The sequence below is a fragment of the Mycolicibacterium sp. XJ1819 genome, assembly GCF_053483675.1.
In genome coordinates, this window is the sequence record NZ_JBEFST010000003.1 from 115,344 (window position 1) to 172,080 (window position 56,737).

Annotated in this window: 55 protein-coding genes, 1 tRNA gene and 2 pseudogenes (2 of these 58 only partly in view); 19 read left to right on the top strand and 39 right to left on the bottom strand. The window is 68.5% G+C overall.

Going from position 1 to position 56,737, the window contains the following annotated elements:
• Both ABQE89_RS04085 and ABQE89_RS04090 read left to right on the top strand, forming a co-directional pair.
• A protein-coding gene (locus ABQE89_RS04085) for a hypothetical protein (protein ID WP_448414407.1) crosses the window boundary here: on the top strand, positions 1-389 show its end. Its footprint begins 754 nt before the window's first position; 389 of the gene's 1,143 nt are visible here — the last part of the coding sequence; the start codon falls outside the window, past its left edge; its stop codon occupies positions 387-389.
• 29 nt (positions 390-418) lie between these two features.
• A complete protein-coding gene (locus tag ABQE89_RS04090) occupies positions 419-1,585 on the top strand; it encodes a hypothetical protein (RefSeq protein WP_448414809.1) in 1,167 nt (388 codons plus the stop codon).
• 243 nt (positions 1,586-1,828) lie between these two features.
• Here ABQE89_RS04090 and arc read toward each other — a convergent pair whose 3' ends face one another.
• Positions 1,829-3,673, bottom strand: coding sequence for a proteasome ATPase (arc, locus tag ABQE89_RS04095; RefSeq protein WP_448414409.1), 1,845 nt, complete (start codon positions 3,671-3,673; stop codon positions 1,829-1,831).
• Between the two features lie 145 nt (positions 3,674-3,818).
• Between arc and ABQE89_RS04100 the strand changes: the two genes are divergently transcribed.
• Genes ABQE89_RS04100 through ABQE89_RS04110 form a run of 3 tightly spaced genes read left to right on the top strand, consistent with a single transcriptional unit; the run spans position 3,819 to position 5,253 of the window.
• A complete protein-coding gene (locus ABQE89_RS04100; RefSeq protein WP_448414411.1) occupies positions 3,819-4,355 on the top strand; it encodes an MTB12 family secreted protein in 537 nt (178 codons plus the stop codon).
• A 45-nt stretch (positions 4,356-4,400) separates the two neighbouring features.
• A complete protein-coding gene (locus tag ABQE89_RS04105) occupies positions 4,401-4,946 on the top strand; it encodes a lipoprotein LppK (protein WP_448414413.1) in 546 nt (181 codons plus the stop codon).
• Between the two features lie 10 nt (positions 4,947-4,956).
• Positions 4,957-5,253 (top strand): DUF503 domain-containing protein, encoded by a 297-nt coding sequence (locus tag ABQE89_RS04110; RefSeq protein ID WP_448414415.1) that lies wholly within the window; start codon positions 4,957-4,959, stop codon positions 5,251-5,253.
• Here ABQE89_RS04110 and ABQE89_RS04115 read toward each other — a convergent pair.
• Positions 5,250-6,098 carry a tRNA (adenine-N1)-methyltransferase gene (locus tag ABQE89_RS04115; RefSeq protein WP_448414417.1) on the bottom strand — a complete coding sequence of 283 codons (849 nt, stop codon included), beginning with the start codon at positions 6,096-6,098 and terminating at the stop codon, positions 5,250-5,252. The genes ABQE89_RS04110 and ABQE89_RS04115 overlap by 4 nt on opposite strands.
• Positions 6,099-6,172: 74 nt before the next feature.
• On the opposite strand from ABQE89_RS04115, the gene ABQE89_RS04120 reads away from it, so the two are divergent.
• Genes ABQE89_RS04120 through ABQE89_RS04140 form a run of 5 tightly spaced genes read left to right on the top strand, consistent with a single transcriptional unit; the run spans position 6,173 to position 9,416 of the window.
• On the top strand, positions 6,173-7,075 hold the full coding sequence (locus ABQE89_RS04120; RefSeq protein ID WP_448414419.1) for a RecB family exonuclease: 903 nt from the start codon (positions 6,173-6,175) through the stop codon (positions 7,073-7,075).
• The gene (locus tag ABQE89_RS04125) at positions 7,072-7,866 is read left to right on the top strand and encodes a thioesterase family protein (RefSeq protein WP_448414421.1); all 795 of its coding nucleotides are present in this window, start codon (positions 7,072-7,074) and stop codon (positions 7,864-7,866) included. The genes ABQE89_RS04120 and ABQE89_RS04125 overlap by 4 nt, the downstream gene beginning before the upstream one ends.
• Positions 7,867-7,919: 53 nt before the next feature.
• Positions 7,920-8,237 (top strand): ArsR/SmtB family transcription factor, encoded by a 318-nt coding sequence (locus ABQE89_RS04130; protein ID WP_448414423.1) that lies wholly within the window; start codon positions 7,920-7,922, stop codon positions 8,235-8,237.
• Positions 8,234-8,788 carry an SRPBCC family protein gene (locus tag ABQE89_RS04135; protein ID WP_448414425.1) on the top strand — a complete coding sequence of 185 codons (555 nt, stop codon included), beginning with the start codon at positions 8,234-8,236 and terminating at the stop codon, positions 8,786-8,788. The genes ABQE89_RS04130 and ABQE89_RS04135 overlap by 4 nt, the downstream gene beginning before the upstream one ends.
• Positions 8,769-9,416 carry a flavodoxin family protein gene (locus ABQE89_RS04140; protein WP_448414427.1) on the top strand — a complete coding sequence of 216 codons (648 nt, stop codon included), beginning with the start codon at positions 8,769-8,771 and terminating at the stop codon, positions 9,414-9,416. Before ABQE89_RS04135 ends, ABQE89_RS04140 begins: the two co-directional genes overlap by 20 nt.
• Here the strand turns inward: ABQE89_RS04140 and ABQE89_RS04145 are convergent.
• The 8 genes and pseudogenes from ABQE89_RS04145 to ABQE89_RS04180 all read right to left on the bottom strand — a co-directional run.
• On the bottom strand, positions 9,367-10,737 hold the full coding sequence (locus tag ABQE89_RS04145; protein ID WP_448414429.1) for an FAD-containing oxidoreductase: 1,371 nt from the start codon (positions 10,735-10,737) through the stop codon (positions 9,367-9,369). The two genes, ABQE89_RS04140 and ABQE89_RS04145, sit on opposite strands and share 50 nt — an antisense overlap.
• A gap of 7 nt (positions 10,738-10,744) precedes the next feature.
• Positions 10,745-11,230, bottom strand: coding sequence for a DUF4126 family protein (locus tag ABQE89_RS04150; RefSeq protein ID WP_448414430.1), 486 nt, complete (start codon positions 11,228-11,230; stop codon positions 10,745-10,747).
• 69 nt (positions 11,231-11,299) lie between these two features.
• Entirely contained in the window at positions 11,300-12,193 is an 894-nt protein-coding gene (gene hisG, locus ABQE89_RS04155) for an ATP phosphoribosyltransferase (protein ID WP_448414431.1), read from the bottom strand.
• Positions 12,193-12,474, bottom strand: coding sequence for a phosphoribosyl-ATP diphosphatase (locus ABQE89_RS04160; RefSeq protein WP_448414433.1), 282 nt, complete (start codon positions 12,472-12,474; stop codon positions 12,193-12,195). The genes hisG and ABQE89_RS04160 overlap by 1 nt, the downstream gene beginning before the upstream one ends.
• A 43-nt stretch (positions 12,475-12,517) precedes the next feature.
• Positions 12,518-13,969, bottom strand: a complete 1,452-nt coding sequence (locus tag ABQE89_RS04165; protein WP_448414435.1) for a sugar porter family MFS transporter — start codon at positions 13,967-13,969, stop codon at positions 12,518-12,520.
• Between the two features lie 51 nt (positions 13,970-14,020).
• Positions 14,021-14,696, bottom strand: a pseudogene (locus ABQE89_RS04170) (HAD family hydrolase).
• A 29-nt stretch (positions 14,697-14,725) separates the two neighbouring features.
• Positions 14,726-18,448 (bottom strand): methionine synthase, encoded by a 3,723-nt coding sequence (gene metH, locus ABQE89_RS04175; protein ID WP_448414437.1) that lies wholly within the window; start codon positions 18,446-18,448, stop codon positions 14,726-14,728.
• A gap of 241 nt (positions 18,449-18,689) precedes the next feature.
• Positions 18,690-18,812: pseudogene (locus tag ABQE89_RS04180) on the bottom strand (hypothetical protein); the annotation flags it as partial.
• 82 nt (positions 18,813-18,894) lie between these two features.
• On the opposite strand from ABQE89_RS04180, the gene ABQE89_RS04185 reads away from it, so the two are divergent.
• Positions 18,895-19,821, top strand: coding sequence for a PAC2 family protein (locus ABQE89_RS04185; protein WP_448414439.1), 927 nt, complete (start codon positions 18,895-18,897; stop codon positions 19,819-19,821).
• A gap of 27 nt (positions 19,822-19,848) precedes the next feature.
• On the opposite strand, the gene ABQE89_RS04190 is transcribed toward ABQE89_RS04185, so the two are convergent.
• The 3 genes from ABQE89_RS04190 to ABQE89_RS04200 form a co-directional block, all read right to left on the bottom strand.
• Positions 19,849-20,727: an SDR family oxidoreductase gene (locus tag ABQE89_RS04190; protein ID WP_448414441.1), complete on the bottom strand. Its 879-nt coding sequence runs from the start codon at positions 20,725-20,727 to the stop codon at positions 19,849-19,851.
• A gap of 18 nt (positions 20,728-20,745) precedes the next feature.
• Positions 20,746-21,984 carry a cysteine--1-D-myo-inosityl 2-amino-2-deoxy-alpha-D-glucopyranoside ligase gene (gene mshC, locus ABQE89_RS04195; RefSeq protein ID WP_448414443.1) on the bottom strand — a complete coding sequence of 413 codons (1,239 nt, stop codon included), beginning with the start codon at positions 21,982-21,984 and terminating at the stop codon, positions 20,746-20,748.
• A 92-nt stretch (positions 21,985-22,076) separates the two neighbouring features.
• Entirely contained in the window at positions 22,077-22,877 is an 801-nt protein-coding gene (locus ABQE89_RS04200; protein ID WP_448414445.1) for a 3'(2'),5'-bisphosphate nucleotidase CysQ, read from the bottom strand.
• Between the two features lie 131 nt (positions 22,878-23,008).
• Here ABQE89_RS04200 and ABQE89_RS04205 point away from each other — a divergent pair, with 131 nt between their 5' ends.
• Positions 23,009-23,719 carry a Crp/Fnr family transcriptional regulator gene (locus ABQE89_RS04205; protein WP_448414447.1) on the top strand — a complete coding sequence of 237 codons (711 nt, stop codon included), beginning with the start codon at positions 23,009-23,011 and terminating at the stop codon, positions 23,717-23,719.
• A 1-nt stretch (position 23,720) separates the two neighbouring features.
• Here ABQE89_RS04205 and ABQE89_RS04210 read toward each other — a convergent pair whose 3' ends face one another.
• From ABQE89_RS04210 to ABQE89_RS04230, 5 genes are read right to left on the bottom strand one after another with little or no spacing between them, the layout of a single operon-like run.
• Positions 23,721-24,530: an Rv2133c family protein gene (locus ABQE89_RS04210; RefSeq protein ID WP_448414449.1), complete on the bottom strand. Its 810-nt coding sequence runs from the start codon at positions 24,528-24,530 to the stop codon at positions 23,721-23,723.
• The gene (locus ABQE89_RS04215; RefSeq protein WP_448414451.1) at positions 24,520-25,101 is read right to left on the bottom strand and encodes an Rv2134c family protein; all 582 of its coding nucleotides are present in this window, start codon (positions 25,099-25,101) and stop codon (positions 24,520-24,522) included. Before ABQE89_RS04215 ends, ABQE89_RS04210 begins: the two co-directional genes overlap by 11 nt.
• Before the next feature lie 46 nt (positions 25,102-25,147).
• Positions 25,148-25,852, bottom strand: a complete 705-nt coding sequence (locus ABQE89_RS04220) for a histidine phosphatase family protein (RefSeq protein ID WP_448414453.1) — start codon at positions 25,850-25,852, stop codon at positions 25,148-25,150.
• Positions 25,849-26,679, bottom strand: a complete 831-nt coding sequence (locus tag ABQE89_RS04225) for an undecaprenyl-diphosphate phosphatase (RefSeq protein WP_448414811.1) — start codon at positions 26,677-26,679, stop codon at positions 25,849-25,851. The genes ABQE89_RS04220 and ABQE89_RS04225 overlap by 4 nt, the downstream gene beginning before the upstream one ends.
• Before the next feature lie 45 nt (positions 26,680-26,724).
• Entirely contained in the window at positions 26,725-27,090 is a 366-nt protein-coding gene (locus tag ABQE89_RS04230; protein ID WP_448414455.1) for a hypothetical protein, read from the bottom strand.
• Between ABQE89_RS04230 and ABQE89_RS04235 the strand changes: the two genes are divergently transcribed.
• The 3 genes from ABQE89_RS04235 to ABQE89_RS04245 are packed head-to-tail and all read left to right on the top strand — an operon-like array spanning position 27,090 to position 29,483.
• Positions 27,090-28,133 (top strand): YncE family protein, encoded by a 1,044-nt coding sequence (locus tag ABQE89_RS04235; RefSeq protein WP_448414456.1) that lies wholly within the window; start codon positions 27,090-27,092, stop codon positions 28,131-28,133. The genes ABQE89_RS04230 and ABQE89_RS04235 overlap by 1 nt on opposite strands.
• A gap of 32 nt (positions 28,134-28,165) precedes the next feature.
• Positions 28,166-28,414 (top strand): DUF5703 family protein, encoded by a 249-nt coding sequence (locus tag ABQE89_RS04240; protein WP_448414813.1) that lies wholly within the window; start codon positions 28,166-28,168, stop codon positions 28,412-28,414.
• Position 28,415: 1 nt separating this feature from the next.
• A complete protein-coding gene (locus ABQE89_RS04245) occupies positions 28,416-29,483 on the top strand; it encodes a quinone-dependent dihydroorotate dehydrogenase (RefSeq protein ID WP_448414815.1) in 1,068 nt (355 codons plus the stop codon).
• Between the two features lie 205 nt (positions 29,484-29,688).
• On the opposite strand, the gene ABQE89_RS04250 is transcribed toward ABQE89_RS04245, so the two are convergent.
• Entirely contained in the window at positions 29,689-30,219 is a 531-nt protein-coding gene (locus tag ABQE89_RS04250) for a YbhB/YbcL family Raf kinase inhibitor-like protein (protein WP_448414458.1), read from the bottom strand.
• Between the two features lie 19 nt (positions 30,220-30,238).
• Complete coding sequence (locus ABQE89_RS04255) at positions 30,239-31,582, bottom strand: M20/M25/M40 family metallo-hydrolase (RefSeq protein ID WP_448414460.1); 1,344 nt, start codon at positions 31,580-31,582, stop codon at positions 30,239-30,241.
• Between the two features lie 80 nt (positions 31,583-31,662).
• Here ABQE89_RS04255 and ABQE89_RS04260 point away from each other — a divergent pair.
• Positions 31,663-31,751 (top strand) — tRNA-Leu (locus tag ABQE89_RS04260).
• Positions 31,752-31,797: 46 nt separating this feature from the next.
• Here ABQE89_RS04260 and ABQE89_RS04265 read toward each other — a convergent pair.
• Positions 31,798-32,394 carry a TetR/AcrR family transcriptional regulator gene (locus ABQE89_RS04265; RefSeq protein WP_448414462.1) on the bottom strand — a complete coding sequence of 199 codons (597 nt, stop codon included), beginning with the start codon at positions 32,392-32,394 and terminating at the stop codon, positions 31,798-31,800.
• A gap of 119 nt (positions 32,395-32,513) precedes the next feature.
• Between ABQE89_RS04265 and ABQE89_RS04270 the strand changes: the two genes are divergently transcribed.
• Positions 32,514-33,248 carry an SDR family NAD(P)-dependent oxidoreductase gene (locus ABQE89_RS04270; protein ID WP_448414817.1) on the top strand — a complete coding sequence of 245 codons (735 nt, stop codon included), beginning with the start codon at positions 32,514-32,516 and terminating at the stop codon, positions 33,246-33,248.
• A gap of 57 nt (positions 33,249-33,305) precedes the next feature.
• On the top strand, positions 33,306-34,571 hold the full coding sequence (locus ABQE89_RS04275) for an HNH endonuclease signature motif containing protein (protein WP_448414464.1): 1,266 nt from the start codon (positions 33,306-33,308) through the stop codon (positions 34,569-34,571).
• 22 nt (positions 34,572-34,593) lie between these two features.
• Here ABQE89_RS04275 and ABQE89_RS04280 read toward each other — a convergent pair whose 3' ends face one another.
• From ABQE89_RS04280 to ABQE89_RS04295, 4 genes are all read right to left on the bottom strand, one after another.
• Entirely contained in the window at positions 34,594-38,316 is a 3,723-nt protein-coding gene (locus tag ABQE89_RS04280; RefSeq protein ID WP_448414466.1) for a bifunctional nitrate reductase/sulfite reductase flavoprotein subunit alpha, read from the bottom strand.
• Between the two features lie 2 nt (positions 38,317-38,318).
• Positions 38,319-39,752 (bottom strand): nitrate/nitrite transporter, encoded by a 1,434-nt coding sequence (locus tag ABQE89_RS04285; protein ID WP_448414468.1) that lies wholly within the window; start codon positions 39,750-39,752, stop codon positions 38,319-38,321.
• A 261-nt stretch (positions 39,753-40,013) separates the two neighbouring features.
• Complete coding sequence (locus ABQE89_RS04290; RefSeq protein ID WP_448414470.1) at positions 40,014-41,558, bottom strand: phospholipase D family protein; 1,545 nt, start codon at positions 41,556-41,558, stop codon at positions 40,014-40,016.
• 42 nt (positions 41,559-41,600) lie between these two features.
• On the bottom strand, positions 41,601-42,950 hold the full coding sequence (locus tag ABQE89_RS04295) for a TIGR01777 family oxidoreductase (RefSeq protein WP_448414472.1): 1,350 nt from the start codon (positions 42,948-42,950) through the stop codon (positions 41,601-41,603).
• Positions 42,951-43,033: 83 nt separating this feature from the next.
• On the opposite strand from ABQE89_RS04295, the gene ABQE89_RS04300 reads away from it, so the two are divergent.
• Positions 43,034-43,699 carry a phosphoribosyltransferase gene (locus tag ABQE89_RS04300; protein WP_448414474.1) on the top strand — a complete coding sequence of 222 codons (666 nt, stop codon included), beginning with the start codon at positions 43,034-43,036 and terminating at the stop codon, positions 43,697-43,699.
• 5 nt (positions 43,700-43,704) lie between these two features.
• Here ABQE89_RS04300 and ABQE89_RS04305 read toward each other — a convergent pair whose 3' ends face one another.
• The 14 genes from ABQE89_RS04305 to ABQE89_RS04370 all read right to left on the bottom strand — a co-directional run.
• Positions 43,705-44,049: a DUF308 domain-containing protein gene (locus ABQE89_RS04305; RefSeq protein WP_448414476.1), complete on the bottom strand. Its 345-nt coding sequence runs from the start codon at positions 44,047-44,049 to the stop codon at positions 43,705-43,707.
• Positions 44,050-44,089: 40 nt separating this feature from the next.
• Positions 44,090-44,899 (bottom strand): DivIVA-like cell division protein Wag31, encoded by an 810-nt coding sequence (gene wag31 / locus ABQE89_RS04310; protein ID WP_448414478.1) that lies wholly within the window; start codon positions 44,897-44,899, stop codon positions 44,090-44,092.
• A 227-nt stretch (positions 44,900-45,126) separates the two neighbouring features.
• Positions 45,127-45,417 (bottom strand): YggT family protein, encoded by a 291-nt coding sequence (locus ABQE89_RS04315; protein WP_448414480.1) that lies wholly within the window; start codon positions 45,415-45,417, stop codon positions 45,127-45,129.
• A gap of 138 nt (positions 45,418-45,555) precedes the next feature.
• Positions 45,556-46,200, bottom strand: a complete 645-nt coding sequence (locus ABQE89_RS04320) for a cell division protein SepF (protein ID WP_448414482.1) — start codon at positions 46,198-46,200, stop codon at positions 45,556-45,558.
• On the bottom strand, positions 46,148-47,017 hold the full coding sequence (locus ABQE89_RS04325) for a YggS family pyridoxal phosphate-dependent enzyme (protein WP_448414484.1): 870 nt from the start codon (positions 47,015-47,017) through the stop codon (positions 46,148-46,150). The genes ABQE89_RS04320 and ABQE89_RS04325 overlap by 53 nt, the downstream gene beginning before the upstream one ends.
• Positions 47,014-47,721 carry a peptidoglycan editing factor PgeF gene (pgeF, locus tag ABQE89_RS04330; protein WP_448414486.1) on the bottom strand — a complete coding sequence of 236 codons (708 nt, stop codon included), beginning with the start codon at positions 47,719-47,721 and terminating at the stop codon, positions 47,014-47,016. Before pgeF ends, ABQE89_RS04325 begins: the two co-directional genes overlap by 4 nt.
• Before the next feature lie 26 nt (positions 47,722-47,747).
• On the bottom strand, positions 47,748-48,908 hold the full coding sequence (gene ftsZ, locus ABQE89_RS04335) for a cell division protein FtsZ (RefSeq protein WP_448414488.1): 1,161 nt from the start codon (positions 48,906-48,908) through the stop codon (positions 47,748-47,750).
• A gap of 184 nt (positions 48,909-49,092) precedes the next feature.
• On the bottom strand, positions 49,093-50,028 hold the full coding sequence (locus ABQE89_RS04340) for a cell division protein FtsQ/DivIB (RefSeq protein ID WP_448414490.1): 936 nt from the start codon (positions 50,026-50,028) through the stop codon (positions 49,093-49,095).
• Positions 50,025-51,476 carry a UDP-N-acetylmuramate--L-alanine ligase gene (gene murC, locus ABQE89_RS04345; RefSeq protein ID WP_448414819.1) on the bottom strand — a complete coding sequence of 484 codons (1,452 nt, stop codon included), beginning with the start codon at positions 51,474-51,476 and terminating at the stop codon, positions 50,025-50,027. Before murC ends, ABQE89_RS04340 begins: the two co-directional genes overlap by 4 nt.
• Before the next feature lie 8 nt (positions 51,477-51,484).
• A complete protein-coding gene (murG, locus tag ABQE89_RS04350; RefSeq protein WP_448414492.1) occupies positions 51,485-52,642 on the bottom strand; it encodes an undecaprenyldiphospho-muramoylpentapeptide beta-N-acetylglucosaminyltransferase in 1,158 nt (385 codons plus the stop codon).
• Positions 52,639-54,147, bottom strand: coding sequence for a putative lipid II flippase FtsW (ftsW, locus tag ABQE89_RS04355; RefSeq protein ID WP_448414494.1), 1,509 nt, complete (start codon positions 54,145-54,147; stop codon positions 52,639-52,641). Before ftsW ends, murG begins: the two co-directional genes overlap by 4 nt.
• Positions 54,148-54,151: 4 nt before the next feature.
• Positions 54,152-55,582 (bottom strand): UDP-N-acetylmuramoyl-L-alanine--D-glutamate ligase, encoded by a 1,431-nt coding sequence (murD, locus tag ABQE89_RS04360; protein WP_448414496.1) that lies wholly within the window; start codon positions 55,580-55,582, stop codon positions 54,152-54,154.
• A gap of 1 nt (position 55,583) precedes the next feature.
• Positions 55,584-56,663, bottom strand: a complete 1,080-nt coding sequence (mraY, locus tag ABQE89_RS04365) for a phospho-N-acetylmuramoyl-pentapeptide-transferase (protein WP_448414498.1) — start codon at positions 56,661-56,663, stop codon at positions 55,584-55,586.
• Positions 56,660-56,737 carry the end of a UDP-N-acetylmuramoyl-tripeptide--D-alanyl-D-alanine ligase gene (locus ABQE89_RS04370; RefSeq protein ID WP_448414500.1) on the bottom strand. It continues 1,428 nt past the right edge of the window, so the window shows 78 of its 1,506 coding nt (coding positions 1,429-1,506); its start codon lies beyond the right edge, outside the window — the gene reads right to left on this strand; its stop codon occupies positions 56,660-56,662. The genes mraY and ABQE89_RS04370 overlap by 4 nt, the downstream gene beginning before the upstream one ends.

Here is a 56,737-nt window from a genome sequence, read left to right on the forward strand (position 1 = left end):
CGACCCGCGTCAAACCCCTCAACCGGCCCGAACAGCTCAACGTCTACTTCGTGCTGGCCGCCTCGCAGGTCGCCCAGATCCTGGTGGTCGCGGTGGTCACCGGGCTGCTCTTCTTCGTGCTCGGTTTGATCCTGCTGTCCCCGGAACTGCTGACGGCCTGGACCCGCGACGGGGCCCCCGACGGGCAGGTGCTGGGCATGACCATTCCGGTGCCCGAGGCGCTGATTCAGATCACCCTGTTTCTGAGCGGCCTCACCTTCATGTACGTCGCCGCGCGCGCGATGGGCGACGAGGACTACCGCACGCACTTCTTCGACCCGCTGATCGACGGCCTGCGCCTGACGCTGGCCGCACGTAACCGTTACCGGGCGGCCGTACCGGCGAGATGACCGGTGGCGCGGGCGAGTTTCGGCGCACAATGTTGCGCGTGCCCGACATGCGGAAGGTCCACGAGTGGTTTCTGCACCGCGGGCTGCCGTTGGTGTTGACCCGCCGGGTCCGGTCGCACGCCCTGATCGAAAGGTCGGCCCCGACGGTCAGCGGCATCGGCGCCGCGATCGCGCTGACGATGATGCTGGCCGAGTTGACCGCCGGTGATCCCGACATCGCTTTGACCCTGCGTCTCGGGGTGTTCGGCGTGGTGCTGGCGGGCGCGCCGGTCGGGCTGTATCTGCTGCACCGCACCGGTACGACGCTCGGAGAGTTCGGCCGGCGATCCGCTGCCCTGCTGGTGATGGCGCTGTTCGTGGTCGCGCTTCCGGTGGTCGACAGCGGCTTGTCCGGGATCACCGTGGCCGAGACGGCAGGCTTCGCGATCATCGCCGTGCTCGCGATCTGGCTGACCTACCTGGGCATCGGCTCAATTGTGCTGTGGGCGTTCCGGTTCGCGTGGGTGCAGCTCGGCGCGCTGGGCACCCTGATGAGCCGCGCGCTTCCGCTGCTGATGCTCACCGTGGTCGTCTACTTCACCGGCGAGTTGTGGCAGTTGGCCGCCCGGATGTCCCGCGAAAGGCTGTGGCAGACCATCGGATTTCTGGCCGCGGTGGCGATCGCGTTCATGGTGACCACGATCCGTGACGAGGTGCTCGCGCTGCGCGAGGACCGGGCCGAGCAGACGGACCCGGCCAAACTTCTCGAGGACACCCCGTTGGCCGGTGCCGACGGTCCCCCGCCGGCGCGCGTTCCGCTCTCACTCGCCGAACAGGCCAACGTGGTGGCGGTGATGGTGGTCGCCCAGGCCATCCAGGTGGTGCTGTTCACCGCGGGCCTGTTCGCCTTCTTCCTGGCGTTGGGAATCGTCGCGGTGCCCGACGACGTCGCCGTGCTGTGGTCGGCGGAACTGGGCTGTCGCACGGGTGAACCCCCGTGTCCGGGAACATGGTTCGGCGTGCACGTGCCGGTACCCCAGACCGTGGTGCATGTCTCGCTGTTCGTCGCGGTGCTGTCCGGTCTGTATTTCACCGTCAGCACCAGCGTCGACCCGATGTATCGCGAGCGGTTCTTCGATCCCCTGATCTCCGATGTGGCGGTGAGCCTGGCCGGCCGCGATGCCTACCTGCAGATGGAACGCGACGGCAGCACCTGACCCGCCCCCCTTCTCTTTCCCCTCTTTCCCGCGAGCGTGCGTGTCTGCGGCCGACACGCCGCAAAAGTTTGCGACTTTGCGCACGCTCGCGGGACGTCGAGAAGGGCAGGCCGCGAGAGTCGCCGTACCCCGAACCGGCCGCCGCCCGGGTGTGAGCGTGCGCAAACTCCTACTGAGACACGGCGCGTCGCCCGCAGACACGCACGCTCGCGCCAGAAGGGGCCAGAGAGGACCAGAGCGGAGTTACAGGTACTGGCCCAGGTTGCTCTCGGTGTCGATGGCCCGCGAGGCGCTGCCGCTCTTGCCGGTGACCAGCGTGCGGATGTAGACGATCCGCTCGCCCTTCTTGCCCGAGATCCGCGCCCAGTCATCGGGATTGGTGGTGTTGGGCAGGTCCTCGTTCTCGGCGAACTCGTCGACGATCGAGTCCAGCAGATGCTGGATGCGCAGACCGGGCTGTCCGGTCTCCAGCACCGACTTGATCGCGTACTTCTTGGCTCGGTCGACGACGTTCTGAATCATCGCGCCGGAGTTGAAGTCCTTGAAGTACATGACCTCTTTGTCGCCGTTGGCGTAGGTGACCTCGAGGAACCGGTTGTCGTCGATCTCGGCGTACATCCGGTCGACGACCTTGACGATCATGGCCTGGATGCAGGCCGTGCGGTCGCCGTTGAACTCGGCGAGGTCGTCGGCGTGCACCGGCAGGTCCTCGGTGAGGTACTTGCTGAAGATGTCCTGGGCGGCTTCGGCATCCGGCCGCTCGATCTTGATCTTCACGTCCAGCCGGCCGGGCCGCAGGATCGCCGGGTCGATCATGTCCTCACGGTTGGAGGCGCCGATGACGATGACGTTCTCCAGGCCTTCCACACCGTCGATCTCGCTGAGAAGCTGTGGTACGACCGTGGTCTCGACGTCGGAGCTGACGCCGGTGCCACGGGTGCGGAAGATCGAGTCCATCTCGTCGAAGAACACGATCACCGGGGTGCCCTCACTGGCCTTCTCCCTGGCGCGCTGGAAGATCAGCCGGATGTGGCGTTCGGTCTCGCCGACGAACTTGTTGAGCAGTTCGGGCCCCTTGATGTTGAGGAAGTAGGACTTCGCCTCCCGGGCGTCATCCCCACGCACCTCGGCCATCTTCTTGGCCAGCGAGTTGGCCACGGCCTTGGCGATCAGCGTCTTACCGCAGCCCGGCGGGCCGTAGAGCAGCACACCCTTCGGCGGGCGCAGCGAGTACTCGCGGTAGAGCTCCTTGTGCAGGAACGGCAGCTCCACCGCGTCGCGGATCTGCTCGATCTGCCTGCCCAGGCCGCCGATGTCGTTGTAGCTGACGTCGGGCACCTCCTCGAGCACCAGATCCTCGACCTCGGCCTTGGGGATGCGCTCGAAGGCGTAGCCGGCCTTGGTGTCGACCAGCAGCGAGTCGCCCGGACGCAGCCTGCGCGGCCGGCCGTCGTCGGGCGCGTCGGGGTCCTCGGGTTCCTCGGGCAGATACTCCGCCGACACCAGCGGCTCGGCCAGCCAGACGATGCGTTCCTCGTCGGCATGCCCCACCACGAGCGCGCGGTGGCCGTCGGCCAGGATCTCGCGCAGCGTGCTGATCTCGCCGACCGCTTCGTAGTTGCCCGCCTCGACGACGGTCAGCGCCTCGTTGAGCCGGACCGTCTGGCCCTGCTTGAGCGTCTTGGTGTCGATGTTCGGTGAGCACGTCAGCCGCATCTTGCGACCGGAGGTGAACACGTCGACGGTGTCGTCGTCCTGGACGCCGAGCAGCACGCCGTACCCGCTTGGCGGCTGACCGAGCCGGTCGACTTCCTCACGCAGCGCCAGCAACTGCTGACGCGCCTCTTTGAGGGTCTCCATCAATTTCGCGTTTCGGGCCGCGAGCGAGTCGATCCGGGCCTCGAGCTGATGCACATCCCTGGCGCTGCGCAGGCCGCTTTGCGGTCCTACAGCGTTCTCCAGTTGCTCGCGCAGGATCGCCGCCTCACGGCGCAGCTCTTCGAGCTCGGCCGCATCCTCGCTGGACATGCCTGACCCATGGGGGCTGGAGCCGTCGGAGTAGGCTCCAGAACGCTCTGATTCACTCATGTTGCGCCCCTTCCCGCACCGGCAGTTGGTGCAGTAACAACTTCAACGCTACCGGCGATTCAGCCATTGTGTGTGTTCTAGGAATTCGACACACCAGCAGCACTGTTAGCCTCTGTGATGAATTTGGCCAATCGAAAGGACAACCGTGACCCTGAAAACCCTCGTTACCGGCTTGATAACAGGGGGCGCAGCGGCCGCTCTGGTCGCCGGTGCCGCGGCAGGTGTGACATCGATTGCAACTCCCTCGAATCCCTTTGTATCCGATTCTGCGGTTTCCGCCAGCGCTGAGGTCGCGCCCGTGGTGCACGGCATCCCGATGCCACAGGCGCCCGCGCCCGAGCTGGAGGGGCCGTTGCTGACGACCCTCAACGCGCTCGCCGGGCCGGGTTCGTTCAGTCCCAGCGGCAACAAGTCGGCCTACATCCAGGGCGGCACCGGCCGACTGGAGGGCATCACCGCCGACCGCGCCTTCAACAACGCGGCGCGCGAGGGCAAATTCCCGCTGAGCTTCATCGTCGCCAACATCGACCAGATAGGCGGCGTGGCCACCGCAGACGTCACCGCCACCGCGGCCACCGGCGGCACCGCCACCCAGAACATCCAGTTCGTCGCGGGCCCGAGCCCGACGGGGTGGCAGATCGCGAAGGGCTCCGCACTGTCCTTGCTGTCCTCGGTCGGCTAATTTCGTCTGGTGCACCGCACCTCTCGTACCACTCGTATCGGAGCCGTGGGCGCCGTCGCGATCGCGGCGGCGCTCGGGCTCGGGGGATGTACCGACCGGATCGACCCGCCCCCGACCACACCGGTGACGCTCACGCCGCCCAGCCCGTTCGTGGCCGCCGAGGACGCGCCGCCGATGCCGTTGCCGCCGCCCGAGGCGCTCATCGACGTCATGGTGCGGCTGACCGACCCCGCGGTGCCCGGCGCCGAGAAGGTCGGGCTGATCCAGTTCGGCAAGCCGACGGACGGGCCCGCGCTGGACAGTTTCGACCGCGCGATCAGCGACGCCGGTTTCCGGCCGCTGGTCTTCGAGGCGCACGACCTGCAGTACGTGCAGGGCGATCGCGGAAACGTGACGGCGTCGTTCGTGATCAGGACCGCCAACCCCCGCGTCGGTGACGGCGGTGACTTCCGGTTCCCGATGGAGTTCGCCCACGGCGACGGCACCTGGCAGCTGACCCGCCAGACCGCGGACATGCTGTTGGAGTTCGGCGGCTCGCCGGCCCCGCCGGCACCGCCGGTGGTCACCGAACCGGCCCCGCCGCCTCCCTGAGCGCGCGGCGATGTGGATCGGCTGGCTGGAGTTCGACCTCCTGCTCGGCGACGTGCATTCGCTGAAGCAGAAGCGGTCGGTCATCCGTCCCGTCATCGCCGAACTGCAGCGCCGGTTCGCGGTCAGCGCCGCCGAAACCGGCGGCCAGGATCTGCGGCGGCGCGCCCACATCGGGCTGGCGGTGGTGTCGGCCGACCGTCGACATGCCGTTGACGTGCTTGACGCCGCCGAGCGTCTGGTGGCGGCCCGTCCGGAGGTGGAGCTGCTGTCGGCCCACCGCGGTTTGCGGCGCAGCACCGACGACTAGATGCCACCGCCCAGTTGACGTTTGCGTCGCAGCGGCATCGGCGCCACCGCGCCGGGGGCCAGCTTGCGCGCGCTGATCAAAAACGCGGTGTGGCCGCGCATCGTGTGCTGCGGGCGCACGGCCAGGCCGACCACGTGCCAACCGCGCTGCATGCTCTCCCAGGCCCTCGGCTCGGTCCAGCACTGCTGTTCGCGCAGCGCCTCGACCGCGCGTGACAGCTGGGTCACCGTCGCGACGTAGATCATCAGCACCCCGCCCGCCACCAACGCCTTGGCCACGGCGTCGAGCACCTCCCACGGCGCGAGCATGTCGAGCACCACCCGGTCGACTTCCGGTCCGTCGTAGTCGGCGAGGTCGGCGGTCACCAACTCCCAGTTGTCCGGCCGCGCGCCGAAGAAGGTCTCCACGTTGCGCACGGCGTGCTCGGCGTGGTCCTCGCGCACCTCGTAGGAGACCACCCGCCCGTCGGGACCGACCGCGCGCAGCAGCGAGCAGGTCAGCGCACCCGAACCGGCGCCGGCCTCCAGCACCCTGGCGCCGGGGAAGATGTCGCCCTCGTGCACGATCTGCGCGGCGTCCTTGGGATAGACCACCTGCGCGCCGCGCGGCATCGACATCACGTAGTCGACCAGCAGGGGCCGCAGCACCAGGAACTGATCGCCGTTGGTGGACTTGACCACGCTGCCCTCGGGCAGCCCGATCACGGTGTCGAGCGCGATCACCCCGCGGTGGGTGTGGAACTCCCCGCCGGGGGTCAGCACCATCGTGTAGTGCCTGCCCTTCGCATCGGTCAGCTGAACGCGGTCACCGACGGCGAACGGACCGGACGACGATCTTGCAGACACAGCTGTTCAGCCTGCCAGCCGACGCGCCGTCACGGGTGTCCGGGGTTGTCCGAGGGTCGACCTAGTCTGGCCTCATGACCGATAAGCCGGACCCGACCGGCCCGCCGGTTGAGCCGGCCAGGCGCCCGGCGTTGTCGCCGTCGCGGGCGGCCGACTTCAAACAGTGCCCGCTGCTCTACCGGTTCCGGGCCATCGACCGGCTGCCCGAACCGTCGTCGACCGCGCAGGTTCGCGGCTCGGTGGTACATGCCGCGCTCGAGCAGTTGTATGGACTGCCGGCCGCCGAGCGCGGACTGAAGACCGCGGTGACGCTCGTCGACCCGGCCTGGCAGCGACTGCTCACCGAACAGCCCGAGCTCGCCGAGTTCGAGCCCGCGCTGCGCGCCGAACTGCTCGACGAGGCGCGCGCGCTGCTGTCGGGGTACTACCGGCTCGAAGATCCGACGCGGTTCGACCCGCAGAGCTGTGAACAACGCGTGGAGGTCGAGCTCTCCGACGGCACGCTGCTGCGCGGCTTCGTCGACCGCATCGACGTCGCGCCCACCGGTGAACTGCGCATCGTGGACTACAAGACCGGCAAGGCACCGCCGGAGGCGCGGGCGCTCGCGGAGTTCAAGGCCATGTTCCAGATGAAGTTCTACGCCGTCGCGGTACTGCGCTCGCTCGGCGTGATGCCCACCCGCCTGCGGCTGCTGTATCTGGCCGACGGGCAGGTGCTGGACTACTCCCCCGACCGCGACGAGCTGGCGCGGTTCGAGAAGACCCTGATGGCGATCTGGCGGGCTATCCGATCAGCCGGTGCCACAGGCGATTTCCGGCCACGCCCGTCCCGGCTGTGTGACTGGTGCGCACACCAGTCACGCTGCCCGCAGTTCGGCGGCACCCCGCCGCCGTATCCGGGCTGGCCGGAGCGTCCGGACGAGGGGTCGGCCGCCGATGACGACGCCGTGCTGCGCGCGTCGGAGCCCGCTGCGTGATCGACTGCCACTACCGCCGTGCCGGCAGCGACGGCGATTTACAGCTGTTCGATTCCACCGACGGGACCCGCAGCAACTGGAACCCCGAAATCCAGCACGGCTCACCGCCGCTGGCGCTGATGACCAAGCTGATCGAGGAACTCGCCGACGGCAGCGGGCTGCGCATCGGCCGGCTCACCCTGGACATCCTCGGCGCCATTCCGGTGACGACGGTCGGGGTGCGGGCGTGGGTGGAGCGCCCGGGTCGGCGGATCTCGCTGATGGTCGCCGAGATGTCGACGCCGGGCGCCGACGGCGCGCGCCGCGTGTTGGCCAGGGTCACGGCGTGGCTGCTGGCCACCAGCGACACCGCCGATGCGGCCACCGACCGCTATCCGCCGCTCGTCGAAGGCGAACCGCGCGACGTTCCGCACGCCTGGATGGGGGCACCGGGCTACCTCGAGACGGTCAGCTGGCGTCGGCAGCCCGACACCGGCGGCTCCGGGAACGTCATCTGGCTGAGTCCCCTTGTGCCACTGGTAGATTCGGAGCCGACGACGGACCTGCAGCGGCTCGCCATGGTGGTCGACTCGGCCAACGGCGCGGGGGCCGCCCTGGATCCAGACGAGTTCGTCTTCATGAACACCGACACCGCGGTGCACCTGCATCGGCTGCCGAGCGGGGGCAACTTCGCGCTTCGCGCCCGCGGATCGATCGGTCCGGACGGCGTCGGTGTGACCACCGCGGAACTGTTCGACCGAACCGGGTTCATCGGCACCGCGGCACAGACCCTGTTGGTACAACGCCGCTGACGCAGGAGTTATATGCGTTTGCATCTATATAGATCCAGTGACATACTTTGGTGGTGGATGTATTCGAGGCGGTAGCCGAGCCGAACCGCCGTGCGCTGTTGGACGCGCTCGTCGACGGCGAGCGCACCGCGGGCGAACTCGTCGCGACGCTTCCGGACTTGACCCAACCCACTGTGTCGCGCCATCTGCGCATCCTGCGCGAGGTCGGGCTGGTCGAGGTGCGCCCCGACGGCCAGCGGCGCATCTATGCGCTGCGCGCCGACGGGCTGGTTGCCGTCGACGCGTGGATCAGCCGCTATCGCCGGTATTGGGCCGACCACCTCGACGCGCTGGAACGGCATCTGGAATCGACCCATGGAGAGACGCAATGACAGGGCGCACAGGACGATTGACCATCGAGGGCGACCGGGCCGTACTCACCTTCCAGCGTCGCCTCCGCTTCCCCGTCGACGCGGTGTGGTCGGCGATCACCGACCCGGCACACCGCAACGAGTGGATGGGCCACACCACCATCGATCCCCGCGAAGGCGGCATGATCGAGACGATGCCCGACGGGCCCCCGGCGCCGCCGGACATGAAGCGGATGACCGGACGCATCCGGGTGTGGGATCCGCCATTCGTGTTCGAACACGAATGGCACCAGCGCGTCATCGACGACGGCAACGAGAACTCGGTGGTGCGTTACGAACTGAGACCCGACGGTGACGGCACGCTGTTGACGTTCACCCATCGTGGGCTCGGGATCCCCAACGCCGAGGGGTTCCTGCCGGGGACACATGCCTATCTGGACCGCCTCGAGGCCCATCTGGCCGACGACCCCCTGCCCGGCTGGGCCGAGCGCTACCAAGAGGTCGCACAGGCGGTAACCGGTGACGAAGCAGCACGCAGAAAGGACGCCGACAATGTCACTGAACGGTCCTGAGATCGCCGCGCCGGCTCTGGTGATCGCCTATCACTCCGGATTCGGCCATACCGCTGTTCTGGCCGATGCGGTGGCCGCCGGTGCGTCTGAGGCCGGCGCCGACGTGCGCATGATCGCCGTGGCCCGGATGGCGGAGGCGGACTGGCAGACCCTCGATGCCGCCGACGGAATCGTGTTCGGCACCCCCACCTATATGGGCAACGTGTCGGCGGGATTTCAGTCGTTCGCCGAACAGACCGGCAGGCGTTGCCAGAACGGCACCTGGCGCGACAAGGTGGCGGCCGGGTTCACCAACTCCGGCGCCAAGAGCGGAGACAAGGTCAACACGCTGCAGTCGCTGGCGGTCTTCGCCGCCCAGCACCACATGCACTGGGTCAGCCTCGGTCTGGGTCCCGGCTGGAACAGTTCCACCGGCACCGACAGCGACCTCAACCGGCTGGGCTTCTGGCTGGGCGCCGGGGCGCAGACCGACGTCGACGCCCCATCCGACCGGGTTCACCCGGCCGATGTGCGGACCTGCCGTCATCTCGGCCGGCGCGTCGCGGCGGTCACGCGCCAACTCGTCGCGGGCCGGGCGCTCACTGCAACGGTGCCAGGTCCTGCAGCATCGTCGGCACCAGTTCGCTGACCGTGGGGTGGATGTGCATGGTGCGTGAGATCGCCGTGTAGGGCTTTCCCGCCGTCATGATGTCGAGGATGGAGTGGATCACCTCGTCGCCGCCGACGCCGAAGATCGCGGCGCCCAAAATTTGCTCGGTTTCGGCGTCCACCACCACCTTCATGAAGCCGCGGGTCTCGCCCTTTTCCACCGCTCGCCCGACACGAGTCATCGGACGCTTGCCCACCAAGGCTTTTCGGCCCGACCGGCGCACCTCCTCGGCGGTCATACCGGCCCGCCCCAGTGGCGGGTCGATGTAGAGGGCATAGGTGGGCACCCGGTCGCTGACCCGGCGCGGATCACCGTCGAGCAGATTGGCCGCGACGATCTCGAAGTCGTTGTAGGAGGTGTGGGTGAACGCCCCGCGCCCGTTACAGTCCCCCATCGCCCAGATGTGTTCGACGTTGGTGCGCAACTGGTCGTCGACGACGATGTACCCGCGGTCGTCGGTATGCACGCCGGCGGCGTCCAGGCCCAGGTCGTCGGTGTTGGGCCGCCGTCCGACCGCCAACAGCAGGTGTGACCCTTCGATCGGCGCCATGCCGTCGCGTGCCACCACCTCAAAGCCCTTATCTCGCTTCGTGAACCGGATGTCACTCGCGTTGAGGACCACGTCGATCCGCTCCGCTTCGAGAATCTCCTTGATAGTGGCCGAAACGTCCTCGTCCTCACGCGACGCCAGCCGCGGGCCCTTCTCCAGCACCGTGACCCGAGCACCGAACCGGCGGTACATCTGCGCGAACTCCAGTGCGATGTAGCTGCCGCCGACGATCACCAGATGCGCGGGAACGGTGTCGAGTTCGAGGATCCCGACGTTGGTCATGTAGTCGATGTCGGACAACCCCGGCATGTCGGGGACGACGGCGCGGCCGCCGACGTTGAGGAAGATGTGGTCGGCCGTCAGCACGGCGTCGTCGACCCGGATGGTGTGCGGATCCTCGAAGCGGGCGTGGCCGCGCAGCAACGTCGCACCCGGCATGGCGGACAGCCAGGACTCGACCCCGGTGCGGTCCTCGTGCACGATCTCGTCCTTGCGGGCCTTGACCCGCGCCATCTCGACACCGACGTCACCGGTGAGGACTCCGTATTCGGCACCGCGGCGGGCCAGGTGGGCGGCGTACGCACTGGCCACCAGCGTCTTGGTGGGTATGCAGCCGGTGTTGACGCAGGTGCCGCCGACGAGTTTGCGTTCGATGACCGCGACGGTCTGACCGGCCTCGGTGAGCCTGCCCGCCAACGGCGGGCCGGCCTGTCCCGCACCGACGATGATCGCGTCGAATTTCTCAGTCATGGCCCGGTCAGCCGACGAAGCTGACCAGGAACACGATCAGCAGACCACCGCCGACGGCGACCACGTCCTCGAGGATCGCGCCCGGCCGGTCGCGTCCGCCGTTGGCGTCGACCAGTCGCTGCCGGGCCGCGGCCCCGGCCAGGGTGCCCAACACGGCGCCGATGATGCCCGCCCCCGTCGCGCTGAAGGTGTGGAAGAAGGCGCTGCCGATCACCGCTCCCGCGAAAGCGCCGGTGATCAGCCGGGTGATGAACTGAAGCGCGGTCTTGCGACTCGGCGTCTTCGGCAGCTGATCGGTGACCAGTTCGGCCAGCAGGAAGATGGTCAGCACCGTGACGGTGATCGGATGTGCCATCCACTCCGACCACTTGCCGTCGACGTCGACCCACCCCAGCAGTGCCCCCCAGGCGACCAGCGCGGGCGCGGTCAGCGCCCGCAGACCGGCGATCACCCCGATCAGCAGAGCGAGCAGGATGACGAGGGCTTGCGTCATGGCGACCTCCGTGTCGGGCTAATCGACATCCGGACGCTAACACGGTGGGCCGCACCCGGCCGGTCGAATCTAAATGCGGCAGAACCGGATGTCGGAGGCCAGGATCGCCTTGGCGCCGATGGCCGCGAGTTCGTCCATGATGACGTTGACATCGCGACGTGGCACCAACGCGCGCACCGCAACCCATGCGGGGTCGGCAAGCGGCGCGATGGTGGGCGATTCCAGTCCGGGGGTGATCTCGGCGGCCCGGTCCAGCACGCTGCGCGGGCAGTCGTAGTCGAGCATCAGATACTGCTTGCCGAACACCACGCCCTGCACCCGCGCCGCCAGTTGGTCACGCGCGGCGGCGTTCTCGTCGCCTGCCCCGTTGCGTTCGATGAGCACGGCCTCCGAGGTACACAGCGGGTCACCGAAGGCCTCCAGGTTGTGCAGCCCGAGGGTGCGCCCCGAGCCGACCACGTCGGCGATCGCGTCGGCCACCCCGAGGTGCACGGAGATCTCCACCGCCCCGTCGAGGCGGATGACGGTGGCCTCGATCTTGTGTTTAACCAGATCTTTTCGCACCAGGTTCGGAAAGGCGGTCGCGATTCGCTTACCCGCCAGATCCGCCACCTGCCATTTGCGACCCACCGGGGCCGCGTAGCGAAACGTCGACGACCCGAACCCCAGCGCGAGCCGCTCGCGTACCGGCGCGTCGGACTCCTCGGTCAGGTCGCGTCCGGTGATTCCGAAATCCAGCTCCCCGGAGCCGACGTAGGTCGCAATGTCCTTGGGCCGCAGGAAGAAGAATTCGACGTTGTTACCCGGATCGATGACGGTGAGATCCTTGGAATCGGTGCGGCGCCGGTATCCGGCCTCGGCGAGGATCTCCGACGCGGGCTCCGACAGCGTGCCCTTGTTCGGCACGGCGACCCGTAACGTGACGGCGTTCGGCGATGAGCCGATGTGGCGTAGCGCGGCCATCAGAGTTTGGCGTAGATGTCGTCGAGGGTCAGACCGCGGGCGATCATCAGCACCTGCGTCCAGTACAGCAATTGGCTGATCTCCCCGGCCAGCGCTTCGTCGCTCTCGTGTTCGGCGGCCAGCCACACTTCACCGGCCTCCTCGAGAATCTTCTTGCCGATCCCGTGCACACCGCCGTCGAGCGCCGCGACCGTCCCGCTTCCAGCGGGTCGGGTGCGCGCGCGCTCGCTGAGTTCGGCGAACAGGGCGTCGAAGGTCTTCACGGCACGCGATTGTGTCACGCCGCCGGTGACGAAGTCACGGCGGTTTCCCCTGGCGGGCAGGTCAGTGCGCGGCCGGCCGTGTTTCGGCGCTCATGTCCTCCAGGTGCTTGCCCTTGGTCTCCTCCACCCAGCGCCACACGAACAGCAGCGACAGCACCGCGCAGACCGCGTAAAACCCGTAGGCCAGCGACAGTGAGATCTCACCCAGCTTCGGGAACGACGCGGTGATCAGGCAGTTCGCGATCCACTGCGCCGACGCGGCGAGGCCGAGCGCCGCGGCGCGGATGCGGTTGGGGAACATCTCCCCCAGCAGCACCCACACCACCGGGCCCCACGACATCCCGAACGACACGACGAACAGGTTCGCGGCGACCAACGCGATCGGGCCGGCGATGCCCTCCAGATGCGGTTGACCGTCGATCACCGGTGCGGTGCCGAAGATCACAGCCATCGTGCCGAGCGTGACGGCCATGCCCGTCGAGCCGGTCAGCAGCAACGGTTTGCGGCCGACCTTGTCGATCAGCGCGATCGCGATCAGGGTGGTGACGATGTTGGTCACCGAGGTGATGACGGTGATCAAAAACGCCTGGCTCTCGCCGAATCCCACCGACTCCCACAGCACATTCGAGTAGTAGAAGATCACGTTGATGCCGACGAACTGCTGGAACACCGACAGCGCGACGCCCACCCAGACGATCCCGTAGATGCCGCCGGTCGGCTTGCGCAGATCCGCCCACGACGGCGGTTTCTCGGACTTCAGTGACTCCTGGATGCGGGTGATCGTCATCTCCAGGTTCTTCTCACCGAGCAGCCTCGTCAGCACCCGGCGTGCTTCTGGAATACGGAACGTCGCAACGAGATAGCGCGGCGACTCGGGAATAGTGAAGGCCAGCCCGCCGTAGAGGATCGCGGGCAGCGCCATCACGACGAACATCCACCGCCAGGCTTCCATGTTGAGCCACAACACTTCTCGCGATCCGCCGGCGATGTGTGCCAGCAGGGCGTCGATCGCCAGCGAGACGAAGATGCCGGTGACGATCGCCAACTGTTGCAGCGAACCCAGCCGGCCCCGGATACGCGGCGGCGACGTCTCGGCGATGTAGGCCGGCGCGATGACGGAGGCCACTCCCACGCCGATGCCGCCGACCACCCGGAAGATGCCGAACATCCAGACGTTGACCGCCAGGCCCGTGCCGAACGCGCTGATGAAGAACAGCACCGCGGCGATCTTCATCACCGAGAGCCGGCCGATCCGGTCGGCCAGCCGGCCCGCCACCACCGCGCCGAGTGCCGCGCCGATCAGGGCCGCGGCGACCGCGATGCCCACCACCAACTCGCCGATCCGGAAGTGGTCGCGCACCGCCGAGATCGCACCGTTGATGACCGCACTGTCATATCCGAACAGCAGACCGCCCAGCGCCGCCACGGCAGCGATGCGGACCACTCGGGCGCTGTGCTCGGATTCCTCGTAGTCCAGTCCGTCTTCGGTGCCGCCCGCGGATCCGTGCGTCATCTGTGGCCCTCCGCATCGTTGCCGAGCCACATTCAATCACCTACGCGCGCGTCAGGCGGTCCGTTCGGCGACGAGTTCTCGGTGCAACCCCGCAAGATCGGAGACGTCCAGGCCAGCCAGCGAGGCCGCGTGGCGGCGCCGCGGGCCGGCGGGTACCGCGGCGCCGTTGGGCACCACCAGCACCGGACACCCCGCGGTTTCGGCCGCCGCGGCGCCGGTGGCCGAATCCTCGACGGCCAGACACCTCTCGGGGGCGACACCGAGCAACGCCGCCGCCCGCGCATACGGGTCGGGCGCCGGCTTGCCACGCGGCACTTCGTCGCCGCACACGGTCACCGAAAAGTAGTGGCTGCCAATGCTGTTCAAGGCACGGTCGGTCAGCGCGCGCTGGGTGTTGGTCACCAGTGCCATCGGAATCCGCTCGGCCAGCACCGAATCCAGCAGCTCCTGGGCTCCGTCACACCAGGCCAACCCGCCGTCGAACAACTCCGCGGTGTAGGCGTGCAGCCACCGGTCGGACTCGGCCATCGCCTCCGGATCCGGTGCCAGGCCGAGGTCGGCGTAGACCGTGCGGATGGTGTTGTCCGCGGAACTGCCGACAAGCGCCGCGCCGAACCTGCGCGGTCAGCTCGCCGCCCAATTCGGCGTAGAGCGCCGCCAACGAGATGTCCCAGAGCTTTTCGGAGTCGACGAGCGTGCCGTCCATGTCGAACAGCACCGCCTGCATCTCGTGACCCTTCCCGACGACCGTCAGGCTCAGTCCTCCGGGTTGTAGCTGAGGTTGGAGCTCAGCCAGCGCTCGGCTTCCTTCAGGGTCCAGCCCTTGCGGGTGGCGTAATCGGCGACCTGATCCTGGGCCAACCGGCCGACCACGAAGTACTGCGACTGCGGATGCGAGAAGTACCAACCGCTGACGGCCGCGCCGGGCCACATCGCCATCGACTCGGTCAACTCGATGCCGGTGCGTTCAGTGACGTCCATCAACTGCCACAGCGTCGCCTTCTCGGTGTGCTCCGGGCACGCTGGATAGCCTGGGGCAGGGCGGATTCCGACGTACTTCTCCGCGATGAGCGCCTCGTTGTCCAGCTGCTCCTCGGGCTGGTATCCCCATAACTCGGTGCGGACCCGTTGGTGCAGACGTTCGGCGAACGCCTCTGCCAACCGGTCGGCCAGTGACTCCAGCAGGATCGCGCTGTAGTCGTCGATGGCCTCCTTGAACTCCATGATCTTGTCCTGGCTGCCGAGCCCCGCGGTCACGGCGAACGCGCCGACATAGTCGGCCAGGCCGGTCTCCTTGGGGGCGATGAAGTCGCCCAGCGACCGGTTCGGGATGCCCTCCCGATGCTCGCCCTGCTGGCGCAGGTTGTGCAACGTGGCCAGCACCTCGGTGCGCGTCTCGTCGGTGTAGACCTCGATATCGTCACCGACGGCATTGGCCGGGAAGAACCCGATCACGCCGTTGGCCGTCAGCCACTTCTCCTCGATCAGGGTGTCGAGCATCTGCTGGGCGTCGTCATAGAGCTTGCGCGCAGTCTCGCCCGAGGCCGGGTTGTTGAGGATGTCGGGGAAGCGGCCCTTCATCTCCCAGGCGTTGAAAAACGGCTGCCAGTCGATGAACTCGCGCAACTCGGCGAGGTCGTAGTCGAGGAACTCGCGGATCCCCGCCCCGATCGCGGGCACCGGCGGCGTGTAGCCGTCCCAGTCGATCGGCGTGCGGTTCGCGCGCGCCTTTTCCAGCGTCAGCATCGGCCGCTCGGTCTTCGCGGCGTGGCGTTCGCGAAGAGACGCATAGTCCTTCTCGGTAGCCTCCAGCAGTGCGGGACGCTGGTTGTCGTCGAGCAGCGCGGCGGCGACCGGCACCGAGCGGGAGGCGTCCTTGACCCAGACCACCGGACCGCTGCGACGCGGCGATATCTTCACGGCCGTGTGCGCCCGCGAGGTGGTCGCGCCGCCGATCAGCAGCGGGATCTCCAGGCCCTCACGTTCCATCTCGACGGCGAAGTTCACCATCTCGTCCAGCGACGGGGTGATCAGGCCCGACAACCCGATCATGTCGGCGTCGTGCTCCTGGGCCGCGGCCAGAATCTTCTGGGCAGGCACCATCACGCCCAGGTCGATCACGGTGTAGTTGTTGCACTGCAACACCACCCCGACGATGTTCTTGCCGATGTCGTGGACGTCGCCCTTGACCGTCGCCATCACGATCGTGCCGTTGGTTCGCTCGGCGTCACCGGGCTGCTTCTCCGCCTCGATGAACGGCAGCAGGTAGGCGACGGCCTTCTTCATCACCCGCGCCGACTTCACCACCTGGGGCAAAAACATCTTGCCCGACCCGAAGAGGTCGCCGACGACGTTCATGCCGTCCATCAGCGGGCCCTCGATCACCTCGATCGGGCGCCCGCCCGCCGCCGCGATCTCGGCGCGCAGTTCCTCGGTGTCGTCGTCGACGTGCGCGTCGATGCCCTTGACCAGGGCGTGGGTGATCCGCTCGCGGACGGGCAGGGACCGCCACTCCGCTGCCGCGGGGTCTTCTTCCTTGCCCTTGCTGTTGAACCGTTCGGCGATCTCCAGCAGGCGCTCGGCGGCATCCGGGCGACGGTTCAGCACGACATCCTCGATGCGGTCCCGCAGTTCGGGGTCGATCGAGTCGTACGGCACCAGCGCACCGGCGTTGACGATGCCCATGTCCAGGCCGGCCTTGATGGCGTGGAACAGGAACACCGCGTGGATGGCCTCGCGGACGGGGTTGTTGCCGCGGAAGGAGAACGACACGTTGGAGATGCCGCCCGAGATGTGCACCCCGGGCAGGTTCTCCTTGATCCAGGCGCAGGCCTCGATGAAGTCGATGCCGTAGGTCGCGTGCTCCTCGATTCCGGTCGCCAGCGCGAAGCAGTTCGGGTCGAAGATGATGTCCTCGGCGGGGAAGCCGACCTGCTCGGTCAGGATCCGGTAGGCGCGCCCGCAGATCTCCTTACGACGCTCCAGGTTGTCGGCCTGCCCCTGCTCGTCGAAGGCCATCACGACCACGGCGGCACCGTACTTTCGGCACAGCCGCGCATCGTGGATGAACTTCTCCTCGCCCTCCTTCATGGAGATCGAGTTGACGATCGGCTTGCCCTGCACGTTCTTCAGGCCCGCCTCGATGACCTCCCACTTGGAGGAGTCGATCATCACGGGGACCCGGCTGATGTCCGGCTCGGAGGCGACCAGCTTGGTGAACCGGTCCATCGCGGCGACGCCGTCGATCATGCCCTCGTCCATGTTGATGTCGATGACCTGGGCACCGTTTTCGACCTGCTGCAGCGCGACCGACAGCGCGGTGTCGTAGTCCTCGGCCTTGATCAGGTTGCGGAACCGGGCCGAGCCGGTGATGTTGGTGCGCTCACCGATGTTGACGAACAGCGAGTTGTCGTCGATGTTGAGCGGTTCCAGGCCCGACAGGCGGGTGGCCACCGGAATCTCGGGCACCTGGCGCGGCGGCAGGCCCTCCACCACCTTGGCGATCTCGGCGATGTGCGCCGGCGTCGTTCCGCAGCAACCACCGGCGAGGTTGACCAGACCGGCCTCGGCGAACTCGGCGAGGTAACCGGCCTGACGCTCCGGGGTCTCGTCGTACTCGGCGAAGGCGTTGGGCAGACCGGCGTTCGGGTAGCAGGAGACGAAGGTGTCCGCGATCCGCGACACCTCCGCGATGTAAGGCCTCATCTCAGGCGCGCCCAACGCGCAGTTCAGGCCGACCGCGAGCGGCCGGGCATGCCGGATCGAGTTCCAGAACGCCTCGGTGACCTGACCCGACAACGTCCGGCCGGAGGCGTCGGTGATGGTGCCCGAGATGATCACCGGCCAGCGTCGTCCGCGCTGTTCGAACAACGTCTCGACGGCGAACACCGCGGCCTTGGCGTTGAGCGTGTCGAAGATGGTCTCGACGAGGATGATGTCGGCACCGCCGTCGACCAGGGCGGTGGCCGCTTCGAGGTAGGCGGCGGCCAACTTGTCGTAGGAGACGTTGCGTGCTCCGGGGTCGTTGACGTCCGGCGAGATCGACGCGGTGCGCGTGGTGGGTCCCAGCACGCCGGCGACGTAGCGGGGCTTGTCGGCGGTGCTGAACTCGTCGCACGCCGCCCTCGCGAGCGTGGCGCCGACGTAGTTCAGCTCGTAGCTGAGCTCCGACATGCCGTAGTCGGCCAGTGAGATCGCGTTCGCGTTGAACGTGTTGGTTTCCAGAATGTCGGCGCCCGCCTCGAGGTACTCGCGGTGGATCGCCTCGATGATCTGCGGCTGGGTCAGGTTGAGCAGGTCGTTGTTGCCCTGCAGGTCACTCGGCCAGTCCTTGAACCGTTCGCCGCGGTAGCCGGCCTCGTCGGGCCGGTCGCGCTGGATCGCCGTGCCCATCGCGCCGTCGATCACCATGATCCGCTCGCGCAGAGTGGCCGTCAGCGCATCGGTGCTGTCGGGGCGGATGTGGGGATCAAATGTCACGTGCGCTCCTTCCATAGCGGAAGGCGTCCTTGACTTCGCCGAGCGTGGCGGACATCGAGCGGGCACACTGCCCCGCCAGACAACCGTTGCAACGCCTCTCGACCAGACGAGTCTACGTCGTCACCCAATCGACGTTTGGACGCCCATGTCGTCGCTGCGATCAAACCCGACACGCTCGGCGATCGCCGTGCCATTGCAGCCGAACGTATTTCGTGGCGTGGCGGCATGCGGCGTTGGTGTGCTCGTCGAGGGTCGAGGTGGCGGCCGACATCGGGGTGCCCATTGCACCATCGCCGACCATGACCCGCCTCGACAGAGTCTCGAGCAAATCCGTGTCGTATGCGCGACTGGTCCCTTGAGTCACGCATACAGGGTAGTCGCATCGCGCAAATCCGCCTGTGAGGCGATGGTGCTCATTGCCGCCGCGCAGGGCTTACGCTGGCGTAGTGACCTCGTCGGATGCGAGCGGCCGGTCAGATGCACGTCGCACAAGTGGCTCATCGACACACCGCCCGGACCTGCCTGAACTCAACGACACGATCGTCGTGGTGGCCTTCGAAGGCTGGAACGACGCCGGTGACGCGGCCAGTGACGCGCTCGAGCACCTGGACGCCATCTGGGAGGCCGAACCGATCGTCGAGATCGACGACGAGTCGTACTACGACTACCAGGTCAACCGGCCGGTGATTCGGCAGGTCGACGGGGTGACGCGGGAACTGGTGTGGCCCTCGATGCGGATCTCGCACTGCCGGCCCCCCGGCTCCGACCGCGACATCGTGCTCATGCACGGCGTGGAGCCCAACATGCGCTGGCGCACCTTCTGCGCGGAACTGCTGGCGATCGCCGACAAGCTCAACGTGCAGACCGTGGTGATCCTGGGCGCGCTGCTGGCCGACACGCCGCACACCCGCCCCGTGCCGGTGTCGGGTGCGGCCTACTCGGCCGACTCGGCGCGGACGTTCGGGTTGGAGGAGACCCGCTACGAAGGGCCCACCGGCATCGCGGGCGTGTTCCAGGACGCCTGCGTGCAGGCCGGCATCCCCGCGGTGACGTTCTGGGCCGCGGTCCCGCATTACGTGTCGCAGCCGCCGAACCCCAAGGCGACGGTGGCGCTGCTGCGTCGTGTCGAGGACGTCCTCGACGTCGAGGTGCCACTGGCCGACCTCCCCGCGGCGGCCGAGGAGTGGGAGCAGGCCGTCTCGGAGATGACCGCAGAGGACGACGAGATCGCCGAGTACGTGCAATCACTCGAGGAGCGTGGCGACGCCGAGGTGGACATGCACGAGGTGCTCGGCAAGATCGACGGCGACGCGCTGGCCGCGGAGTTCGAGCGCTACCTGCGCCGCCGCGGCCCCGGCTTCCGCGGCGGCTAGATGTGCCCATCCTGAGCGGGGGTGGGGTCAGCCGTTCTCCAGCGCCTCGGTGCGCGCGCTCATCGCCCGCCCCAGCGCCGCCACCTCGGCGTCCATCTTCGGCAGCAGTTCGGGCACCGACTTCAGCGTGGCGGTCTCGCCGATGCGGGTCGACAACAGCGGCTTGAGCCACCGCAGCAGGCTCACCCAGCCCGGGCAGTTGACCTGGCGTTTACGGGCTTCGATGCCCTTGACGAACGCCTCGCCACACTTGTGTACCGACGTGGTGTTCTTCAGTGGTCCCGGCAGCCGGTTGACCATCTCGGTGAACGACGCCAGATCCGCCTTGCTCTCCCGGACCAGCGGGGTGTCGATCCAGAGCATGTGGGCCGAACCGACGTCGACACCGAGGTGGGCGACCTCCAGTCGCAGACCGTTGGCGAAGTGCTCGACTCCCGCCTTGGTCAGGTTGTAAGAGGAGGCCCCCGGGACCGCCGCGTAAGCCGCTGCCGACGACACGATCAGCACGTAGCCGCGCCGGTCGATGATCGTCGGCAACGCGGCCTTGACCGTGTGAAACACCCCGAGCGCGTTGACGTCGACAAGGGTCTTGAACGCCGCCGGATCCACGTTGACCACCGAACCGTAGACCGCGATACCGGCATTGGCCATCACGATGTCGATGCCGCCGAACCGCTCGACCCCCTTCGCGACGGCGGATCGCATGGCCTCCAGATCGCGCACGTCAGCGGCGACGGTGAGCACGCGGTCACCGCCGAGGCGGGCGGCCGACTCCTCGAGAAGTGTCGTGTCGATGTCGGTCAACACCAGCTTGGCGCCTTTGTCGTGCAGCCGACGGGCCACCTCGGCGCCGATACCGTTCGCTGCGCCCGTGATCAGGGCGACTTTTCCGGATACCGAACTCATGTCCGAAAGGTACTCGGTCTACAACGCCACGCCTAGCAACGCGTCGACCGCGGTGGCGACCAGTCGCGGCGCCTCGGCGTCGTGACCACCGTATTCGAGGGCGTCAGTGGCCCAGCCGTCCAGTGCGGCAAGGGCTTTGGGGGTGTCGAGGTCGTCGGCCAGATACCGGCGCACACGCGCGACGAGGTCGGCGGCGTCGGGCCCCGCGGGCAGGGCGGTCGCGGTGCGCCACCGGTGCAGCCGTGCGTTGGCCTGGGCCAGCAGCTCGTCGCTCCACGACCGGTCCTCGCGATAGTGGCCGGCCAACAAACCCAACCGAATCGCGGCCGGATCGACCCCGTCGGCACACAACCGCGACACCAGCACCAGGTTGCCCAGACTTTTGCTCATCTTCTCGCCGTTCCACCCGATCATGCCGGTGTGCACGTAGTGGCGCGCGAAACGCCGCTCCCCCGTTACCGATTCGGCGTGCGCGGCGGAGAACTCGTGGTGCGGGAAGATCAGGTCGCTGCCGCCGCCCTGAATGTCCAGACCGGTGCCGATGCGGCTGAGCGCGATCGCGCTGCACTCCACGTGCCAGCCGGGCCTGCCCGGCCCGAACGGCGAGGGCCAGCTCGGCTCGCCGGGCCGTTCGGCCCGCCACATCAGCGCGTCCAACTCGTCGCTCTTGCCCGCGCGGTCGGGATCGCCGCCCCGTTCGCCGAACAGGCGCAGCATGGTGTCGCGGTCATAGCCTGACTCGTACCCGAACTGCCGGGTGGCGTCGGCACGGAAGTAGACGTCGGGGTGGTCGGGGTCGTCGACGACGTACGCCGCGCCCGAGGCCAGCATCTTCTCGACGATCTCGATGACCTCCGCGATGGCCTCGGTGGCGGCGACGTACTCGTGGGGCGGCAGTACCCGCAGCGCGGTCATGTCCGAGCGGAACAGTTCGGTCTCGCGGTGGGCCAGGTCGCGCCAGTCCACGCCGTCGCGCTGCGCCCGCTCGAACAGGGGGTCGTCCACGTCGGTGACGTTCTGCACGTAGTGCACCCGATGGCCGGCGTCCAGCCAGACCCTGTGCACCAGATCGAAGGCCACGTAGGTGGCCGCGTGGCCGAGGTGGGTGGCGTCGTAGGGAGTGATCCCGCAGACGTACATGGTCGCTGTCTCGCCCGCGGTCACGGGCCGGATCTGGCGGTCTGCGCTGTCGTAGAGACGCAGTTGCGTCCCGCGCCCAGGAAGTTCGGGAACGGTCGGAGCCGGCCACGCTTGCATGGCGTCGACTTTAGGCGGACCGTTCACGAAGCCTCCCGATGGTGTGTCGCGTCTGAGAGAGTGCGACAACCGCGGGCGTCGTTCCATTCCCGTCATCGACCGCGATAGGCCGACAGAATCTCTTCGAGCAGCAGATCTGCCAATTCGGTTCGGCACATCAACAGATCGGGCAGGTAGGGGTCGACGCGGTTGTAGATCAGCGGCGAGCCGTCCAGCCGAGAGGCATGCATGCCCGCGGCGGCCACAACGCCCGCCGGCGCCGCCGAATCCCATTCCCACTGTCCCCCGGCGTGCACGTAGGCGTCGACGTCGCCGCGCACCACCGCCATCGCCTTCGCGCCGGCCGAGCCAATCCGCACCAGGTCGATGTCGAGCCGGTCACGCAGCCACCACAGCACCGGAGGCGGCCGGTTGGCACTGGCGGTGATGCGGATCGGCCCCTCGGTGCGCGGGGGCGGCGCGGTCACCGTGTCGCTGCGGTACACCTCGCCGCGCGCGGGCAGGGCGACCACCGCGTCGGTGATGCCGCCGTCGGGTCCGCGGGTGAGAAACGTCGAGGCGCCCGCGGAACCGAAGCGCTGCCACAGCGCGATGTGGACCGCCCAGTCCGTTCGGCCGGGCATCGAGAACTCGCGGGTGCCGTCGACCGGGTCGACGATCCACACCCGGTCGGCGTGCACCCGCGACACGTCGTCGACGGCCTCCTCGGAGAGCACCGCGTCGTCGGGGCGGGCGGCGCGCAGCTGATCGAGAATCAGCTTGTTGGCGATCCTGTCACCGGCATCACCGAGGCCGTAGGGGTCGTAGAAACCGATCTCGTGGCGCATCGCCAACAGCAGCTCACCGGCATTCTCGGCCACCTCGGCGGCCAGCGCCGCATCGGTCAGGCTCACCGGCCAAGTAGACCACGCCCGCCCGACGGGCAAATCCGCAGGTTTGGTGAGGTTCGAGAGGTTTAGCCGGCCAACCCGGTGGAATCCACCACCTCGGTGGCACGGGACCGCGTGGGGGAAGTGAGGCCGGGTTGAAACAGCAATCGAGCCTGGCGACCGCGCCGCAGGCGGCCGCGGTACTGGCCAGGGTGGGGTTCATTCAGAGTCTGGACCCGGCCGTCGTCGTCGACCTCGCATCGGAAATGAAGATCACCGAGGTTCGGCGTGGGCAGGCCTTCTATCGGCAGGACGATCCGGCCGACGGCCTGTTCATCATCCTCGAGGGCAAGGTGAAGGTGTGCTGTCGCTGCGCCGACGGCCGCGAGAAGCTGTTGGAGATCCGGGGGCCCGGCGACGTGCTCGGAGCGATCTCCGCGCTGGATCCGGGCCCGCGCACCTCGTCGGCGATCGCGATCACCGACGTGTGCGCCGCGACGGTGGACGGCGAGACGCTTGCCGTGTGGATGGCCGAGCACCGGCAGATCGCCGAGCAGTTGGTCCGGGTGTTGGCCGGGCGGTTGCGCCGCGCCAACAACCACTTGCTGACCGTGGTGTTCGACGACGTACCGGGCCGTGTCGCCAAGGAGTTGCTGGCGCTCGCGCAGCGGTTCGGCGTCCGACAGGGCGAGCTGTTGAGCGTGCGACACGATCTGACGCAGCGGGAGCTCGCGCAGTTGGTCGGTGCCACGCGGGAGAGCGTGAACAAGGCACTGTGCGATTTCGTCCAGCGTGGCTGGATCACCACCGATGGCAAGTCCACGATGATCCACCACCCGGAACTGCTCGCCAAGCGCAGCGGCTGAATCAGAACGCCGGCCACGGGATCGGGCGGTGGCGGTCCGGCGTCGGCATCACCGGATCATCCAGCAGCGCAGCGACTCTGGCGTTCAGCGCCTCGACCTCGTCGGAAGTGATGTGTTCGCGCAGTTGCTCGCCGCACTCACCGCGCAGTGCGTCGGCCAGACCGGCGACCGCGGCCAGGGTTTCGTCGTCGACGGGTTTGCCGGCCCAGCCCCACAAGACGGTTCGAAGTTTGTCCTCGACGTGCAGCGTCACCCCGTGGTCGACGCCGTAGACGTGCCCGTCGACGCCGCACAGCACGTGGCCGCCCTTGCGGTCGGCGTTGTTGATCAGCACGTCGAAGACGGCCATGCGCCGCAACCGGATGTCGTCGGCGTGCACCAGCACCACCTCGTCGCCGGCGTAGTCGTAGGCCTGCAGCACCGGCAGGTATCCGGGCGGGACACGCCCGGCCGGAAGCAGGTCGATGAGGTCGGGCCCCTGTGACGACTCCTCGAGATCGTCGCCGGGTTGGTCCACCCACAATTGCAGCATGCCGACACCTGCCGGACCGTCGCGAATGATGGTGTGGGGCACGATGTTCCAGCCCAGCTGCAACGACACCAGGTAGGCGGCGCGCTCACGGCCCGCCAGTGTGCCGTCGGGGAAGTCCCACAACGGGGCCTCTCCGGCGACGGGCTTGTACACGCAGTGCACCTGCCGTTCGTCGAGATTCGCCTCGCACAGGAACGTGGCGTTGCTCGCCGAACGGATACGTCCGAGGACGGTCAACTCGCCGTGTTGCAGAACCTCATCGGGGCGCTCAGGCGTCATCGTCGGACTCGTCGGCGGCGCCGCGCAGATAGCCGTTGGTGCGCACGCAGATGTGGCCCTCGGGGTCCAGCGGTTCGTCGCACAACGGACACGGCGGGCGGCCCGCCGAGATGACCCGGTGCGACCTCGTCGCGAACTCGCGCGCGGACTCGGGGGTAAGGAAAACCCGCACCGCGTCCGGTCCTTCTTCGGCGTCGTCGAGCACGACCGACGCGTCGAACTCGGTTTCGGAAACGGCGAGCAGTTCCACCACGACGGTCTGGGCCTCCGAATCCCAGCCCAGCCCCATCGTGCCCACCCGGAACTCGGCGTCGACGGGGGTGATCAGCGGGCTCAGGTCCTCCACCTCGTCGGTCTCGGGCGGGATCGGCGTGCCGAACCGCCGGTTGATCTCGACCAGCAGCGCGGCGATGCGTTCGGCGAGGACGGCCACCTGCTGCTTCTCCAACACCACCGAGACCACCCGCTTGTCGTGGACGGCCTGCAGATAGAAGGTCCGGTTTCCGGGTTGCCCGACAGTGCCGGCCACGAAGCGGTCGGGTGTGCGGAAGACGTGAATTGCGCGAGGCATGACAATATCCAAAATACCGGCATCGGTCGTTCGCTCGTAATCGCGACTACCCGGTGGAGCCGCCTATTACAGCGTCTTCGGGTGGGACGTCGCCATTTTCCGATGAGTCCTTCGCGGGCTTGGCGACCAGCCCCGCCGACAGATCGCCGCCGGTGTGGTTGACGTGGATGACGAACGGGCGCACCGCGGTGTAGCGGATCACGCTCGTCGACGCCGGGTCGGCGGTGATGCGCTGGAAGCTGTCCAGATGCGTGCCCAGCGCATCGGCGACGACGGACTTGATCACGTCGCCGTGTGTGCACGCCACCCACAACACATCGCCGTCGTGCTGTTCGGCGAGCCGACGGTCGTGTTCGCGCACCGCGGCCACCGCACGGGCCTGCACGTGCGCAAGGCCCTCCCCGTCGGGGAACACCGCGGCACTGGGCTGCTGTTGAACCACCGTCCACAACGGTTCCTTGACCAGGTCGGCGAGCTTGCGCCCGGTCCACGCGCCGTAGTCGACCTCCGAGATGCGGTCGTCGACGACGGGATCCAGCCCCAACTGCGCGGCCAGTGGCGCCACCGTGCGTTCACACCGCAGCAGCGGTGAGCGCACGATCGCGCGGATCGGCAGCGAGGCCAGTCGCTGCACCAATGCCTGGGCCTGCTCGCGGCCCTTGTCGTCGAGGTCGACGCCCTCTGAACGGCCGGCCAGCGTGTGGGCCGTGTTCGACGTCGAGCGGCCGTGCCGCAAAAGAATCACCGTCATACCGCCGACACCACCCCGGTGCCCAACAGGATCAGCACGACCGTGCCGAGCACCACTCGATAACCAACGAACCAGTACATACTGTGCCGGACCAGAAACCGCAGGAACCAGGCCACCGCGGCAAACCCGACGACGAACGCGATCACCGTCGCCACCAGCAACTGCGGGCCGCTGGCACTCATCCCCTCACCGACGGGGTGAAACGCGTCGGGAAGTGAGAACAATCCCGAGGCGAACACCGCGGGGATGGCCAACAGGAACCCGAAGCGCGCGGCCAGTTCGCGGTCCAACCCGAGAAACAGGCCCGCGCTGATGGTCGCGCCGGAGCGAGACACCCCCGGCAGCAGCGCCAGACACTGGGCCAGGCCGACCACGATGCCGTCCTTCCACGTCAACTGCTCGACGTGGCGGGTCTGGCGGCCCAGGTACTCGGCGGCCGCGATGACCGCCGAGAACACGATCAGCGCGATCGCGATTGCCCACAGATTTCTTGCCCCGGTACGGATTTCGTCCTTGAACAACAGCCCGAACACCCCGATCGGAATGGTGCCGATGATGACGTACCACCCGAGCCGGTAGTCGGCGTTGCGCAGCGCCGGGGTCCGCAGCCCCCCAAACCAGGCCTTGACGATGCGACCGATGTCGCGCGCGAAGTACAACAGCACCGCGAACTCGGTGCCCAGTTGGGTGACCGCGGTGAACGACGCCCCGGCGTCCTCGGCGAAGAACACCCGCGAGGCGATCGCCAGGTGCCCCGACGACGAGACCGGCAGGAATTCGGTCAGACCCTGCAATATCGACAGAACGACCACCTGCAGCCACGACATCGCCGCCACGTCCGTCACGACGACGACCGTACCGTGGGGCCCTGGCTATCTCGCCGAGCGCCGTACCGGTCGCGCTGCGGCCACGGTGTCACGCACGGCCGCGGCGATGCTTCGCTCGTCGGTGATGTCGATGTGGGCCAGGCTCCTGGTGGCGACCGCGACGACGTCCTCGTGCTGCGGCACCGGCCCTGCGCATCGCGGGCGGTAGATCTCCACGGCCAGCGACCGGTGCTCGACGTGGAAGGAGAAGCTCCGTCCGTCGCCCACCTGGCCGAACCCGCTGGCGTGCACGCCCGTCGTCAGGTCCTCGATCACGAACTCGCGGCCGTCGGTTTCCCGGCCCGCCCTAGACTGGCGTCGCGAGCCTGTTCTTGTCCCGTATCCCGTCAGCACGTCCCGGAAGCTACCCATTGCCCCAGCGCCCAAACCTGCCGTATCGGCTGGCTTTCGTGACCGTCACCGCGCTGACCGTGCTGGTTGCAGTGCTTGGGTCCGGGTGCTCGTCGAACCCCACCGACGCGCCACCTGCGACGATCGCCCCAGCCGAGGCCGCGACGTCTCCCCCGGCGTCGGGCCCGCCCGCGGGCACCGTGCGGCCGCTGACCGCCCCCGCACAGGCCGCGGTGTTCGACGCGAAGACCGACTCGCTGGTCGTCTTGGCCGACGGCGCGGCAGGCGGTTCAGTGGTCGTGGCGCTGGCCGAAGGTGGGGCGACGCGGCAGATTCCCCTTTCCGCGGCGGCGACCGGGCTGACCTCCGACGACGACGGCACGGTGTTCGCGTCGACCCCCGGCGGCTACTTCCGGGTCGACCTGTCGGCCGGTTCGGCGAACCTGGTCGGCGTCGAAGGCCGGCAGGACACCGATTTCACCGCGATCGCCCGCCGGGCCGACGGCAGGTTGGTGCTGGGCAGCGCCGACGGCGCGGTGTACACGTTGAGCTCCGACACCGAGGTCGGCGCGCAGGTGAAGATCTTTGCCCGCGTCGACGCGATAGCCGCACAGGGCAACACGGCGGTGGTGCTGGACCGCGCGCAGACCTCGGTGACCGCATTGTCCGACAGCGGCGCCGAGGCCGCCCAGGCGCTGCGGGCCGGGCGGGGCGCGACCACGATCGCCGCCGATTCGGTGGGCCGCGTGCTGGTCGCCGACACCAGGGGCGGCGAACTGCTGGTCTACGGCACCGACCCGCTGATGCTGCGACAGCGCTACCCGGTGCCCGACGCGCCCTACGGCCTGGCCGGCTCAAGCACGCTGGTGTGGGTGTCGCAGACCGCCACGAACACCGTGATTGGCTACGATCTGGCCACCGGCATTCCCGTCGAGAAGGTCCGCTATCGAACCGTGCAGCAACCGAACAGCCTGGTCTATGACGAACCGTCTGGCACCCTGTATGTGGTGTCCGGCTCGGGAGCGGGTGTTCAGGTCATCGCCGACGCGGCGGTGGCGCGATGACCGCGGGCGCATCCGAGGAGCTCGAACCGCATATGCACCGCGGCCGGATGCCGACCGGCTGGGACGCCGACCTCTCCGACGACTACGAATGGATCCCGCTGCGGCTGCCGCCGGACCTCACCCGCATCAGCGCCTCGACCCGGCTGTCGATCGAGGCGGAGTACCGCGGCTGGGAACTGACCCGGGTGCGCCTCTACACCGACGGATCGCGGCGGGTGTTGTTGCGCCGCAAGAAGACCCGTATCGAGCGACTGGCCGTTCCGGAGCAGCCTGCGCGGTGAGCTGCTGATGTATCGCGCGCTGCGGCGGGTGCTGTTTCTGGTTGCCCCCGAACGCATACACACCTGGGTGTTCGCGATGCTGCGGGCAATCACCGCGGTGCCCGCGGCGCGCCGTGCGCTGACCCGCCTGCTCGGGCCACGCGACTCGGTGCTGGCCAGCACGGTGTTCGGCATGCGCTTTCCCGCTCCGATGGGGCTGGCCGCGGGTTTCGACAAGGACGGCCGCGGGCTGGGGACGTGGGGCGCGCTGGGTTTCGGGTACGCCGAGATCGGCACGGTGACCGCGCACGCTCAGCCCGGCAACCCCGCACCGCGGATGTTCCGGCTGCCCGAGGACCGCGCGCTGTTGAACCGGATGGGGTTCAACAACGACGGCGCTGGCGCGCTGGCCGCCCGGTTGGCGCGGCACGTGCCCGACGTGCCGATCGGGGTCAACATCGGCAAGAGCAAGTCCACCCCGCCCGAGGACGCCGTCGGCGACTATGCCGAAAGCGCCCGGCTACTGGGCCCGTTGGCGACGTATCTGGTGGTCAACGTCAGCTCGCCGAACACCCCCGGGCTGCGCGATCTGCAGGCCACCGAGTCGCTGCGGCCCATTTTGACCGCCGTGCGGGCCGAGACGACCACCCCGGTGCTGGTGAAGATCGCCCCAGACCTGTCCGATCACGACATCGACGAGATCGCCGACCTGGCAGTCGAATTGGAGTTGGCCGGTATCGTCGCGACCAACACCACCGTATCCAGGGACGAATTGGTCACCCCCGGCGTGGCCGATCTCGGCCCCGGTGGGGTGTCGGGGCCGCCGGTCGCCGCACGCTCGGCGGAGGTGCTGCGACGGCTGTACCGACGCGTCGGCGACCGCATGATTCTGATCAGCGTCGGCGGCATCGAGACCGCGGACGACGCGTGGGAGCGCATCATCAGCGGCGCCTCGCTGTTACAGGGCTACACCGGTTTCGTGTACGGCGGCGGGCTGTGGGCCAAGCGTATTCACGACGGCATCGCCCGCCGCCTGCACGACGGTGGCTTCACCACGCTGGCCGAGGCGGTGGGCTCGGCCGTCCGGTAGTCAGCCCTTGCGCTTGCGGATCAGTTCGGTGGACTCGGTCTCGCGCTGGCGCTTCTCGGCGCGGCGCTCCTTGATCGACCGTCCCGGCTTCTTCTGGTTCTTGCCGCGTTTCTCAGCCATTGTCGCTCCTTGTACAGAAGTGGCAATCACTCGATCGCGACCATACGTCAGTTCCTGGAAAAAGCCAGTGACACGGCGCTTTCGGCTACTTCTGCTCGTAGGTGCCGTGGATCAGCGCCCGGGCGATGGCGTGCTGAAACAGGTTGAAGCCCAGAAACGCCGGGGTGGCCTCGGCGGGCAGGTCGAGCTTTTCCACGCCGACCGCGTGCACGGCGATGAAGTACCGGTGCGGGCCGTGTCCTGGCGGCGGCGCGGCCCCGATGTAGCGCTTCTGCCCGGCGTCGTTGGCCAGCGTCAGGGCGTCTCCCGGCAGCGCGCTGCCGTCTCCGGCGCCCGCCGCCAGTTCGGTGACCGACGCGGGCAGGTTGGCGACCGCCCAGTGCCAGAAGCCCGACGCCGTCGGCGCGTCGGGGTCGAACACCGTGACCGCGAAGCTTCGTGTCTCAGCGGGGAAGCCCGACCAGGAAAGCTGCGGTGACACATCGGCCCCGCCTGCGCCCATGATGCCGCTGACCTGGTCGTTGGCCAGTGGCTGCCCGTCGGTCACGGACTGCGAGGTCAGCGTGAACGACGGCAGCTTCGGCAGGAACTCGTAGGGGTTGTACGGGAAAGCCATGTCATGTCCTTTCGGTCGGTCAGCAGTGCAGCAGGAAGTGCTCGAGAACCCGGGTGCCGAACTTCAACGCGTCCACGGGTACCCGTTCGTCGACGCCGTGGAACAACGCGGCGAAGTCCAGATCCGGCGGCAGCTTCAGCGGTGCGAAGCCGAAGCATCGAATGCCCAGCCGCGCAAAGTGTTTGGCATCGGTGCCACCCGACAGCATATAGGGGACGGTGCGAGCGCCCGGGTCGGCAGCCTGGATGGCGTTGTTCATCGCGTCGAGCAACTCACCGTCGAAAGTGGTCTCGTACGACGGCAGTTTGGTGATCCACTCACGGGTGACATCGGGGCCGATGAGCTCGTCGACCTCACGCTCGAAGGCGTCGATGCGACCGGGCAGCACACGGCAGTCGACCACCGCCTCCGCGGTGCCCGGGATGACGTTGGCCTTGTAGCCGGCGTGGAGCATCGTCGGGTTGGCCGTGTCCCGCAGCGTCGCGCCCACGATCTTGGCGATGGGGCCGAGCTTGGCGATGGTGCCCTCCAGGTCCGGGGAGGACGGATCGAAGCTGTAGCCGGTCTCCTCGGCGACGACCGACAAGAACTGTTCGACGGCGTCGGTGAGCACCAGCGGAAACCGGTGTCTGCCCAGTCGGGCGGCCGCCTCGGCGACCGCGGTGACGGCGTTGTCGTCGTTGATCATCGAGCCGTGCCCGGCGCGGCCGCGGGCGGTCAGCCGCATCCACATCATGGCCTTCTCGGCGGTCTCGATCAGGTAGAGCGTGCGTTCGCCGCCGTCACGGCGCGGGATCGTCAGCGAGAAGCCACCGACTTCACCGATGGCCTCGGTGACCCCGTCGAACAGGTCGGGCCGGTTGTCGACCAGCCACTTGCAGCCGTAGTTGCCGCCCGCCTCTTCGTCGGAGACAAACGCGAACACCAGGTCGCGCGGCGGGACGACGCCCTCGCGTTTGAAGCGCCGGGCGACCGCGATCATCATCCCGACCATGTCTTTCATGTCCACCGCGCCGCGGCCCCAGACGTAGCCGTCCTCGACGGCCCCGGAGAACGGGTGCACACTCCACTCCGAGGCGTCGGCGGGCACCACGTCCAGGTGACCGTGCATCATCAGGGCGCCACGCTGGCGATCCGCGCCCTCGAGGCGCGCGAACACGTTGGCCCGGCCGGGGGCGCCCGCCTCGATGTACTCGGTGGTGTATCCGACCTCTTCGAGTTTGTCGGCCACCCAATTGGCGCAGTCGGCCTCGCCCTTGGTGGTCTCCGGCTCACCGGTGTTGGTGGTGTCGAAGCGGATCAGCGTGCTGACGAGGTCGACCACCTCGGCTTCAGCCGCTTCGATTTCGGGGAGACCACTCACGCCACCTTTCCTACCATTGAGACGGCTGCCGGGTTTGGGTCGTGCCTCGGTAATCCGATAGCCTTAGCTGCCCAGTGCAGGTCCGAGTGGCGGAATGGCAGACGCGCTAGCTTGAGGTGCTAGTGCCCTATTAACGGGCGTGGGGGTTCAAGTCCCCCCTCGGACACCACGTCAGCGATGTGGCACGACGCAGGTCTGCAGTCGACCTATTCCGGTCAAGAACGTGTCGCGGGGATGGCGTTGTCCACGAGGACCGCGGCGATCGCGGCGGCGGTCGGGAGCGATTCGCGGTTGAGAACCCGGGTACGGGTCGAGGCGCCATCCAGCAGCAGCGCCAGTTGTTCACCGAGCTCTTCGGGGTTGGCGGCGCCGGCTTCGCGGGCGGCTTCGGCGAACCGCGCGGCGACCGTGATCTTGTAGTCGCGTACGCATTCGGTTGCCGGGTGTTGCGGATCGTGAATTTCCACGGCCGCCCCGATGAAGGGACACAGGGGCGTGACGTCTTCTGTCCCGGACTCGGGCACCTCGAACGCTGCGAGGAGTTTCTCGCGAGGGGTGAGGTCGGTGCGGTCGAACACGTCGCCCATGACGTGGGGATCGGACCGTCGCAGGTATTCGGCGACCAGTTCGTCCTTGCCGGCGAAGTGCTGGTAGGCCGTGCGCTTCGACACCTGGGCCACCGTGCACAGCTGTTCCATGCCGGTGCGGTTGATGCCCTGTTCGCGGAACAGTTGTTGAGACGCCTGCAGGATTCGCTCCCGTGCGCCCCGGCCCCGACGCAGGCGTTGCGGCCCCTTCTCCAGCTCCGTCATGGGACCAGTATAGGGCGGACGGTAACGATCGGTGTACATAGCTTGCACTTCGACGGGGTGAGAGTTACATTAAGCAAACCGATCGGTTTACATAGCACCATCTACTCATGGGAGTGATCGTGGGAAAGCTCGATGGCAAGGTAGCGGTAATCACCGGCGCCTCAACGGGATTGGCCCTGGCCGGCGCGAAGTTGTTCGTCGCCGAAGGGGCTCATGTCTTCATCACGGGCCGCAGACAGGAAGCGCTGGATCAGGCGGTCGAGTCGATCGGCCGCAATGTCACCGCCGTGCGGGGCGATGCGGCCGACCTCGACGACCTCGACCGGTTGTATGACACGGTCAGGCGGGAAAAGGGCGCAATCGACGTGCTGTGGGCCAGCGCCGGGGACGCCGAGTACGGAAAACTCGGCGAGATCACCGAGAAACAGTTCGACGCCACCTTCTGGCTCAACGCGCGCGGCATGTTGTTCACCGTGCAGAAGGCATTGCCGCTGTTCAACGACGGTGGCTCGATCTTCATGACCGGTTCGAACGCCTCGATCAAGGGGTATCCCGGCTGGAGTGTCTACGCCGGGAGCAAGGCGGTGCAGCAGGCCTGGGCCCGCGTGTGGCTGGCCGAGTTGAAGGACAGGCGGATCCGGGTGAATGTATTGAGCCCCGGTCAGGTCGCGACCGCCAAGCAGGAAGAACTGTTCGACGAAGAGACCAAGCGGCAATTCGAATCCCTGATCCCGCGCGGAGAAATGGGCCAGCCCGACGAAATCGCCTCGGTCGCACTGTTCCTCGCCTCCGACGACTCGAGCTATGTGAACGGGATGGAGCTGGTCGCCGACGGCGGCACCGCGCTGATCTGAGCCCGTCCAGCCGTTGTGAGCGACGGACTTGTCGGACCGGGTTGTCATGATGTGGGTATGTCCGCGGTGGCACCTGTTGAGGCGGGGGTGGTGAGCCCCAAAGACCGTATTGAGGTGCTGTTCGGGTGGTTGGGGCAGTTGGCCGGGCAACGTAACGCCATCGACGCCGAAACCGTGGAGATCATCGCCGAGATCGACCGCGACGGGCTGTGGGGCATCACCGGAGCCCGGTCACTTGCGGCGATGGTGGCCTGGAAACTGGGCACCACGGTGACCACGGCCAACGCCATCACCTCCATCGCCCACCGCTTCGACGAACTTCCCCGCTGCACCGAAGCAATGCGCACCGGGCAGCTCTCGTTGGATCAGGTCGGAGTCATCGCCCAACATGCCGGCGCGGGATCCGACGCCCACTACGCCGAGCTGGCCCAGGTCGCCACCGTCAACCAGCTGCGCACCGCGATCCGGTTGGAACCACGTCCCCAACCCGACGCGCGCCCTGACCCGCCGCCCTCGATCACCAAACACACCCGCGGCGAAATGACCTGCTACAAAATCACCCTCGACCCGCTGCAGGCCGCCCAATTCGACGCCGCCCTGCAATCGCACCACGACGCCCTGATCACCGAATGGAAACACGACCACACCAACGTCGCAGACGACGAGCCTGAAGAGCAGCCCGACGTCGATGCGGTGGCGCCGATGCCGACCGCGGTCGACGGGTTCATGCGCCTGGTCGAATCCGGCTGGGACGCCGAGGCCACCCGCCGCCCGCATGGCCAGCGCACCACCGTGATCGCCCACCTCGACCTCAAAGAGCGCATCGCCGCGCTGCATCTGGGCCCGCTACTGACCGACGACCAACGCCGCTACCTGCTGTGTGACGCCACCTGCGAGGTGTGGTTCGAACGCGACGGCCAACCCATCGGCGCCGGGCGCACCACCCGAATGATCAGCCGCCGACTACGCCGCGCTTTAGAACACCGCCACCGCACCTGCGTGGTCCCCGGCTGCGGGGCCACCCGCGGCCTGCACGCCCACCACCTGATCCACTGGGAAGACGGCGGACCCACCGAACTGGACAACCTGGTCCTGGTCTGCCCCTACCACCACCGCCTACACCACCGCGGCCACCTCACCCTGACCGGACCCGCCCACACCCTCACCGTCACCGACAGCACCGGACACCAACTCAGCCACCGCTCCCTGGCCCGCCCACCCAACCGACCCCCACCCGCCGTCGCCCCCTGTCCCGGACCTCTCGGCGAGCGCGCCGACTGGTGGTGGTACACCCCCTATCAACCCCCACCATCACCAAACTGAAGCCCGGGGCCGGGGGTGGCCGTCAATACACGTCGCGCACATAGCGTTTGGCGGCGACGAGCGCACGCTTGTAGTCATGAGCGTCCTCATGCGAGAGTCCGCCGTGCTTCTCGATGATCGTCGTCAACGCGGCGTCGACGTCGCGGGCCATTCGGGCGGCGTCTCCGCAGACGTAGAAGTGCGCGCCGTCCTCGAGCCAACGCCACACCTGCGAGCCGCGCTCCAGCATCCTGTGCTGCACGTAGACCCGGTCCGCCTGATCGCGGGAGAACGCCAGATCCAGCCGCAGAAAGCCATCGCGGACCATGTCCTCGAAATCCCGGCGGTAGTAGAAGTTCTGGTCGCGGTGCTGATCGCCGAAGAACAGCCAGTTGCGCCCGGGCTGTCCGAGCGCGCGTCGTTCCTGCAGGAACCCGCGGAACGGTGCGACACCCGTTCCCGGCCCGACCATGATCATCGGTGTCGCCCCGTCCGCAGGCGGCCGGAAGTGCGGCGAGCGCTGCAAGAACACCGGCGCCGACGCCGCCCGGTCGGCAAGAAACGTCGAGCACACGCCGCCGCGACGCCCTCGGTTGGCGCCGCGGTAGCGCACCACCGCGACCGTCAGCTGCGCCTCGTTCGGACACACCAGTGGACTCGAGGAGATCGAGTACTGACGCGGGGTCAGCCGCACCAACACGTCCTGCCACTGGTCGGGGTCGGCGTGCACGACGAACTCCTGCACCAGGTCCAAACCGTTGCGCCCGATCAACCACCTGTCGAGCTTGTCCCCGGAGGCCCGAAGCGCCTTGGCGTCGCGGCTGTTCTCGGCGATGAAACGCAGCAGGTCGCTGGTGACGCGGCAGAAGTCATACTGCGTACGCAGCGCCTCACGCATGGTCTGCGCGATGCCGTCGACCTCGACGACGTGATCGCCGCGCATCCCGGTCGCGGCAAGCCAGGCGTCGACGGCATCGGGGTCGTTGGCGGCGTACACGCCGAGGCAGTCCCCTACCGCGTAGCTCACCTCGTGTTCAGATAGGTCAAAGCCGAACTGGCGCACTTCTTTTCGTGCGTCTGGCGCGGTCAGCAGGACATTCCTGGACAGCGGGACCACGACGGGCTGAAGACGAGTGAAGGGTTGGGCCGCCGCCGGCGCGGCGACGTCGACCGCCGGGACGCCGCCGAGCAGCGCGGCGACGTCATCGGCCCATCGCCGCATCGGTGCGTCGTCGTATGCCTCGCATTCGGCGCGCTTGAGCAACCGGCTCGCGCCGAGGGCCGCCAGTCTGGTGTCGATGGATCTGGCGTGGCCGCAGAAGTTGTCATAGGAGCGGTCGCCGATACCCAGCACCGCATAGCGCACCCCGCGCAGCGCAGGCGCATCCGAAGCGGTCAGACGGGTCCAGAAGGTGGCCCCGTTGTCGGGCGGTTCCCCGTCGCCGAAAGTGCTGGTGACCACGAGCACATCGCCGACGGTAGCCAGGTCGGCGGGCGCGACGTCGTCCATGCTCATCAGTTGCGCCCCGGTGATCCGCTCGGCCAGCCGGCTGGCGAACTGTTCGGCGGTACCTGTCTGCGACGCCCACAACACCAGCGGCCCGTCGCCCATCCGGGCATCGGTTCTGCTGACCGCGGGGGCGGGCGGCGGTCCGACAGGCCGCAGGCCGACGGCGCAAACCTTGAATTCGGGCTGCAGTGAGTCGGGGTCGACGGCGTCGTTGGTCAACGCGTTGACGGTCAGGTGCTCACCGTGCGCCTCGTTCCAGTGAAACGGCGCAAAGCAGGTACCCGGGCGGACCCGACCGGTCACCAGCGCGGGAAGCACTGCCCGGCCGCGTCGGGTGCGCAGTTCGACGGGTTGGCCGGTGCTGATATCGAGCACGCCGGCGTCGTAGGGATGGACCTCGATGAACGGACGACCGTCGAGTTTGTTGAGCGCGTCGATCCGTCCGGTCTTGGTCATGGTGTGCCACTGGTGCGCCAGCCTGCCGGTGTTGAGCACGAAGGGATAGTCGCCGTCAGGCAGCTCGTCGGGATCGGTGTGCGGGCGGGCGTGAAAAGCGGCGCGTCGCGACGGCGTCGGAAACGCCAGCACATCGCCGTCGACATACCTGATCGGGTTGCGGGGCGTCGCGCCTGGCGGACACGGCCACTGCACGGGTGTCTCCCGCAGCCGGTCGTAGGTGACGCCGCGTAGGTCGTAGCCCGTCTGGGGGTTGGCGAATCCGCGGATCTCGTCGAAAACCTGCTCGCTGGAGTCATAGTCGAACTGTGACGCGAACCCCAGATGCGCGGCGACCTCACAGATCAGCTGCCAGTCCGGGCGGGCCTGTTCTGGCGGCGAGATTGCCTGCGGCAGCAGGGTCAGGGTGCGTTCGGAGTTGACCATCACGGCGTCGGACTCGGCCCAGAGCGCAGCGGGCAGCACGACGTCGGCATAGCGGTTGGTCGAGGTGGTGCGGTAGACGTCTTGTGTGATGACCAGTTCGGCCGCCTGCAGGCCAGCGATCACCGTGTCTCGATTGGCCACGCTGGCAACGGGGTTGGTGCAGATGATCCAGCACGCTTTGATGTCGCCGTCGGCGAGCTGTCGAAACATGTCGATGGTGCCCGGGCCGACGTCGGGGCGGATGGTCCCGGGTGCCAGGCGCCATTGTTTTTCCACGAATGCACGGTCGGCGGCGCAGGTCACCGAGCGCTGGCCGGGCAGCCCCGGTCCCATGTAACCCATTTCCCGGCCACCCATCGCGTTGGGTTGGCCGGTCAGCGACATCGGTCCGCTGCCGGGGCGGCAGATGGCGCCGGTGGCCAGATGCAGGTTGCAGATCGCGTTGGTGTTCCAGGTGCCGTGGGTGCTCTGGTTCATTCCCATTGTCCAGCAGGTCATCCACTCCCCCGCATCGGCGATCATCGCTGCGGCGCTGCGGATGTCGGCCTCCGCCAGACCCGTGATCGCGGCGACCCGGGCGGGGGTGTAGTCGGCCAGAAAAGCCGGCATGGCGTCCCAGCCCTCGGTGTGCTCGGCGATGAACTCCCGGTCGATGTCACCGCTTTCCACCAGCAGGTGAAGCAGGCCATTGAGCAGCGCCAGGTCGGTGCCGGGTTTGATCTGCAGGAACAGGTCTGCGCGGTCGGCGGTGGCGGTGCGCCGCGGGTCGACGACGATCAGCTTCGCGCCGGCCCTCAGCCGATCGGCCATCCGCAGGTAGAGGATCGGATGACAGTCGGCCATGTTCGAGCCGATCACGAAAAACAGGTCGGTGCAGTCGAAGTCGTCGTAAGAGCCCGGTGGACCGTCGGCACCCAGCGACTGCTTGAACCCGGTGGCGGCGCTGGCCATGCACAGCCGCGAGTTGGACTCGATGTGCACGGTGCGCAGGAACCCCTTGGCCAGCTTGGTGGCAAGGTACTGCGCTTCCAACGACATCTGCCCCGACACGTACAGTGCGACGGCGTCTGGACCGTGCTCGTCGACGATCGCGCGCAATCGGCGACCGGCTTCGGCGACGGCCTCGTCGACGGGCGCGGGCGTCAGTTCCGCACCGCGGCGCACCAGCGCCGATCGCAATCTGTCGTCGTCGGCGGCCATCAACTCGGCGTGGGTCGTCCCTTTGGTGCACAGTCTGCCGGAATTGGTGGGATGGAGCTTGTCCCCGGTGACCCTGGCGATGACCTGGCGGCCGGTGTCCGAGTCGGTGGTGGTGTGCACCTCGATGCCGCAGCCGACGCCGCAGTACGAGCACGCCGTCCTGGTCTTGCTCACGGTCAAGTCGCGGCGACCGGTGTCGCCGTCGCGCCGATCTGCTCGTCCGCTCCCCCGCGCGCGGAGTGGATGCGCAGGAAGACGAACCAGGTGACCACCGCGCAGATCACATAGAACGCCAGGAACACCCAGAAGGCGTTGGTCGCCGACTTCGCCTCACCGACATACGACGCGCGCAGCACGACGTTGATGAACACCCCGCCGAGCGCGCCGACCGCGCCGGCGAACCCGATCAGCGCACCGGACATGCTGCGCGACCACGCGGCCTTCTCGCCCCGCGTCCAGTCGTCGTGCCCTTGTGCCTTGGCCTCGAAGATGGACGGGATCATCTTGTAGGTCGACCCGTTGCCGATACCGGACAGAATGAACAGCAGGATGAAGCCGGTGACGTAGGCGGTCATCTGCCCGCCAGACGGTGCTCCCGGGGTGGTGTCGTCGATCATGCCCGCGCCCACCAGGATTCCCGCGGCGAAGATCATCGCGACGAAGGTGTAGAGCGTCACCTTGCCGCCGCCGACACGGTCGGACAGCCGCCCGCCGAACGGCCGGGCTATCGAACCCAGCAGGGGTCCGATGAACGCGATCTGCGCGGCGTGAAGTGACGCCTGCGCGGCGCTCTCGCCGCCGGCCAGGAAATTGATCTGCAGGACCTGGCCGAAGGCGAACGAGAAGCCGATGAACGAGCCGAAGGTGCCGATGTAGAGAAAGCTCATCACCCAGGAGTGTCTGAAGCGCAACGCTTCTGCCATGGCGCCCAGGTTCGACCGCTGATTGCCCAGGTTGTCCATGAACAGTGCGGCGGCCACCGCGGCCAGCGCGATCAGAACGAGGTAGATGGCGCAGACGATCTCCGGCGCGGTGTTGCTGACCGCGGCGATCACCAACAGACCCACCAATTGGATGACCGGAACACCGATGTTCCCGCCGCCGGCGTTGAGGCCCAGCGCCCAGCCCTTCAGGCGCTGCGGATAGAACGCGTTGATGTTGGTCATCGATGACGCGAAATTGCCGCCGCCCAGGCCGGCGAACGCCGCGACGAGCAGGAACGTGGTGTAAGAGGTGTCCGGACGGTTCATCACCCACAGCGTCAGCACGGTGGGGATCAGAAGCAGCAGCGCGCTGACGATTGTCCAGTTGCGTCCACCGAATCTGGCCGGGGCGACGGTGTAGGGAATCCGCATCACCGAACCGACCAGCGTGGGCACCGCGACGAGGTAGAACTTTCCGGCGGCGTCGATGTGGTAGACGTCCTGCGGCATGAACAGCACCATCACCGACCAGATCGACCACACCGAGAAACCGACGTGCTCGGCGAAGATCGACCAGATCAGGTTGCGCCTCGCGATCTGCTTGCCCGGCGGTGAACCGTGCTCCCACGCGTCGACGTCCTCGGCATCCCAGTTCTCGATGGTGCGGCTTCGGCTCAAGGTCTTCACGACGACTACGTTCGCCCGGACCCATTCCGCATCGGTTGCCCCGCGGTGTCGGGGTCGTCAACTCCCGCTCACTTCGAGGCCTGGTGCGTGCGCGCTCGGCGAAATCCCACCGTAACAATCGTGACCGACATCACCCCGCGCGTTCAGCCGTGCTGGGCCAGTTGACATTCCAGGATGTCGCCGAGGCGCAGACAATTTCGCAGTTCCGCGGCTGTCAGCGCGACGAGCATGCGACCGGGTCCGCGACCCTGCCGATCGAGTTCACAGCCTACGTCTGAGTCGGTCCCGCCACGCCCGACCGTCGGGATCGTAGGTCAACCGGTACACCGGTTCCGCCCACAGGCGCGTCATCAATCCGATCCGTTCGGGTCGGTGCGGCCGCAGCCGCCCCGGTGGCCGCCGACCCTGCCGCCCGCCCTCATACCATCGCTCCAAAGCCTCTGCGGCCTCGACGATCTCCCGCACCGCTGCCGTCGGGTCAGTCAATCCGCCGTCGTCGGCACCGTCTGGCGGACGGTCCAGATGTTCGCGCAACAACCTCAACCGCAAGTCCCTGGCGAACTCGCCGTCGGTATCGAGCACGGCGCACGACAACTCGCTGTCATGCGTCCAGGACCGGCGGTTGAGATTGTCGCTGCCGACACACGCCCAGACATCGTCGATCACACACACTTTCGCGTGCACGTATACCGGTGTGCCCTCGTGGTTCTCGATGTCGAACACGTGCACCCGCTCCGGGCTCGCGGCCTGACAGGCCTCGAGCGCCTGCCACCGGCCAACCAGGTTGGGCGGCAGCTCGAGTCGCCCGTCGACGTCGGGATGGCGCGGGATGATCGCAACCAGGTGCAGGTCGGGATTGTCGCGAAGGGCGCCCGCGAAAAGCTCGGCGACCCGCTTCGACCACAGGTACTGATCCTCTACGTAGATCAGTCGCCGGGCGCGGGGCACCACCTTGTTGTAGGCCCGCGCGAGGCTGCGCTCACCGCGGCGGGCGAACTCGTAGGCGAAGTGTGCGTCCGGGTACGTGCGCAGCACCTGCACTGCGTGCGGTCCGCACGGCGGCGGGTCCGGTGGTTGTGCCGGCAGCGGGTCGGCGTGCATGTCGGCACCGCGCAACCGGTCCCGCAGCCAGGCCAGCGGGTTGAGCATGTCCAGCGATGCGGGATCGTTCCAGCGTTCCCGGAACGTCGTGTCGAGCGCGCCGACGACAGGGCCCTGCACCTTCAACTGAACGTCGTGCCACGGCGGGCGTTCACCGTAGCGCTCGGCCATCCGCACGGCCTGCGGATCGCCGCGGTGTGCGGCGTCGTCGCGCCGCGAGTGACACAGGTCGATCCCGCCCGCGAACGCCACGTCGCGCCTCGGAGCGCCGGGATGCCGGATGACCACCATCTTCTGGTGGTGCGATCCGCCGATGCGTACCCGTTGGTCCAGCAGCACCTCGCCGCCGGCCCGTTCGATCGCCTCGCCGAGGTGCTGGTTCTCCTCCTCGCTGTACTGGAACCTGTCCAGATGCGACCGCCACACCAGGCCCTTGACGACGACACCGCGTTCGGCTGCGCGACAGAACAATTCGCGTACGGTCGGGCCGTCGTCGCGCATCTTCTGGTCCGGGTCGCCGCGCCAGTCGGTGAAGAACAGGTGGTCGCCGGCGTGCAGCGCCTCCACCTCGGTGACGAGGTGGTCGAAGTAGGTGGCGCCGTGGATCAGCGGTTCGGCGCGGTTGCCCTCACACCATGCAGGCAGACGCGAATCGGCGTTACCGCGCTCCGCGTCGGTGAGAAACCATTCGGCCAAGTCCGACACGTCGGAGAATGCCCAATTGACGCGGAGGTTAACCGGGTGGCGTCAGCCGCGCCCCAGTTCGTGACCGAGTGCCGCGGCCAGATCCGGGCGCCGAAACCGATGGCCCAACGCCAACAGCCGGGCGGGCACCACCCGCTGGTCGGCCTCGGCGAGCTCACGCGCGCCCTGTCGGCCCAGCAGCAGCCGCGGCCCGACCGACGGCACCGGCAGAAGCGCCGGGCGGTGCAGAACCGTTGCCAGGGTCTCGGTGTAATCGGCATTGCGCACCGGCGCGGGCGCCACGGCGTTGACCGGTCCCGTCAGCCGGTCGTCGTAGAGCGCGCGGTGGTAGACATCGAGCAGATCGTCCAGGCCGATCCAGGACAGCCACTGTCTGCCGGTGCCGACGCGGCCACCCAGGCCCGCGGTGAACAGCGGCCGAAGCAGCCGCAGGGTGCCACCGCGCGCCGACTGCACGATCCCCGTGCGCACGTTGACCACCCGCAGACCGGCCGCCACGGCGGGACCGGTGGCCGCTTCCCAGTCGGCGACCAGATCGGCGAGAAACCCCGTACCGTGCGCGGAATCCTCGTCGAGGACGGTGTCGCCCCTGTCGTACCCGTAGACACCGACCGCCGAGGCGCAGACGAATGTGCGCGGGCCGTGCTGCGCGGCGGCGGCCATTTCGGCCAGCCGGCGGGTCGGCCCGATGCGACTGTCTTTGACCCGCGCCCGGTGTCGGTCGGTGAAGCGCCCGGCGATCGACGCTCCGGCCAGGTGCACCACCGCGTCCACGCCCGCCAGCAGCTCGGGTGCGGGCCGGTCCGGATCCCACCGCCTCTCGTCGGGACCCACCGGCCGGCCCCGGACCAGCCGGATCACCCGGTGCCCGCCGGTGCCGAGAAAGGCCGTCAGCGCGGATCCCACCAGCCCGGAGGCGCCGGTGACCGCCACCACCAGCGGCGACAGGCCCGCGTCGCGCGCATCACGGTGTGCGGCGAGGTCGTCGGCCAGTTGCCGGTGCCGGTAGGCGAACATCGCGTGCAGCGCCGACGCGGGCACCGGGGCGTCGATGCGGTCGTACACCCGGGTGCCGGTGCCCGCCTCGCTGAACTCATGGGTGTGCGTCCACCGCCCCACGATGCGCGGCGGCCAGGACCGCGGGCCCTGCGAGGACAGCACGTCGACGAACCGGTGCGGCGGATCGAACCGGCCCGGGTCGTGTTGGGCGACCCAGCGCAGCCCGCCGGGCAGCCCCAGCACGGCGCGCCCGTCCGCCAGGGAACGCGCCTCGCTCAGCACCGTCATCGGCTGCCACGGCGGCACCAGCCGCCGCATCGCGCCCGGTCTGGCATGCCACCCGAAGACCTCGGTCAGCGGATGATCGACAACGCACTCGACCTCGATGCCCATCGCGCTCCGTTCTGTCGGTCCATACCAACTGGGTACTCACGGTCGTAGGGTGACCGGTGTCCGGTGAATCGAGAGTGACGGCGATGAGTGGTTGGAGCGGCTCCACACGGCGCGTGTTCCGCGACCGTCGCGAGGCCGGCGAGGTGCTGGCGCGGCACCTGACGGACTACCGCGGAGGAGACGACGTGTTGGTGCTGGGCCTCGCCCGCGGCGGCGTCCCGGTCGGCTGGCACGTCGCGCGGGCGTTGGGCGCGCCGCTGGACGTGTTTCTGGTGCGCAAGCTGGGGGTGCCGCAGTGGCAGGAGCTGGCGATGGGCGCGCTGGCCAGCGGCGGCGGCGTGGTGATCAACGACAGCCTGGTGCGCAGCCTCGGCATCAGCGAGGAACAGTTGCAGGCCGCGATCGAGCGTGAGTCCGTCGAACTGCGCAGGCGCGAACAGGCCTACCGCGGCGATCGCGCGCCGGTGGACGTCGCCGGCAAGACCGTCATTCTCGTCGACGACGGCATCGCCACCGGCGCCAGCATGCTGGCCGCGGTGCGGGCGGTGCGGAGCAAGGATCCGGCGCGCGTGGTCGTCGCCGTTCCGGTGGGTCCGCCCTCGGCGTGCCGTGATCTGGCCGCCGAGGCCGACGACGTGGTGTGCGCGATCATGCCGCCGGGATTCGAGGCGGTCGGCCAGGTGTTCGACGACTTTCATCAAGTCGACGACGACGAGGTGCGCGAGTTGTTGGCCACTCCAACGACTTAACGCGTCTAGCGGGGGTGGTCCTCGCCTGTGACGTCGTTGTCGCCCTCGGGTGCGACCTGAGGGACGACCGTGGTCTCGGCGTCGTCGTAGCCGGCCGTCGCCGAGGCGTCCTCGGGGTAGTCCTCGGCGTATTCGACCACGCCGGTGTCCTCGCCGTAGTCCTCGGCCTCCGCGCCGTCTCGGCCCGCATCACCGCGCGAGCGTTCACGCACGGCGTCGACGATGAGCAGCACCACGCCGATCAGGCTGGCGGCGATGCACACCCAGGCGATCAGTTCATTACTGGTGACGACGGCCGTCACCAACGCGGCGAGACCGATGACAGCGAGCACGAGCGCGACGATCAGCATTGATCAACCCTAGGTCGAAGGGGCACGGTTCGGTAGCGGCCTAGTTGTTACCCCGGTTGAACTGGCTGAAGTTGCCGCCGTCGCTGCTGGCGCTGGAGTCCACCGGCGCCGCCGAGCCGCGCTGGCCCAGCTCCTCGAGCTGGGACTCCAGGTAGGTCTTGAGCCGGGTGCGGTATTCGCGCTCGAAGGTGCGCAGCTGTTCGAGCCGGCCTTCGAGCACCGTGCGCTGCTGGTTGATGGTGCCCATGATCTCGGAGTGCTTGCGTTCGGCGTCGGCCTGCAGCGCGTCGGCCTTCTCCTGGGCCTGCCGCAGCTGGGCTTCCGACCGGGTCTGGGCATCGGCGAGCATCGCGTCGGCGCGCTGACGCGCCTCGGCGACGGTGGTCTCGGCGGTCTGCCGCGCCTCGCTGACCATGGCGTCGGCCTGGGCGCGGGCATCGGCGAGCATCTTCTCGGAGTCCGCCTTGGCCGTCGCGGTCAAGCGGTCGGCGGTGTCCTGGGCCAGGCCCAGCACCTTGGCGGCCTTGAGGTGCTGATCCTCGCTGACCGGCGCGGGCTGGGCGGCCGGTGCGGGCGCCTCGTAGACGGGCTGCGGTGCCGGCTCGGGCGCGGGCGCCTCGTACAGCGGAGCGGCCGTTGCCTGGCCGCCGCCACCGGCGTGGGCCGCGGCGAGCTCCTGCTCGAGCTCGTTGACGCGTTGCCGGAGGTCGGTGTTCTCCTCGATGAGCCGGCTCAGCTCGTTCTCGACCAGGTCGAGAAACGCGTCGACCTCGTCCTCGTTGTAGCCGCGCTTACCGATGGGTGGCTTGCTGAACGCGACGTTGTGGACGTCGGCTGGTGTGAGCGGCATTGTCGCCCCCTTGCAGTCTTGGACCTTAAACCGGACTCAAAGTGTAGAGCGTCATGGGTAGGTAACTTGCGGCCATCCTGTCACACCAGACCCGTCGGTTGCAGAAGAGGCCGAAATTAAGAACGAATTTCAATCTTCCACGCCACGCCCGGGCCACTTTCGCCGGGCAAATACCGGTCCCCGCAAACCGCCCGGCATGCGCCAAATGCGCGGCCGCGAACCACTTCTCAGGCAGCGGCGCCGAACGCCAGCTGCATCCCGATGAACGCCACCAGCAGCAGCACCATGATCGACAGGTCGAAGCGCACGGCGCCGATGGTGAGCTGCGGAATCAGCCGGCGCAGCAGTTTCACGGGCGGATCGGTCAGGGTCATGATGATCTCCAGGATCACCACGGTGGCGCCCTTGGGCCGCCAGTCGCGGGAGAACGACCTGATGAACTCGACCACGACGCGGGCGATCAGCAGCAGCCAGAACACGAACAGGGCGAAACCCAGGATCTCGAAGAAGAGCGTCAACCGAGCCGACCTCACTAGGAACGAGAATGTGACTTTCAATACAGGCGGTGCCGCGCCGACAGTCGCGATGCGCTGCGAACGCGGTCGCCAGCCTAGCGTGTCCGGCTCAGGGCCTGATGGCAGGCGGTATCGGGACGCCTACTGGTAGGCGTAGAAGCCGGCCTCGGCGATCCGCCGCCGCTCCTCGGCGGAGACGTCGATGTCGGCCGGGGAGAGCAGGAAGACCTTGGTCGCGACCTTGTCGAACGAACCGCGTAGCGCGAACGCCAGGCCGGCCGCGAAGTCGACGAGCCGCTTGGCGTCGGCGTTGTCCATGCTCACCAGGTCCATGATCACCGGGGTGCCGTCGCGGAACCGTTCGCCGATGGTGCGGGCCTCGCTGTAGTCCTTGGGGCGAAGGGTGGTGATCTTCGACAGCGGGCTGCCCTCCTCGAACAGCATCGCCATCCGGCGGGGGTCCATCGCCAACGCGCCCCGGGTCGAGCCACGCAGCGCACCCAGCCGCGACGATGCCCGCTCGAAGTCGCGCGGGCCGCGCAACCGGGGATCGAAGCGATCCTCGTCGCGGTAGCCGCCGCGGTAGCCGGCCAGATCGTCGAACTCGCGGTCGTCGTACCCGCGCACCCCGCGGTCGCGGAAGTCGTCGTCGTCGAAACGGTCCTCACGGGGGCGACGCGCGTACCCCCGGGCGGGACCGCGGTCGTCGTCCTCGAAGTACTCGTCGTCGTAGTCATCCATCGGCGCCATCCCGAAGTACGCCTTGACCTTGTGAAGTGTGCTCATCGCTCGACCCTTCCGCTACCTCTGCCTGTGGTGTCTGTGATGAAGATGTGACTGGAGTGACTACTCCGGGTGACGTTAGAGGACGTTGCCCCAATAGCGCGGTACCGACACGCACACATGTCGACCCGTGTTTCACCGCCGCCTCGAGGTCGCTGGACATGCCGGCCGACAGCTCGAGCCGCTGTCGATACCCCGCCTGTACCCGGTCGCGCTCGGCCTGTAACCGGCCAAAAGCCCTGTTCGGGTCGGCGCCCAGCGGTGGGATCGCCATCAGCCCGACGAACCGCAGGGCCTCGGCCGACGCCGCCGACGCGCACACCTCGTCCACCGAATCCGGGTCGTCGATGTCGATGCCGCCGCGCTTCACGTCCCCGTCGAGGCTCAGTTGGATGTAGACCCGCAGCGGTTCGCTGCGTCTGCCGTCAGCCAGCGCCTGCGCTGCGGCGCGGTCCAGGGCGCCGATCAGCTTCGTGTTGTCGACGGAATGCGCGGCGTACGCCCAGCCCGCGACCGAGCGCGCCTTGTTGCGCTGGATGCGTCCGACCATGTGCCAGCGAATCGGTCCCACGTCGGGCAAATTGTCGACTTCGGTGACCTTTTTCGACGCTTCCTGCTCGCGCGATTCACCGAAATCGTGGCAGCCCAATTTGCGCAATAGGTAAACGTCGCGGGCCGGAAAGAATTTCGTCACCGGCAGCAATTGAATTTCCTCGACGCGGCGCCCGGCGGCCTGCGCGGCGGTGGCCAGGCGGGCGCGCACGGCCGCCAGCGCTTCGGCGAGTTCACGTTCGCGCTGCGCGGTCACCGGATCGGTCATTCCATCCACACCAACGACGCCAGTCGCCCGGTCTCGGCGTCGCGCCGATGGCTGAACAGGCTGGGGTCGGCCACCGTGCACCTCGGGTCGATGTCGATGGCCGTGATCCCCAAAGCCGTTAGCTGCCTGGCGATTCCGACACGCAGATCCAGCCCCGGGGTACCTTTGGCGGTGACCGTCCGGCTGCCGGGCAGCGCCGCGTCCACCTCGGCGGCCATGGCTTCGGGCACTTCGTAGTTGTGACCGCTGACCGCGGGGCCCAACAGCGCCGAGATGTCCTCGACACGCGCGCCGACGGCCACCATCGCCTCCAGTGTGCGAACCACGACGCCCTTTTGCGCGCCGACCCGTCCGGCGTGCACCGCGGCCACCACACCCGCGCGCGCATCACCCATTAATACCGGCACACAATCCGCGGTAACCACCGCCAATGCCAAACCGCGCGTCGAGGTCACCAATGCGTCGGTATTGTCCACCGGCGCCTCGCCGGGTTCGTCGACCACCGCGACGTGATCCCCGTGCACCTGGTTCATCCACACCACCCGGTCAGCACCCAACCCGATCGCGTCGCCGAGCCGGCGACGGTTGGCGGCGACGGCGGCCGGGTCGTCGCCGACGTGGTCACCGAGGTTGAACGTGTCGAACGGCGGCGCGGAGACACCACCGGCCCGGGTTGTCGTCACACGCCGGATGCGAACCGCCACGCTGCCAGTATCGCCGCGTGCCGCGATCAGCGCCGCATGAAGGGCGGCACGTCGACATCGTCATCGGGGATGCCGCCGTCATCCCGGCCGTCGCCGCCGATGCTGACCGTCGCGCCGTTGGTGTGCACCGGCACGCTCGTCGCGTCGTGGGGTTCGAACAGCGACGTCGACACGGCGCCCGCGCGACCGGGTTCGACGGTCTGCGCCGACGAACCGCTCACCACGGGTTTGCGTCCCGGACCGCTGGAATCGAAGCCCGCGGCGATCACGGTGACCCGCACCTCGTCGCCCAGCGAGTCGTCGATCACGGTGCCGAAGATGATGTTGGCGTCCTGGTGGGCGGCGTCCTGCACCAGCGAGGCGGCCTCGTTGATCTCGAACAGCCCGAGGTCACTGCCGCCGGCGACCGACAGCAGCACGCCCTGCGCGCCTTCCATCGACGCCTCCAGCAGCGGCGAGTTGATCGCGATCTCGGCCGCCTTCAGTGCCCGGCCGTCGCCGCGCGCCGAACCGATGCCCATCAGCGCCGTGCCCGCCCCGCTCATCACGCCCTTGACATCGGCGAAGTCGACGTTGATCAGGCCCGGCGTGGTGATCAGGTCGGTGATGCCCTGCACGCCGTTGAGTAGCACTTCGTCGGCGCTGCGGAACGCGTCCATCAGCGAGACCGCGGCGTCGCCCATCTGCAGCAGCCGGTCGTTGGGGATGACGATCAAGGTGTCGCAGCTTTCCCGCAGCGCCTGGATGCCCGCCTCGGCCTGCTGGCTGCGGCGCTTGCCCTCGAAGGAGAACGGCCGCGTCACCACACCGACGGTCAGCGCGCCGAGCTTGCGGGCGATCGACGCGACCACCGGAGCTCCCCCGGTGCCGGTGCCGCCGCCCTCGCCCGCGGTCACGAAGACCATGTCGGCGCCGCGCAACAGCTCCTCGATGTCGTCCTTGGCGTCCTCGGCGGCCTTGCGCCCGACCTCGGGGTCGGCGCCCGCGCCGAGGCCGCGGGTGGAGTCGCGGCCGACGTCGAGCTTGACATCGGCATCGCTCATCAACAACGCCTGCGCGTCGGTGTTGATGGCGATGAACTCCACACCCTTGAGGCCTTGTTCGATCATCCGGTTGACGGCGTTGACGCCGCCGCCACCGATGCCGACCACCTTGATGACGGCTAGGTAGTTGTGTGGGGGGGTCATTGCGATCCCTTCCTCCCAGGTTGCCTGACGACACGCCGGACAGCTTGGACTCCCGCAAACCCTAAACCTCAACCAGAGGGTTATAGTTATGTCAAGTTGTCCCGCGCAATCAGCACGGTAGGGCGATGCCGCGAGGTATCGAGGCAGGCGCGCCGGTGTGCCGCATAAGAATTTCGGACAATCGCTACTTCACGGTCGGCAAATCCGGGCTGGACACGTCGTAGGTGTGGCCCGGTTGGGTGAGCAACGCCCCGAGTTTGAGCGCCTTCTCCTCGGTGCGGTCGGTGGTCCCCCATACCACCTGCCGGCCGTCGACGAGCTGCAGGCTGATCGCGGCGACCGTGGGCGCGGCGACCCGGGCCACCTGCGCGGCGACCTCCGGGCGCAGCGAGGTCATCACCTCCAGCGCGGCCTTCGTCGGCCCGTCGTCGGGGCCGGGATTGTCGACGTCGAGATACGGCACCCCCGGCGGCGGCGGTGCGATCGCGAAGTCCACGCCGTCGCGGTCGAACAGGTGGGGCCCGTCCGGATAATCCTTGACCACCACCGGCACCCGCTCGACGACCGTCACCCGCAGCGTCGACGGGTAGTTGCGCTGGACGCGCACGGTGGCGACCCGCCGGATCTCGGCCACCCGCTCGGCGACCGCGTCGGTGTCGATCTGCAGCAGCGGTGTGCCCGGCACCACCGCGGCGGCGGTGACGACCTCGTCCTGGGCGATCGCGTCCAGTCCCGTGACGGCGATGCTGCGCACCGACATCACCGGCGTGAAGTACAGCAGCAGGCCGACACCGACCACCACGACGCTGATCAACGCCGACCACATCAGCACCTTCAGGCCCCGGACCGCTCCCCTGCCGAGTTTCTTGGTCTCGTCCGGCCGGCCGCCCATGACCCGCTTCTTGGCCTCGCGGCGCGCCTGTTCGATCGCGGTCGCGCGCGCCTGGGCCTCCCGCCGCTGCTCCCGTTCGCGGCGCGCCCGCCTGCGGGGGCCCTCATAATCGGGCGCGGCCGCCGGTGGCAGCGTCGCCTCGGTTCCGGTTGGCTCGTCGGACTTTTCGGCGGGCTGCTCGGGCGCCTCGTCGGGCGCCTCGGTGGGCTGGTCGGTCGGTTCGGTCACCGGAACCCCGCCTGCGGCCTCCCCGGTGCGCTGCGGTTGGCCTTGGCCTGCAGCGCGTCGAGGATCTCCCGGCCCAGCATGGTCACGTCACCGGCGCCCATGGTGATCACCAGGTCGCCGGGCGCGGCGGCCGCGGCCACCCGGTCGGCCACCGCGGAGAAATCCGGCACGTAGGTCGCGGGCGCGCTGACGTGTTCGACGACGCTGGCCCCGCTCACCCCGGCCAGCGGTTGTTCGCGGGCGGCATAGACGTCGAGCACGAACACCTCGTCGGCCGCACTCAACGCCTGCCCGAACTCGCGTGCGAAAGCCTGTGTGCGGGAGTACAAGTGGGGTTGAAAAACCACGATGCAGCGGCCGTCGCCGGCCTGCGCGGCCATGGTGCGCACCGCGGTGAGGGTGGCCCCGACCTCGGTCGGATGGTGCGCATAGTCGTCGAACACGCGCACACCGTCGGCCGTTCCCACCAACTCGAAGCGGCGCCGCACCCCCTCGAACCCGGCCAGGCCGTCGAGCACGGTCTCGACGGGGGCGCCGATACTCGTCGCCGCCAGCAGCGATCCGAGCGCGTTGAGCGCCATGTGCCTGCCCGGCACGGCCAGGCGCATCACCCGCGGGTGCGGTTCGTCGGCAAGCCGGATGTGGGCCACCGCGCCGGTGTCGTGCTGCTCCCAGCCCAGCAGCGCGGCCTGCAACGGCTGCGCCGGGTCGCTGCCGTAGCGCAGCACCCGGATGCCCAGCGCCTCGGTGCGGGCGGCCAGCGCGGTCGCCCCCGGGTCGTCGACACAGACGACCAGCGCGCCGCCGGGGCGCAGCCGCTCGACGAACGCGTCGAACACCGCGGCGTAGGCCTCGGCGCTGCCGAAGAAATCGAGGTGGTCGGCGTCGATGTTGGTCACCACCGCGATGTCGGGGGTGTACTCGAGCAGCGACCCGTCGCTCTCGTCGGCCTCGGCGACAAAGCAGTCACCGCTGCCGTGGTGGGCGTTGGTGCCCGCCTCACCGAGATCGCCGCCGACGGCGAACGACGGGTCGAAACCGCCGTGCTGCAACGCCACGATGAGCATCGAGGTGGTGGTCGTCTTGCCGTGCGTGCCCGTCACCATCAGCGTGGTGTGCCCGGCCATCAGCTTGGCCAGCACCACCGGCCGCAGGATCACCGGGACACCACGGCGACGGGCCTCGACGAGTTCGGGGTTGGTCTTGGGAATGGCGGCATGGGTGGTGACCACCGCGGTCGGCCCGCCCGGCAGCAGATCCAGCGAGGACTCGTCGTGGCCGATGCGGATGGCCGCACCGCGTGCGCGCAGCGCCGCCACGCCGCGCGACTCCTTGGCATCGGAACCCGAGACCAGCCCGCCGCGGTCCAGCAGGATGCGCGCGATGCCCGACATCCCGGCCCCGCCAATGCCGACCATGTGCACCCGCTGCAGCTCGGGTGGCAGCATGTTGTCGGTCACCGCAAGCCCTTTCGCGACTGCCGGGCCACGTCCAAGGCGATCTCGGCGACCCGCCGCGCGGCGTCGCGATGTCCGGCCAGCGCCGCGCCCGCGGTCATCGCCCCCAGCTCTGCGGAGTCGGTGAGCAGGCCGACGACGGTGTGGGCGACGAAATCCGGGGACAGCTCGGCGTCCTCGACGATCAACCCGCCACCGGCCGCGACCACCGGCTGGGCATTGAGCCGTTGTTCGCCGTTGCCGATCGGCAGCGGCACGTACACGGCGGGCAGGCCGACCGCGGTGACCTCGGCCACCGTCATCGCGCCGGAGCGGCAGATCGCCAGATCCGCGGCCGCATACGCGAGGTCCATCCGGTTCAGGTACGGGACCGCGACGTAGGGCGGATCGCCGTCGGCGGGCTCGCGCAAGTCGAGCGTGTTCTTCGCGCCATGCGCATGCAACACCGAGACACCGGCTGCGGCAAGGTCTTTGGCCGCGGCGGCGACCGCCCGGTTGATGGACTGTGCCCCCTGGGACCCGCCGAACACCAGTAGAACCTTGGCGTCGTCGTCGAACCCGAAGTGCGCCCGCGCCTCGGCGCGCAGCGCCGCACGGTCCAGAGACGTGATCGCCGCACGCACCGGCACGCCGACCACCTCGACCCGGCCCAACCCCGGATCGGTCACCGCCGAGAGCACCCGGACCGCCCCGCGCGCCCCGACCCGGTTCGCCCAGCCAGCGCTGGCGTTGGCCTCGTGCACCACCACCGGCACGCGTCGGCGCCGCCGCAGCCCACCGCGGGCGGCGAGGTAGGCGGGCAGCGCGACGTAGCCGCCGAACCCGATCACGACGTCGGCGTCGACCCCGTCGAGTACCGCCCGGCTCTGCCGCACCGATCGGCGCACCCGAGCGGGCAGCCGCACCAGATCACCCGTCGGCTTGCGCGGCAGCGGCACCGGCGTGATCAGCTCGAGGCGGTAGCCGCGTTCGGGAACCAGGCGGGTCTCCAGGCCGCGCTCGGTGCCCAGCGCGGTGATCCGCACCCGCGGATCGAGCGCCCGCAACGCGTCGGCCACCGCCATCGCCGGTTCCACGTGCCCCGCGGTGCCGCCACCGGCGAGGACCACGGATATCTCCTGGTGCCCTCCCTGTGGGACCGACCCGGTGTCGTTCACCCGTAACGCTGACCTTCCATTGTGCGAGACCGCCTGCCCCTGCCGTCGCGGCCGCCTCCATGATGCCTCGACGCCCGCGCCGACCGTGCAGCCGCGTGCGGTTTGCGCCGGTTGTCGGCGGGCTGCCTGCGCACGGGTTTGGGGTTCTGCTTGGCGGATTTCGATCGGGCTTTCTGGGCTTTCTGGGCGCGCAGCCGGTCGCGCACGGCCTCGGTTCGAGTGGGGACGTACTGCGCGGGCAGCGGCAGACGCAACAGCCTGTTCATCCGGTCGTCGCGGCCCGCGCGCAGCGCGGCCACCGCCTCGGGTTCGTGACGCGCCGCGTTGGCCATGATTCCGATGATGAACAACGTTGTGGCCGTTGATGTTCCACCCGCCGAGATGAGCGGCAGCTGCAGCCCGGTGACCGGCAGCAGGCCCACCACGTAGCCGACGTTGATGAAGACCTGCCCCATGATCCACAGCGTCGTGGTGGCCGTCAGCAGCCGCAGGAACGGGTCGACGGATCGACGGGCGATGCGCATCCCGGTGTAGGCGAACAGCCCGAACAGGCACAGCAGCGCGGCCGCGCCGATGAAGCCGAGCTCTTCGCCGACGATGGCGAAGATGAAGTCGTTGTGCGCATTGGGCAGGTAGTTCCACTTGGCGCTGCCCTGACCGAGCCCGTCGCCGAAGACCCCGCCGTTGGCGAGGGCGTAGCGGGCCTGGCGGGCCTGGTACCCCGCGTCCTGGGGATCGGCCCCGGGATTGAGCCAGGACCGCACCCGCGCCGAGCGGTAACCCTCGGCGACCGCGAGCACCGCCGCCGAGACCACGATGGCGAACAGCGAGGACAAGAACACCCGCAGCGGCAGGCCGGCGTACCACAGCAGGCCCAGCAGGATGATGCCCAGTGACACCGTCTGGCCGAGGTCGGGCTGCGCGACGATCAGCGCCAGCGCGATGACCGCGGCGGGCACCAGCGGGATCAACATCTCCCGCAACGACGCGTGCTCCATCCGGCGGGCGGCCAGCAGATGCGCACCCCAGATCGCGAACGCGATCTTGGCCAGCTCCGAGGGCTGCATGGAGAAGCCCGAGATCACGAACCAGCCACGGGACCCGTTGGCCACCTTGCCGATTCCGGGGATCAACACCAGCGCCAGCAGGATGACCGTGACCGCGAAACCACTGAACGCCAGGCTGCGCATGGTCTGCACCCGCATCCGCAGCGCGATGTAGAAGCCGACGAGACCGACAAGCGTCCACAGCACCTGTTTGGCGAACACCGCCCACGGCGACCCGTCCTGGTTGTGGGAGTACACCCCGGAGGCGGACAGCACCATCGTCAGGCCGAGCATGGTGAGCAGGGCGGCGACCGCGACGACGAGGTGAAACGAGGTCATCGGCCGACCGAGCCAGGCGCCGAACCGGGTGCGCGGGCTCGGATCGGGCGGGACCGGCTTCGGCGTCGCGTCCTCGGCGCCGGCCCTGCGATGCCGCAACCGGGTCAGGATGTTGCTCACGGCGCTACCCGGTCAGGGCGCGCACGGCCGCGGCGAACTCGTCGCCTCGGTGGCCGTAGCCGCGGAACTGGTCGAAGGACGCACCCGCCGGCGCCAGCAGCACGGTATCGCCTGGTCCGGCGAGGTCGCGCGCGGCATTGACGACGGCGGCCATGAGGTCTGTCACATCCGCAACAGAGCTAACACCCGTATCAACTGTCCCATGCACCCCAGAATCCTCCCCCGTCACGAGCTGAACGACGGGGACATCCGGGGCGTGTCGCGATAACGCCTCGGCGAGCTGGGTGCGATCGCGCCCGATCAGCACCACCCCGACCAGTCGGTCGGCCACCGCGGCGACCAGGTCGTCGACGGAGGCGCCCTTGAGCAGGCCACCGGCGATCCACACCACGCGCGGGTAGGCGGCGATGGACGCCTGCGCGGCGTGCGGGTTGGTGGCCTTGGAGTCGTCGACGTAGGTGACGCCGTCGAGCGTGGTGACCACCTCGGCGCGATGCCGGCCCACCTGGAAGCCGCCGAGCGCCTCGGCGATCGCCCCCGGCGCCACCCCGACCGCGCGGGCCAGCGCCGCGGCGGCCAGCGCATCGGCCACCCCGACCGGACCGGCCACCGGGATCGAGGCCGCCTCGGCCAGCGCGACATGATCGCCGAACGCGTTGTCGACGAGCACGCCGTCGGCCACGCCGAGTTCGCCCGCACCCGGTTCGCCCAGCCGGAACCCGACCCGGACCGGGGCCGCGGCGGCGGCGAGCAGGCCGGCCGCCACGGGATCGTCGAGTCCGGCCACCGCGACCCGGCCGGTGAGCACACGGGCCTTGTCCTGGGCGTAGGCGGCCATCGAGCCGTGCCAGTCCAGATGGTCCTCGGCGACGTTGAGCACCACGCCCGCCTCCGGTCGCAGCGACGGCGCCCAGTGCAGCTGGAAGCTGGACAGTTCGACGGCCAGCAGCTCGGCCTGCTGGTCGAGCATGTCGAGCACCGGGTCGCCGATGTTTCCGCACAGCAGGCTGCGACGGCCGCCCGCGACCAGCATCGCCTGCAGCATGGATGCCGTCGTGGTCTTGCCGTTGGTGCCCGTGACCACCAGCCACTTCCGCGGCGTCCCGTACCGGCCGGATTGATCCAGCCGCCACGCCAGTTCGATGTCACCCCAGATCGGCACGCCCGCGCCCGCCGCGGCGGCCAACACCGGCGTGGTCGGCGCGAAGCCCGGGCTGGTGACCACCAGGTCGTAGTCGGCGATGCGCGCCTCGGCCTCGGCCGTGGTGACCACCGACGCGGGCGTGATCAGCCGCTGCAGCGCCAGGGGGTCGTCGTCGCAGATGGTCAGCCGCACCCCGGTGGGCTCGAGCACCAGGCTGGCCGAGCGGCCGGTCAGACCGGCGCCGGTCACCAGCACCCGGGCGCCGGGAGTCAGCGGCTCGAGGAGGGACACGTCAGGCTCCGACGGTGGTCAGCCACTCGCTGTAGAACAGCGCCACCCCGAGCCCGCAGGCAATCGCGGTCAGCAGCCAGAACCGGATGATCACCGTGGTCTCGGCCCAGCCGACCAGTTCGAAGTGGTGGTGGAACGGCGCCATCCGGAACACCCGGCGCCCGGTGGTCCGGAACGCCAGGATCTGCACGACGACCGAGGTCACCTCCGCGACGAACAGCGCGCCGAGCACGACGGCGAGCATCTCGGTGCGGCTGGTCACCGACAGGCCGGCGATGATGCCGCCGAGCGCGAGCGACCCGGTGTCACCCATGAAGATCTTGGCCGGTGCGGCGTTCCACCACAGGAACCCGATGCAGGCCCCGGCGGTGGCCGCGGCGACGATCGCCAGGTCCAGCGGATCGCGCACGTTGTAGCAGCCCAGCCCGGGACTGATCGCGCACGCGTTGCGGAACTGCCAGAACGTGATCAACACGTAGGCCGCGCACACCATCGCCATCGCACCGGCGGCCAGCCCGTCGAGGCCGTCGGTGAAGTTCACCGCGTTGGACCAGGCGGACACGATCACCACGCAGAACAACACGAACAGCGCGGGGGTCAGTGTGACGGTGGCGATCTCGCGCACGTAGGACAGTTCCGGGCTGCCGGGGGTCAGCCCGTCGGCGTTGGCGAACTGCAGTGCCAGGATTCCGAAGAGCACCGCCGCGGCCAGGATGCCGACGGTCTTCGCGGTCTTGTTCAGGCCGAGGTTGCGGGACCGCCTGATCTTGATCAGGTCGTCGACGAAGCCGACGGCGCCCAGCGCGGTCGCCAGCCCGAGCACCAGCAGACCCGACGCCGACGGGCCCTTGCCGTCGATCACCACGCCGACCAGGTGGGTGCCCAGGTAGCTGGCCCAGATGCCCGCGAGGATCGCCACCCCGCCCATCGACGGGGTGCCCCGCTTCTTGTGGTGACTGGGCGGCCCGTCCTCGCGGATTTCGTGGCCGAAGCCCTGCCGGGTGAACAGCCGAACCAGCAACGGGGTCAGCAGGATCGAGACCGTCAGCGCGATGCCGACGGCAATGAGGATCTGCCTCATCTGCGCCGATCCCCTGGATCGGCGATGAGGGCGTCGGCCAGGGCTCCCAGCCCGACGGCATTGGAGCCCTTCAC

Excerpts from the sequence above, each read along its gene's own strand:
- ABQE89_RS04090 (WP_448414809.1), top strand. The coding sequence starts at position 419 with ATGTTGCGCGTGCCCGACATGCGGAAGGTCCACGAGTGGTTTCTGCAC.
- arc (WP_448414409.1), bottom strand. The coding sequence starts at position 3,673 with ATGAGTGAATCAGAGCGTTCTGGAGCCTACTCCGACGGCTCCAGCCCC.
- ABQE89_RS04110 (WP_448414415.1), top strand. The coding sequence starts at position 4,957 with ATGTGGATCGGCTGGCTGGAGTTCGACCTCCTGCTCGGCGACGTGCAT.
- ABQE89_RS04120 (WP_448414419.1), top strand. The coding sequence starts at position 6,173 with ATGACCGATAAGCCGGACCCGACCGGCCCGCCGGTTGAGCCGGCCAGG.
- ABQE89_RS04135 (WP_448414425.1), top strand. The coding sequence starts at position 8,234 with ATGACAGGGCGCACAGGACGATTGACCATCGAGGGCGACCGGGCCGTA.
- ABQE89_RS04140 (WP_448414427.1), top strand. The coding sequence starts at position 8,769 with ATGTCACTGAACGGTCCTGAGATCGCCGCGCCGGCTCTGGTGATCGCC.
- ABQE89_RS04145 (WP_448414429.1), bottom strand. The coding sequence starts at position 10,737 with ATGACTGAGAAATTCGACGCGATCATCGTCGGTGCGGGACAGGCCGGC.
- ABQE89_RS04150 (WP_448414430.1), bottom strand. The coding sequence starts at position 11,230 with ATGACGCAAGCCCTCGTCATCCTGCTCGCTCTGCTGATCGGGGTGATC.
- hisG (WP_448414431.1), bottom strand. The coding sequence starts at position 12,193 with ATGGCCGCGCTACGCCACATCGGCTCATCGCCGAACGCCGTCACGTTA.
- ABQE89_RS04165 (WP_448414435.1), bottom strand. The coding sequence starts at position 13,969 with ATGACGCACGGATCCGCGGGCGGCACCGAAGACGGACTGGACTACGAG.
- ABQE89_RS04190 (WP_448414441.1), bottom strand. The coding sequence starts at position 20,727 with ATGAGTTCGGTATCCGGAAAAGTCGCCCTGATCACGGGCGCAGCGAAC.
- mshC (WP_448414443.1), bottom strand. The coding sequence starts at position 21,984 with ATGCAAGCGTGGCCGGCTCCGACCGTTCCCGAACTTCCTGGGCGCGGG.
- ABQE89_RS04210 (WP_448414449.1), bottom strand. The coding sequence starts at position 24,530 with ATGACGCCTGAGCGCCCCGATGAGGTTCTGCAACACGGCGAGTTGACC.
- ABQE89_RS04215 (WP_448414451.1), bottom strand. The coding sequence starts at position 25,101 with ATGCCTCGCGCAATTCACGTCTTCCGCACACCCGACCGCTTCGTGGCC.
- ABQE89_RS04220 (WP_448414453.1), bottom strand. The coding sequence starts at position 25,852 with ATGACGGTGATTCTTTTGCGGCACGGCCGCTCGACGTCGAACACGGCC.
- ABQE89_RS04225 (WP_448414811.1), bottom strand. The coding sequence starts at position 26,679 with ATGTCGTGGCTGCAGGTGGTCGTTCTGTCGATATTGCAGGGTCTGACC.
- ABQE89_RS04230 (WP_448414455.1), bottom strand. The coding sequence starts at position 27,090 with ATGGGTAGCTTCCGGGACGTGCTGACGGGATACGGGACAAGAACAGGC.
- ABQE89_RS04240 (WP_448414813.1), top strand. The coding sequence starts at position 28,166 with ATGCACCGCGGCCGGATGCCGACCGGCTGGGACGCCGACCTCTCCGAC.
- ABQE89_RS04250 (WP_448414458.1), bottom strand. The coding sequence starts at position 30,219 with ATGGCTTTCCCGTACAACCCCTACGAGTTCCTGCCGAAGCTGCCGTCG.
- ABQE89_RS04265 (WP_448414462.1), bottom strand. The coding sequence starts at position 32,394 with ATGACGGAGCTGGAGAAGGGGCCGCAACGCCTGCGTCGGGGCCGGGGC.
- ABQE89_RS04275 (WP_448414464.1), top strand. The coding sequence starts at position 33,306 with ATGTCCGCGGTGGCACCTGTTGAGGCGGGGGTGGTGAGCCCCAAAGAC.
- ABQE89_RS04295 (WP_448414472.1), bottom strand. The coding sequence starts at position 42,950 with ATGGGCATCGAGGTCGAGTGCGTTGTCGATCATCCGCTGACCGAGGTC.
- ABQE89_RS04300 (WP_448414474.1), top strand. The coding sequence starts at position 43,034 with ATGAGTGGTTGGAGCGGCTCCACACGGCGCGTGTTCCGCGACCGTCGC.
- ABQE89_RS04305 (WP_448414476.1), bottom strand. The coding sequence starts at position 44,049 with ATGCTGATCGTCGCGCTCGTGCTCGCTGTCATCGGTCTCGCCGCGTTG.
- wag31 (WP_448414478.1), bottom strand. The coding sequence starts at position 44,899 with ATGCCGCTCACACCAGCCGACGTCCACAACGTCGCGTTCAGCAAGCCA.
- ABQE89_RS04320 (WP_448414482.1), bottom strand. The coding sequence starts at position 46,200 with ATGAGCACACTTCACAAGGTCAAGGCGTACTTCGGGATGGCGCCGATG.
- ABQE89_RS04325 (WP_448414484.1), bottom strand. The coding sequence starts at position 47,017 with ATGACCGATCCGGTGACCGCGCAGCGCGAACGTGAACTCGCCGAAGCG.
- ftsZ (WP_448414488.1), bottom strand. The coding sequence starts at position 48,908 with ATGACCCCCCCACACAACTACCTAGCCGTCATCAAGGTGGTCGGCATC.
- murC (WP_448414819.1), bottom strand. The coding sequence starts at position 51,476 with ATGCTGCCACCCGAGCTGCAGCGGGTGCACATGGTCGGCATTGGCGGG.
- mraY (WP_448414498.1), bottom strand. The coding sequence starts at position 56,663 with ATGAGGCAGATCCTCATTGCCGTCGGCATCGCGCTGACGGTCTCGATC.